General features: G+C 61.2%; 59 protein-coding genes and 1 tRNA gene (2 of these 60 only partly in view). 27 read left to right on the top strand and 33 right to left on the bottom strand.

Going from position 1 to position 55,049, the window contains the following annotated elements; translation table 11 throughout:
• Together ABWV64_RS05120 and ABWV64_RS05115 are read right to left on the bottom strand one after the other, a co-directional pair.
• On the bottom strand, positions 1-855 hold the 5' portion of the coding sequence (locus tag ABWV64_RS05120; RefSeq protein ID WP_353343190.1) for an ABC transporter permease. It extends 1,704 nt beyond the left edge of the window; 855 of the gene's 2,559 nt are visible here — the first part of the coding sequence; it begins with the start codon at positions 853-855; its stop codon lies beyond the left edge, outside the window.
• On the bottom strand, positions 852-1,556 hold the full coding sequence (locus ABWV64_RS05115) for an ABC transporter ATP-binding protein (protein WP_353343189.1): 705 nt from the start codon (positions 1,554-1,556) through the stop codon (positions 852-854). Before ABWV64_RS05115 ends, ABWV64_RS05120 begins: the two co-directional genes overlap by 4 nt.
• Here ABWV64_RS05115 and ABWV64_RS05110 point away from each other — a divergent pair.
• Positions 1,549-2,289: an arylesterase gene (locus ABWV64_RS05110; protein ID WP_353343188.1), complete on the top strand. Its 741-nt coding sequence runs from the start codon at positions 1,549-1,551 to the stop codon at positions 2,287-2,289. The genes ABWV64_RS05115 and ABWV64_RS05110 overlap by 8 nt on opposite strands.
• A 55-nt stretch (positions 2,290-2,344) precedes the next feature.
• Here the strand turns inward: ABWV64_RS05110 and ABWV64_RS05105 are convergent, their stop codons facing one another.
• Positions 2,345-2,551 carry a cold-shock protein gene (locus tag ABWV64_RS05105; RefSeq protein WP_110795555.1) on the bottom strand — a complete coding sequence of 69 codons (207 nt, stop codon included), beginning with the start codon at positions 2,549-2,551 and terminating at the stop codon, positions 2,345-2,347.
• 272 nt (positions 2,552-2,823) lie between these two features.
• Between ABWV64_RS05105 and trxC the strand changes: the two genes are divergently transcribed.
• Positions 2,824-3,255: a thioredoxin TrxC gene (gene trxC, locus ABWV64_RS05100; RefSeq protein WP_353343187.1), complete on the top strand. Its 432-nt coding sequence runs from the start codon at positions 2,824-2,826 to the stop codon at positions 3,253-3,255.
• Between the two features lie 72 nt (positions 3,256-3,327).
• Here the strand turns inward: trxC and ABWV64_RS05095 are convergent, their stop codons facing one another.
• From ABWV64_RS05095 to ABWV64_RS05085, 3 genes are all read right to left on the bottom strand, one after another.
• Positions 3,328-3,567: a hypothetical protein gene (locus ABWV64_RS05095; protein WP_353343186.1), complete on the bottom strand. Its 240-nt coding sequence runs from the start codon at positions 3,565-3,567 to the stop codon at positions 3,328-3,330.
• Positions 3,568-3,740: 173 nt separating this feature from the next.
• A complete protein-coding gene (locus ABWV64_RS05090) occupies positions 3,741-3,938 on the bottom strand; it encodes a hypothetical protein (RefSeq protein ID WP_353343185.1) in 198 nt (65 codons plus the stop codon).
• A gap of 351 nt (positions 3,939-4,289) precedes the next feature.
• Entirely contained in the window at positions 4,290-4,496 is a 207-nt protein-coding gene (locus tag ABWV64_RS05085) for a cold-shock protein (protein WP_353344524.1), read from the bottom strand.
• Between the two features lie 371 nt (positions 4,497-4,867).
• On the opposite strand from ABWV64_RS05085, the gene ABWV64_RS05080 reads away from it, so the two are divergent.
• On the top strand, positions 4,868-5,308 hold the full coding sequence (locus tag ABWV64_RS05080; protein ID WP_353343184.1) for a BrnA antitoxin family protein: 441 nt from the start codon (positions 4,868-4,870) through the stop codon (positions 5,306-5,308).
• Between the two features lie 229 nt (positions 5,309-5,537).
• On the opposite strand, the gene ettA is transcribed toward ABWV64_RS05080, so the two are convergent.
• Both ettA and ABWV64_RS05070 read right to left on the bottom strand, forming a co-directional pair.
• A complete protein-coding gene (ettA, locus tag ABWV64_RS05075; RefSeq protein ID WP_353343183.1) occupies positions 5,538-7,193 on the bottom strand; it encodes an energy-dependent translational throttle protein EttA in 1,656 nt (551 codons plus the stop codon).
• 172 nt (positions 7,194-7,365) lie between these two features.
• A complete protein-coding gene (locus ABWV64_RS05070) occupies positions 7,366-9,189 on the bottom strand; it encodes a putative bifunctional diguanylate cyclase/phosphodiesterase (protein ID WP_353343182.1) in 1,824 nt (607 codons plus the stop codon).
• Between the two features lie 238 nt (positions 9,190-9,427).
• On the opposite strand from ABWV64_RS05070, the gene ABWV64_RS05065 reads away from it, so the two are divergent.
• Together ABWV64_RS05065 and dacB are read left to right on the top strand one after the other, a co-directional pair.
• Positions 9,428-10,057, top strand: a complete 630-nt coding sequence (locus ABWV64_RS05065; RefSeq protein ID WP_353344522.1) for a nicotinate-nucleotide adenylyltransferase — start codon at positions 9,428-9,430, stop codon at positions 10,055-10,057.
• Positions 10,058-10,304: 247 nt separating this feature from the next.
• A complete protein-coding gene (dacB, locus tag ABWV64_RS05060) occupies positions 10,305-11,813 on the top strand; it encodes a D-alanyl-D-alanine carboxypeptidase/D-alanyl-D-alanine endopeptidase (protein WP_353343181.1) in 1,509 nt (502 codons plus the stop codon).
• Positions 11,814-11,921: 108 nt separating this feature from the next.
• Here the strand turns inward: dacB and ABWV64_RS05055 are convergent, their stop codons facing one another.
• Positions 11,922-12,107, bottom strand: a complete 186-nt coding sequence (locus tag ABWV64_RS05055) for a PLD nuclease N-terminal domain-containing protein (RefSeq protein ID WP_353343180.1) — start codon at positions 12,105-12,107, stop codon at positions 11,922-11,924.
• Between the two features lie 155 nt (positions 12,108-12,262).
• Here ABWV64_RS05055 and ABWV64_RS05050 point away from each other — a divergent pair, with 155 nt between their 5' ends.
• Entirely contained in the window at positions 12,263-12,538 is a 276-nt protein-coding gene (locus ABWV64_RS05050; protein WP_353343179.1) for a hypothetical protein, read from the top strand.
• Between the two features lie 66 nt (positions 12,539-12,604).
• Here ABWV64_RS05050 and ABWV64_RS05045 read toward each other — a convergent pair whose 3' ends face one another.
• A complete protein-coding gene (locus ABWV64_RS05045; RefSeq protein ID WP_353343178.1) occupies positions 12,605-13,030 on the bottom strand; it encodes a tellurite resistance TerB family protein in 426 nt (141 codons plus the stop codon).
• 121 nt (positions 13,031-13,151) lie between these two features.
• On the opposite strand from ABWV64_RS05045, the gene ABWV64_RS05040 reads away from it, so the two are divergent.
• The 3 genes from ABWV64_RS05040 (at position 13,152) to ABWV64_RS05030 (ending at position 17,803) form a co-directional block, all read left to right on the top strand.
• Positions 13,152-14,795: a lysine--tRNA ligase gene (locus tag ABWV64_RS05040; RefSeq protein WP_353343177.1), complete on the top strand. Its 1,644-nt coding sequence runs from the start codon at positions 13,152-13,154 to the stop codon at positions 14,793-14,795.
• A gap of 62 nt (positions 14,796-14,857) precedes the next feature.
• Positions 14,858-15,295, top strand: a complete 438-nt coding sequence (locus ABWV64_RS05035; protein WP_353343176.1) for a DUF4864 domain-containing protein — start codon at positions 14,858-14,860, stop codon at positions 15,293-15,295.
• A gap of 210 nt (positions 15,296-15,505) precedes the next feature.
• Positions 15,506-17,803, top strand: a complete 2,298-nt coding sequence (locus tag ABWV64_RS05030) for a glycosyl hydrolase family 28-related protein (protein ID WP_353343175.1) — start codon at positions 15,506-15,508, stop codon at positions 17,801-17,803.
• Positions 17,804-17,937: 134 nt separating this feature from the next.
• Here ABWV64_RS05030 and ABWV64_RS05025 read toward each other — a convergent pair whose 3' ends face one another.
• The 4 genes from ABWV64_RS05025 to uvrB all read right to left on the bottom strand — a co-directional run bounded on the left by ABWV64_RS05025 (position 17,938) and on the right by uvrB (position 22,969).
• Positions 17,938-18,588, bottom strand: a complete 651-nt coding sequence (locus ABWV64_RS05025) for a hypothetical protein (RefSeq protein WP_353343174.1) — start codon at positions 18,586-18,588, stop codon at positions 17,938-17,940.
• Between the two features lie 190 nt (positions 18,589-18,778).
• Positions 18,779-19,471 carry a response regulator transcription factor gene (locus ABWV64_RS05020; RefSeq protein ID WP_353343173.1) on the bottom strand — a complete coding sequence of 231 codons (693 nt, stop codon included), beginning with the start codon at positions 19,469-19,471 and terminating at the stop codon, positions 18,779-18,781.
• A gap of 396 nt (positions 19,472-19,867) precedes the next feature.
• The gene (locus tag ABWV64_RS05015) at positions 19,868-20,770 is read right to left on the bottom strand and encodes an abortive infection family protein (RefSeq protein ID WP_353343172.1); all 903 of its coding nucleotides are present in this window, start codon (positions 20,768-20,770) and stop codon (positions 19,868-19,870) included.
• Positions 20,771-22,969, bottom strand: coding sequence for an excinuclease ABC subunit UvrB (gene uvrB, locus ABWV64_RS05010; RefSeq protein ID WP_353343171.1), 2,199 nt, complete (start codon positions 22,967-22,969; stop codon positions 20,771-20,773).
• A 216-nt stretch (positions 22,970-23,185) separates the two neighbouring features.
• On the opposite strand from uvrB, the gene ABWV64_RS05005 reads away from it, so the two are divergent.
• Entirely contained in the window at positions 23,186-23,497 is a 312-nt protein-coding gene (locus ABWV64_RS05005; protein WP_353343170.1) for an ETC complex I subunit, read from the top strand.
• Between the two features lie 52 nt (positions 23,498-23,549).
• On the opposite strand, the gene ABWV64_RS05000 is transcribed toward ABWV64_RS05005, so the two are convergent.
• Complete coding sequence (locus ABWV64_RS05000) at positions 23,550-24,011, bottom strand: Lrp/AsnC family transcriptional regulator (RefSeq protein ID WP_353343169.1); 462 nt, start codon at positions 24,009-24,011, stop codon at positions 23,550-23,552.
• A 140-nt stretch (positions 24,012-24,151) separates the two neighbouring features.
• On the opposite strand from ABWV64_RS05000, the gene hppD reads away from it, so the two are divergent.
• The 3 genes from hppD to ABWV64_RS04985 all read left to right on the top strand — a co-directional run bounded on the left by hppD (position 24,152) and on the right by ABWV64_RS04985 (position 25,781).
• Complete coding sequence (hppD, locus tag ABWV64_RS04995; protein ID WP_353343168.1) at positions 24,152-25,264, top strand: 4-hydroxyphenylpyruvate dioxygenase; 1,113 nt, start codon at positions 24,152-24,154, stop codon at positions 25,262-25,264.
• Positions 25,265-25,268: 4 nt separating this feature from the next.
• Entirely contained in the window at positions 25,269-25,637 is a 369-nt protein-coding gene (locus tag ABWV64_RS04990) for a Rieske (2Fe-2S) protein (protein ID WP_353343167.1), read from the top strand.
• 67 nt (positions 25,638-25,704) lie between these two features.
• A tRNA-Arg gene (locus ABWV64_RS04985) sits at positions 25,705-25,781 on the top strand.
• Positions 25,782-25,847: 66 nt separating this feature from the next.
• Here the strand turns inward: ABWV64_RS04985 and ABWV64_RS04980 are convergent.
• The 3 genes from ABWV64_RS04980 to ABWV64_RS04970 form a co-directional block, all read right to left on the bottom strand.
• Positions 25,848-26,669, bottom strand: a complete 822-nt coding sequence (locus ABWV64_RS04980; protein ID WP_353343166.1) for an arsenate reductase/protein-tyrosine-phosphatase family protein — start codon at positions 26,667-26,669, stop codon at positions 25,848-25,850.
• 149 nt (positions 26,670-26,818) lie between these two features.
• Positions 26,819-27,352, bottom strand: a complete 534-nt coding sequence (locus ABWV64_RS04975) for a VPLPA-CTERM sorting domain-containing protein (RefSeq protein WP_353343165.1) — start codon at positions 27,350-27,352, stop codon at positions 26,819-26,821.
• Positions 27,349-27,582, bottom strand: coding sequence for a hypothetical protein (locus ABWV64_RS04970; RefSeq protein ID WP_353343164.1), 234 nt, complete (start codon positions 27,580-27,582; stop codon positions 27,349-27,351). The genes ABWV64_RS04975 and ABWV64_RS04970 overlap by 4 nt, the downstream gene beginning before the upstream one ends.
• 158 nt (positions 27,583-27,740) lie before the next feature.
• On the opposite strand from ABWV64_RS04970, the gene ABWV64_RS04965 reads away from it, so the two are divergent.
• The 4 genes from ABWV64_RS04965 (at position 27,741) to ABWV64_RS04950 (ending at position 32,145) form a co-directional block, all read left to right on the top strand.
• Positions 27,741-28,232, top strand: coding sequence for a Csu type fimbrial protein (locus tag ABWV64_RS04965; RefSeq protein WP_353343163.1), 492 nt, complete (start codon positions 27,741-27,743; stop codon positions 28,230-28,232).
• Between the two features lie 77 nt (positions 28,233-28,309).
• A complete protein-coding gene (locus tag ABWV64_RS04960; protein WP_353343162.1) occupies positions 28,310-28,714 on the top strand; it encodes a fimbrial biogenesis chaperone in 405 nt (134 codons plus the stop codon).
• 69 nt (positions 28,715-28,783) lie between these two features.
• A complete protein-coding gene (locus ABWV64_RS04955; RefSeq protein ID WP_353343161.1) occupies positions 28,784-31,201 on the top strand; it encodes a fimbria/pilus outer membrane usher protein in 2,418 nt (805 codons plus the stop codon).
• A gap of 23 nt (positions 31,202-31,224) precedes the next feature.
• A complete protein-coding gene (locus tag ABWV64_RS04950) occupies positions 31,225-32,145 on the top strand; it encodes a Csu type fimbrial protein (protein ID WP_353343160.1) in 921 nt (306 codons plus the stop codon).
• A 52-nt stretch (positions 32,146-32,197) separates the two neighbouring features.
• On the opposite strand, the gene ABWV64_RS04945 is transcribed toward ABWV64_RS04950, so the two are convergent.
• Both ABWV64_RS04945 and ABWV64_RS04940 read right to left on the bottom strand, forming a co-directional pair.
• Complete coding sequence (locus ABWV64_RS04945) at positions 32,198-32,674, bottom strand: DUF3237 domain-containing protein (protein ID WP_353343159.1); 477 nt, start codon at positions 32,672-32,674, stop codon at positions 32,198-32,200.
• A 74-nt stretch (positions 32,675-32,748) separates the two neighbouring features.
• Positions 32,749-33,618 (bottom strand): MurR/RpiR family transcriptional regulator, encoded by an 870-nt coding sequence (locus tag ABWV64_RS04940; RefSeq protein ID WP_353343158.1) that lies wholly within the window; start codon positions 33,616-33,618, stop codon positions 32,749-32,751.
• 172 nt (positions 33,619-33,790) lie between these two features.
• Here ABWV64_RS04940 and ABWV64_RS04935 point away from each other — a divergent pair, with 172 nt between their 5' ends.
• From ABWV64_RS04935 to ABWV64_RS04900, 8 genes are all read left to right on the top strand, one after another.
• Complete coding sequence (locus ABWV64_RS04935) at positions 33,791-34,591, top strand: N-formylglutamate amidohydrolase (protein WP_353343157.1); 801 nt, start codon at positions 33,791-33,793, stop codon at positions 34,589-34,591.
• Complete coding sequence (locus tag ABWV64_RS04930) at positions 34,588-35,136, top strand: TRAP transporter small permease subunit (RefSeq protein WP_353343156.1); 549 nt, start codon at positions 34,588-34,590, stop codon at positions 35,134-35,136. Before ABWV64_RS04935 ends, ABWV64_RS04930 begins: the two co-directional genes overlap by 4 nt.
• Positions 35,126-36,451, top strand: coding sequence for a TRAP transporter large permease (locus ABWV64_RS04925; RefSeq protein WP_353343155.1), 1,326 nt, complete (start codon positions 35,126-35,128; stop codon positions 36,449-36,451). The genes ABWV64_RS04930 and ABWV64_RS04925 overlap by 11 nt, the downstream gene beginning before the upstream one ends.
• Positions 36,452-36,461: 10 nt before the next feature.
• Positions 36,462-37,193, top strand: a complete 732-nt coding sequence (locus ABWV64_RS04920) for a hypothetical protein (RefSeq protein WP_353343154.1) — start codon at positions 36,462-36,464, stop codon at positions 37,191-37,193.
• A 77-nt stretch (positions 37,194-37,270) separates the two neighbouring features.
• Positions 37,271-38,302 carry a TRAP transporter substrate-binding protein gene (locus ABWV64_RS04915; RefSeq protein ID WP_353343153.1) on the top strand — a complete coding sequence of 344 codons (1,032 nt, stop codon included), beginning with the start codon at positions 37,271-37,273 and terminating at the stop codon, positions 38,300-38,302.
• Between the two features lie 126 nt (positions 38,303-38,428).
• On the top strand, positions 38,429-39,778 hold the full coding sequence (locus ABWV64_RS04910) for a glutamine synthetase family protein (protein WP_353344520.1): 1,350 nt from the start codon (positions 38,429-38,431) through the stop codon (positions 39,776-39,778).
• A 6-nt stretch (positions 39,779-39,784) separates the two neighbouring features.
• Complete coding sequence (locus tag ABWV64_RS04905; protein ID WP_353343152.1) at positions 39,785-41,158, top strand: aldehyde dehydrogenase family protein; 1,374 nt, start codon at positions 39,785-39,787, stop codon at positions 41,156-41,158.
• A 3-nt stretch (positions 41,159-41,161) separates the two neighbouring features.
• Positions 41,162-42,307, top strand: a complete 1,146-nt coding sequence (locus ABWV64_RS04900) for an iron-containing alcohol dehydrogenase (protein ID WP_353343151.1) — start codon at positions 41,162-41,164, stop codon at positions 42,305-42,307.
• 72 nt (positions 42,308-42,379) lie between these two features.
• Here ABWV64_RS04900 and ABWV64_RS04895 read toward each other — a convergent pair whose 3' ends face one another.
• The 12 genes from ABWV64_RS04895 to ABWV64_RS04840 form a co-directional block, all read right to left on the bottom strand.
• A complete protein-coding gene (locus ABWV64_RS04895; protein ID WP_353344518.1) occupies positions 42,380-42,685 on the bottom strand; it encodes a metalloregulator ArsR/SmtB family transcription factor in 306 nt (101 codons plus the stop codon).
• 254 nt (positions 42,686-42,939) lie between these two features.
• Positions 42,940-44,025, bottom strand: coding sequence for a Zn-dependent alcohol dehydrogenase (locus tag ABWV64_RS04890; RefSeq protein ID WP_353343150.1), 1,086 nt, complete (start codon positions 44,023-44,025; stop codon positions 42,940-42,942).
• An 88-nt stretch (positions 44,026-44,113) separates the two neighbouring features.
• The gene (locus tag ABWV64_RS04885; protein WP_353343149.1) at positions 44,114-45,391 is read right to left on the bottom strand and encodes a TCR/Tet family MFS transporter; all 1,278 of its coding nucleotides are present in this window, start codon (positions 45,389-45,391) and stop codon (positions 44,114-44,116) included.
• Between the two features lie 74 nt (positions 45,392-45,465).
• Positions 45,466-46,812, bottom strand: a complete 1,347-nt coding sequence (locus ABWV64_RS04880; RefSeq protein ID WP_353343148.1) for a class-II fumarase/aspartase family protein — start codon at positions 46,810-46,812, stop codon at positions 45,466-45,468.
• Between the two features lie 9 nt (positions 46,813-46,821).
• A complete protein-coding gene (locus ABWV64_RS04875) occupies positions 46,822-47,532 on the bottom strand; it encodes an alpha/beta fold hydrolase (RefSeq protein WP_353343147.1) in 711 nt (236 codons plus the stop codon).
• On the bottom strand, positions 47,533-48,132 hold the full coding sequence (gene pcaG / locus ABWV64_RS04870; RefSeq protein ID WP_353343146.1) for a protocatechuate 3,4-dioxygenase subunit alpha: 600 nt from the start codon (positions 48,130-48,132) through the stop codon (positions 47,533-47,535). It abuts the gene before it with no gap.
• A 3-nt stretch (positions 48,133-48,135) separates the two neighbouring features.
• A complete protein-coding gene (pcaH, locus tag ABWV64_RS04865; protein WP_353343145.1) occupies positions 48,136-48,864 on the bottom strand; it encodes a protocatechuate 3,4-dioxygenase subunit beta in 729 nt (242 codons plus the stop codon).
• The gene (pcaC, locus tag ABWV64_RS04860) at positions 48,857-49,249 is read right to left on the bottom strand and encodes a 4-carboxymuconolactone decarboxylase (RefSeq protein WP_353343144.1); all 393 of its coding nucleotides are present in this window, start codon (positions 49,247-49,249) and stop codon (positions 48,857-48,859) included. The genes pcaH and pcaC overlap by 8 nt, the downstream gene beginning before the upstream one ends.
• A complete protein-coding gene (gene pcaD, locus ABWV64_RS04855) occupies positions 49,242-50,042 on the bottom strand; it encodes a 3-oxoadipate enol-lactonase (RefSeq protein WP_353343143.1) in 801 nt (266 codons plus the stop codon). Before pcaD ends, pcaC begins: the two co-directional genes overlap by 8 nt.
• Positions 50,042-51,211, bottom strand: coding sequence for a 4-hydroxybenzoate 3-monooxygenase (pobA, locus tag ABWV64_RS04850; protein ID WP_353343142.1), 1,170 nt, complete (start codon positions 51,209-51,211; stop codon positions 50,042-50,044). Before pobA ends, pcaD begins: the two co-directional genes overlap by 1 nt.
• A gap of 471 nt (positions 51,212-51,682) precedes the next feature.
• Positions 51,683-52,669 (bottom strand): threonine ammonia-lyase, encoded by a 987-nt coding sequence (locus ABWV64_RS04845; RefSeq protein WP_353343141.1) that lies wholly within the window; start codon positions 52,667-52,669, stop codon positions 51,683-51,685.
• 18 nt (positions 52,670-52,687) lie between these two features.
• Entirely contained in the window at positions 52,688-53,371 is a 684-nt protein-coding gene (locus ABWV64_RS04840; protein ID WP_353343140.1) for a haloacid dehalogenase type II, read from the bottom strand.
• 220 nt (positions 53,372-53,591) lie between these two features.
• On the opposite strand from ABWV64_RS04840, the gene ABWV64_RS04835 reads away from it, so the two are divergent.
• The gene (locus tag ABWV64_RS04835; RefSeq protein WP_353343139.1) at positions 53,592-54,020 is read left to right on the top strand and encodes an FKBP-type peptidyl-prolyl cis-trans isomerase; all 429 of its coding nucleotides are present in this window, start codon (positions 53,592-53,594) and stop codon (positions 54,018-54,020) included.
• 137 nt (positions 54,021-54,157) lie between these two features.
• Positions 54,158-54,802, top strand: coding sequence for a hypothetical protein (locus ABWV64_RS04830; RefSeq protein WP_353343138.1), 645 nt, complete (start codon positions 54,158-54,160; stop codon positions 54,800-54,802).
• A 61-nt stretch (positions 54,803-54,863) separates the two neighbouring features.
• Here the strand turns inward: ABWV64_RS04830 and ABWV64_RS04825 are convergent, their stop codons facing one another.
• On the bottom strand, positions 54,864-55,049 hold the 3' portion of the coding sequence (locus ABWV64_RS04825) for an enoyl-ACP reductase FabI (protein WP_353343137.1). 606 nt of this gene lie beyond the right edge of the window; only the last 186 of its 792 coding nucleotides appear in the window; its start codon lies beyond the right edge, outside the window; the stop codon is at positions 54,864-54,866.

Here is a 55,049-nt window from a genome sequence, read left to right as displayed (position 1 = left end):
CCCCACCGCGAGGCCCGACAGCCCCACGAGGATCAAAAAACTGCCCAGCCGTTCGACGAAACGCGCAATGCCCGGCGCGCCGTTGCGGGCATCGCGCCAGCGCATGCCTGCGTCGGCAAACCGCGCGGCGGCTTCGGATTGCAGCGCCTCCAGATCGCGGTCTTGGGGCAGCAACAGGCGGTATTTGGTCGAGAACAACGTCCCCGCCGCCAAGAGCCCCGAGCCTTCGAGATCGCGGCGCAGCACCAGCGTACGCGGGCCAAGCGAGAAGCCCGCCGAGGCGCTGTCCGGCTCGCCGGTCAGGGCGGCCATGAGGGTAAAGCGCGCTGTGCCGAGCGCGAATTCGTCTCCGATTTCAAGGCCCAGACGGTCGATCAAGACCCGCTCCATCACCGCGCCGGAATGGCCCTTGGTGCCGGCCAAAGCCTTGGCCAAGGGCATCGGCGGGTCAAGCGCGACCTCGCCCACCAAAGGGTAGGCGGCATCCACGCCCTTGACTTGGGTCAGAGCGCGTTCGGCGCTATCGCCCGCGCCGCGCACGGCCATGGAGCGAAAATCGACGATCTCGGAGGTTTGCTGCGCGACCTGCTTCATCCATCGTTTTTCGACCTCGCTGGCATAGCGGTAGGTGAATTCCATCTGCGCATCGCCGCCCAACAGCACCGCGCCGCTGTCGGCAAGGCCTGCGTTGATGCTGGCGCGGACGGTGCCGATGGCGGCGATGGCGGCAACGCCGAGCGCGAGACAGGCAAGGAAGATGCGAAACCCTTTGAGCCCGCCGCGCAATTCGCGCGCGGCCAGAGCAGCGGCAAGGCGCAGCCTTTGGCGCGGCGCGGCGGAGGGGGCGGTGGTCATGCTTGGGCCTCAAGGGGGGCGGCGGTATCGCCGGTGTCAATTTGCCCGCCGCGCAGGCGCAACACGCGGTCGCAGCGCGCCGCCAGATCCGCCGCATGGGTGACCAAAACCAAGGTCGCGCCGTGGCGGTCGCGCAGATCGAACAGCAGATCGATAATCGCCGCGCCGGAGGCTTCGTCGAGATTTCCGGTCGGCTCGTCCGCCAAAAGGATCGCAGGGCGCGGCGCCGAGGCGCGGGCCAGCGCCACGCGCTGTTGCTCGCCGCCCGACATTTGCGCGGGGTAGTGATCAAGCCGGTGCCCGAGGCCGACGGCCTGCAATTCGGCCTCGGCGCGGGCAAAAGCATCGGGCGCGCCCGCCAGTTCCAAAGGCGTTGCGACATTTTCCAAAGCGGTCATCGTCGGGATCAGGTGGAAAGATTGAAACACCACCCCCATATGTTCACGGCGCAGTCGCGCCAGAGCGTCTTCGTCCATCGCCGTCAGATCATGGCCAAGCGCGGTGATCGTGCCGCCCGTGGCGCGCTCCAGCCCGCCCATGAGCATCAGCAGCGAGGATTTGCCCGAGCCGGACGGCCCGACAAGGCCCAAGGTCTCGCCGCGGTGGACATCGAGGGTGATGGAGTGAAGGATATCAACAAGGCCGGCATTGCCGGTCAGCGAAAGCGCCACATTGGACAAGGAGAGAACAGGTATGGTCATCGGTCGGGACTTTCGCAAGGAACGGGGCGCGGCGGCGGGGCTGTCCCCACGATATGGGGCCTCATGGGCGCGGGGCAAGGCGGCAGGCGCGATAAGCTTGGCCTTATCGGCGGGCGTGGTTGCATTGGGGTTAACATATGCGGGCGCGGCGCGGGCCGAGGCCCTCGATCTGCTGGCCTTTGGCGACAGCCTCACCCAAGGCTACGGGTTGACCGAGCAAGACGGATTGGTGCCGCAATTGCGCGCATGGCTGGCCGCGCATGGCGCGGGCGATGTGCGGGTGATCAATGCGGGCGTGTCGGGCGATACCACGGCGGGCGGCAAGGCGCGCATCGATTGGGCGCTGACCCCCGAGGTGGATGCGATGATTTTGGAGCTGGGGGCGAACGATTTTTTGCGCGGGATTGATCCGGCCTCGGCGCGGGCAAATCTGGAGGCGATTTTAACCGCCGCGCAAAAGGCCGGTGTGGCGGTTTTGTTGGTCGGGATGCAGGTGCCAAGCAATTACGGCGCCGATTACCAACAAGAGTTCAACGCGATTTATCCCGAATTGGCCGAGGCTTACGGCGCGCTTTATATGCCTAACTTTTTCGAGGGGCTGCAGGGCGAGGCGCAGATGATGTCCTATTTTCAACGCGACGGGCTGCACCCGACGGGGGCGGGGGTGGCCAAGATTGTCGAGGCTTTGGGGCCGCGGGTCTTGACGCTTTTGGCGCAGGTAAAAGCCGATTAGGCAAAAGAAAACGGGCCCCCGAAGGCGCCCGTTTGAAACCTTGATCGCGCGGGCCTTAGGCCAGTGCGAGGTTCACCGCAGCTTCGCGGCCATCACGGCCCGGCTCGATGTCGAAGGTCACTTTTTGGTTGTCGGAAAGACCGGTCAGACCGGAGCGTTCCACAGCCGAGATATGCACGAACACATCTTTGCTGCCGCCATCGGGGGCGATAAAGCCGAAGCCTTTAGTGGTGTTGAACCATTTGACGGTGCCAGTAGCCATCGTCGTTTCTCCTTATAGTAGCTGCCCGCGGAATGCGGCAGGACGGCTCGTCAGTGCAAGATCGAGAACTGGGCCGTAGAAGGAGCAGGGTCGATAGAGGTAACGTCGCCTGTTTTATATTGGAGCGATGGTTTTATAACGCAAGTGAAATTTATATGAATCTATTTGGCCGCGTGAAACGCGCAGAAATCTGCCGAAAAACCCGCCATTCCCCTTTAAATTCAACGGTTGTTAAATATGTCAATTGCTGAATGTAGGAAGGGAGAGCCTCAATGTCGGGTCGAAAAATTACCTGTCTGGATTGCGGTCAAGTCAACCGGATGGCGCAAGACAAGCCCGCAAGCACGGCCAAATGCGGTACCTGCGGGGCGAAGCTGATGGATGGTAAAGTCCATGAGGTGGACCTTGCGACGCTGCAAAAGGCCGCGCGCAATGATGATGTGCCTCTGGTTGTGGACTTCTGGGCGCCGTGGTGCGGGCCGTGCAAAATGATGGCGCCGGAGTTTTCCAAAGCGGCCGCCAGCCATGCGGGGCGGGTGCGGTTTGTGAAGCTCAACACCGAGGCGGAACCGGCTGCGGGGCAACGCTATAACATTCGCGGAATTCCGACGATGGCGGCCTTTAGGGGCGGGTCGGAAAAGGCGCGCCAATCGGGCGCGATGCCTGCGGCGCAAATCTCGGCTTGGGTGACGCAAAGCATCTAGGCTTTGCGCTTTGCCTTGGCGGCTGGGCCTCGCGCGCCTTCGGTCTGCCGGTGGTCACTCGCTAACCGGTGGTCAGTGACCATGCGCGGGTTGGCCCGTGGGCGCGCCGGAAAGCGCGCCGATGTCCCCCTTGCGGCGGGTCAATTGCGGCGGGCGCAGCGCATGGGCCGTGATCATCAGCACGGGGACAAAAACCGCAGTGCAAAGCCACAGCAGCGCAAGGCTGTTCCAGCTTGCGCCAAAGCCAAATCCCGCAACGCCCAAGGTTACGGTGCTGAGCACCGCGCCGAATAAGATCGAGATGATCGCCATTCCACCACTCCAATTAACCCCCGTTAACAAACCTATGGGCAAGGTCTTAACGGGTGGTAAATCGCCCGTGGCGGCGCCATATCTAAAACGTTAAAAAGCCGGCGATTTTCATCACCGGCTTTTCGGGCCGAAGCCAAATTCCATCCTCGCTGCGCAGATGCGGAGCGTTTGGATTACTCGGTTGTGGTGGCCGAGTCTGCGTCTGCGATGGCTTGGCCAACGATGACGGTGATCATTGCGCCGGTGACGATTGCGCCAACGGTTGCGCCGGCACCCAGACCGCCAAAGCCGGTGAGGGCCGCCGATTGTGCGTTTGCAGGTGCCGTGGTTGCGAGGCCAGCGGCGAAAGCAAGTGCGATAACTTTTTTCATGGTCGTATCCTTTACAACTATAATCGGCGCGGCGCGTAAACAGATAACGCACAGCCCGACCGGTGATATGCTCGTTTCATGAGATAACAGTGCCGGCGAAGAGGTCAAACTGTTTCTCGGATAGATGGTAAATTTGCGCGAAAATTAGCGTGCAATTGCCCCAAATGCGGCAAAAATACACTGGTCGCGGCGGTTGACGTGGGGGAGGGTCGAGGCTCTTCGCGCTGGCGCGGGGATTTGCGCGCGGGGCGGAGAATCACATGCGGGCCAAAGCGGCGCGCGTTGCGTCCGGTTTTGGGCGGGACGCGGGAAAAACAAGGGCACCGCTGAGGGTGCCCTTGCCTTTGATTCTTATGCCAGCGCGAGGTTGACGGCGCTTTCGCGGCCGTCACGGCCTGCTTCGACGTCGAAGGTCACTTTTTGGTCGTCATTGAGGCCGGTCAGACCCGAACGCTCGACAGCAGAGATGTGCACAAACACGTCTTTGCCACCGGTTTCCGGTGCGATGAAGCCGAAGCCTTTGGTAGAGTTGAACCATTTTACGGTGCCGTTGGCCATATCCGTAGTCTCCATAATTAAAGCCTGCCCGCGGAAGTGCGGCAGTGTGGCGTTCTCGTCTGGATCGAAAGACTGAGTGCCGTATTAAGGGAGACAGTGGTCGATAAAGAGGTCGTAAGCCTGCCCCGTATGCGGCCAAGCGCGCCGCAACGCAAGGATTCATTTCGGTGCGGCAAAACCGGCGAAAAATCGCTGTCTGTTTTGCGTCGGTATCACGTCGGTATTGCGTCGGTGGCGCCGCGCGCTGTGACAAGCGGGTGTTAAGGGCGCTTTGGCACGCTTGGGGCAGGCCCGATTTGCGCGCCGGACTGCGCCAAACATCGCGCCGCTCGCCGCGCCGCAGACCGCGCGATCCACGAAAGGCACAGGATATGACCCCACGCACCAAAACCGCCCGCATCGCCCGCGAGGGCCTGCTGCGCAATCTCATCCGCATGGAGCGCGACCGCTGGATCGACAGTTCCCTGCGCGAATTGGTGCCCGATGCGTGGCATACGCTCGAACATGATCTGGATGTGGAGGAGCCGAAGGAGAAGGTGACGCTCTATCTGGATCGCTCGGTCGCGCGTTTCTACCGCGCCATGGGCAAAGGCTATCACGCGCGGATCAACCGGCTTTTGGCGACATGGGCGCAAATGCGCATCGCCGAGGAAGTGCGGCTCGACGCGCATCTGGCCAAACAGGCCGAAGAGGTCCACGCCGCCCGATTGGCCGAACGCGAGGCGGGGCGCGCTGCGGCGGGCGCAGGGGGCGAGGCGCAGCGCGAGGGCGCGAACGGCGCCGCCCCAGAGGGCAAAAAGACGGAAAGTTAACCCGCAGCGACACCTGCGCGCGCAGGCGGCGCGTCGAGGGGGCAGCGGTAAAAGTTAAGGGCGCGCACGGCCCAAGCCGCGCCAAGGCGGCGCGGCACCGCAGGCCCGACCAAAGAAAAACGGCCCGCCATGTCTTGCGGGCCGTCGGTCTTTATCGGTCTTTATCGGGCCTGTGCGCGCAGGGGCTTTGCTGCGCGCAGGGCCTGCCGACTTGGCGCGTGACCTTGGCTTAGCGCGTGAACTTCTTGTGCTTGAGGCGCTTGGGTTCCAGAGCATCGGCGCCAAGGCGGCGCTTTTTGTCTTCTTCATAGTCCTCGAAATTGCCTTCGAACCATTCCACATGGGCATCGCCCTCGAAGGCGAGGATATGGGTGCAAATCCGGTCGAGGAAGAAGCGGTCGTGCGAGATGACCACGGCGCAACCTGCGAAATCAACCAATGCGTCTTCGAGCGCGCGCAATGTTTCGACGTCCAGATCGTTGGTCGGCTCATCGAGCAGCAGCACATTGCCGCCCTCGCGCAAGAGCCGCGCCATATGCACGCGGTTGCGCTCGCCGCCTGACAGGAGCGAGACTTTCTTTTGCTGGTCGCCGCCCTTGAAGTTGAAGGCCGAGCAATAGGCGCGCGCGTTCACATCCGCATCGCCCAGTTTGATGATGTCCAGCCCGTCGGCGATGGCCTCCCAGACGTTGGCATTGGGGTCCAGATCGTCGCGGCTTTGATCGACATAGCTCAGCTTGACCGTATCGCCATATTCGACCGTGCCCTCGTCGGGTTGCTCTTGGCCCGTCAGCATGCGGAACAGGGTGGTTTTACCCGCGCCGTTGGGTCCGATGACGCCGACAATCCCGCCAGGCGGCAGCGAGAAATCCAGACCCTCGACCAAAAGCTTGTCGCCCATGGCTTTCTTCAAGCCTTTGACTTCGATCACTTTATTGCCAAGGCGCGGGCCGTTGGGGATGATGATCTGGGCGCGCGACAGCTTCTCGCGCTCCGATTGGTTGGCCAGTTCGTTATAGGAATTGATCCGCGCTTTGGATTTGGCTTGGCGCGCTTTGGGCGATTGGCGCATCCATTCCAATTCGCGCTCCAGCGTCTTTTGCTTGGACTTGTCCTCGCGCGCCTCTTGTTCGAGCCGCTTGGCCTTTTGCTCCAGCCACGCGGAATAATTGCCCTCGTAGGGGATGCCGCGCCCGCGGTCCAGTTCGAGAATCCAGCCGGTGATGTCATCAAGGAAATAACGGTCGTGGGTGACGACCAGAATCGTGCCTTTGTAATCGATCAGGTGCTGTTGCAGCCATGCGATGGTTTCGGCGTCGAGGTGGTTGGTCGGTTCGTCAAGCAGCAGCATGTCAGGCGCTTCGAGCAGCAGTTTGCACAGGGCCACGCGGCGTTTTTCGCCCCCCGACAGGGTGGTCACATCGGCATCATCGGGCGGGCAGCGCAGCGCCTCCATCGACACGTCCACTTGACTGTCCAGATCCCACAGGTTGTCGGCGTCGATCTCGTCTTGCAACTTGGCCATCTCGTCAGCGGTCTCGTCCGAGTAATTCATCGCCAGATCGTTATAGCGGTCCAAAATGGCCTTTTTCTCCGCCACGCCGAGCATCACATTGCCGCGCACATCAAGGCTGGGGTCAAGTTCGGGCTCTTGCGGCAGATAACCGACCTTGGCCCCTTCGGCATGCCATGCCTCGCCTTGGAAATCCTTGTCCCAACCGGCCATGATTTTCAAAAGCGTGGATTTACCCGCGCCGTTGACGCCGACAACGCCGATCTTCACCCCCGGCAGGAAGTTCAGATGGATGTTTTCAAAGCATTTCTTGCCACCTGGATAGGTCTTGGAAACACCGGACATGTGATAGACATATTGATAGGACGCCATGAGATCGCTCCTTGGAGAAAAGGGTTTGCAGCGGTCTATCGCGATGCGCGCGCGAGGGCAATTGGTGTTAGGCGGGATCGCGCAGGTGATCGGCTTTGAACGGCGGGAAAATCGGGCACCGGCGGGCAAAACGCGGCGGGCGGGCAGGCGAGGGCGCCGCGGGCGGGCCGCTTTAGCGTTTGAGGCGCAGAAGTTTGCTTTCGCGGCGCTGGGGCATTTGCAGCCGGTTGCCGGAGGCGATGAAATCGCGCAGCCAGCCTTCCACATCTGCCAAGGGCATGGGCCGCGCGAGGCCGTAGCCTTGGATCACGGGGCAATCGATTTGCATCAAAAGGTCGAGCTGCTCTTGGGTTTCGACCCCTTCGGCGACGACATTGACGCCCAGATCGGCGCAGAGTTCGGTGATGGCGCGGATGATGGTTTTGTTGCGCGGATCACGGTCCAGCCGCATGATCATCGAGCGGTCGAGTTTGATCGTATCGACCTTGAGCTTGGCCATATGCGCCAGACCGGCATAGCCGGTGCCGAAATCATCCAGCGCCACTTCGATCCCCATGGCCGAGAGCTTTTCCACGGCGTTGGAAATATCCATATCGCCGTTCTCCAAAATCGTGGTCTCCAAGATTTCGACACAGACGCTTTCGACCGGAATATCGCGCGACTGGATCGCCCAATCGAGCAGGCTGGGATAGTTGATATCGCCAAGGATCGAGCCGGAGACATTGATCGACATCTTCAGATCGGTAAAACCCGCACGGCGCAGCATCGCCAGCGCGTCGAGCGAGTGGTTCATCGAGACATAATCGATATCGGCGAGGATATTGGCCTGTTCGGCGGCGGCCAGAAACGCGCCAGGGGCAAGGATGCCGCGTTCGGGATGTTTCCAGCGGATCAAGGCCTCAAAGCCGATCACCTCGCCGCGGCGCAGGTCCAGTTGCGGTTGCAGGTAAACAACGAATTGCTTCTCGTCGAGCGCGGTGCGCAGATCGACGATCTGCTGTTGGCGCGCGGCGAGGGTGCGGCCCAGTTCGTCGGAATAGAGCAGCACCGGTTCGGTTCCGGCGGCTTTGGCGCGGTAAAGCGCCAGTTCGGCCTGCTGCATCAACGTGTCGCCGTCGATCTCGGGGGCGGAGATGCTGGCCCCGATGTTGACCGACATATGGATCGGGTGATCTTCCCAGATCAGCGGCTCGCTGATCCGGCCCGCGAGGGTTTTGGCGGCGATCATCAAGGCCTCGGGGGCGGGCACATTGAGCAAGACCAGCACAAATTCATCGCCCCCCGTGCGGCAGGCCAGATTGCCGCCCTTGGCGATGGCGCGCAGATGGCCGGCGATATGGCGCAAAACCGCATCGCCCGCCGCATGGCCCAATGTGTCGTTGATCGAGCGGAAATTGTGCAAATCGACTTGCAGCAGCCCGACCGAGCCGCGCTGCATCAGGGCGCTGACGATGTCGGAGCCGAGGTATTCGAGCAAACGCTTGCGATTGGCCAATCCGGTCAGATCATCGTGGTTGGCGCCATATTCGATTTGGGATTTGGCATCGCGCAGCGCGTGTTCGGTGCTCACCTGTGTGGTGATGTCGCGGCAGGAGACGACGACCATCGGCTCGGCGCCCGTCTCTTCGGCGCTGATCAGGCCAAAGCTGAGCTGGTTCCAGAAGGTTGTGCCATCGGCGCGCTGGTTCTCGATGATCTCGTAATCGCTGAATTCGGGCGCCTTCGGGTCATAGCGAAAGGCGGCAAGGGTTTCGGCATCGGGGCGTTGGTTTTCGGGCACGGCAAATTCAAGCGGGTGGCGCCCGATCAATTCGCCCGCGGCATAGCCGAACATTTCCTCATAGGCCGGATTGACCGCAAGGATGCGGCCGCTCAGATCTTGCAAAAGCATCCCGTCGCGCGCATGGGCGATCATCATCGAACAGGGGCTTGCTGCGCCTTCGACCGGTTGCCCCTTTGGGTCGATGATCCGAGATGTGCAGTTGGACTTGGACAAGGGGGCACCCGTAGGTCTGGTTACGCTCACCAAGGCTTGATGCCGTTATATCCTTAATAACTGATGGCAATAGGCCCTCGCGCCTGTATAAAATTTGAGGTATTAACCGGCGCTGAACTGCTAGGCGGGTTCATGAATTCGTGGCGTTTCGCGCAAAGGACCCTTGATGGCACCACCCCCGACAGATCGCAGCGGCCCCGCCTCGGGGCCTCGTCATGCAGACGCGGGCGGGCAAGGCCTGCGCGCGGCTTTGCCTCTGGCCGCATCGGGGCAGGTGATCGGGCTTTTGGGCGGCTCCTTCGATCCGGCCCATGAGGGCCATGCCCATATCACCCGCGAGGCGCTGCGCCGCTTCGATCTTGATCAGGTCTGGTGGCTGGTCAGCCCCGCAAATCCGCTCAAGAAAAACGGCCCCGCGCCATTGGACAGCCGTATCGCGCGGGCGCGCGAGGTCATGGTGCATCCGCGTGTCGCCATCACCGGCATCGAGGCGCAGATCGGCACGCGCTACACCGCGCAGACCCTTGCCGCGCTGCGCGCGCTGCGCCCCGATTTGCGGTTCGTGTGGCTCATGGGGGCCGATAACCTTGCGCAGATCGACCAATGGCAAGACTGGCGGTGGATCTTTGACCATGTGCCGGTGGGGGTTTTGGCACGGCCCGGAGATCGGGCGGCGGCGCGCGGCTCGGTGGCGGCGAAAACCTATCGTTTTGCGCGCCTGAAGGGACGGCAAAGCCGCCTGCTGGCGCGCTGCGCTGCGCCTGCGTGGTGTTTTGTGAATGTGGCGATGAAGGATGTGTCCTCGACCCGCATCCGCGCCGAGGGCGGGTGGCAAAATGGCACCGTGGTGCAGGGGGAGGGGACCTAGGCGGCTTTGCTTCCGGCGTCTTTCGCAGGCTGGGAAAGCGGCGGCCAAGGCGGCCTTTGCGGATCGGTTAACCATATTTTGACGCCAAGCGCCGTTGATGGGGCCGCATCAGGGTGGCCCGAGCAACGCGTAGGGCCGACGCGCGGCGCGACGCGTGGCGCACCGAGCGCGGCGCGCAGTGCGGCAGAGCCGCGCGCGAAGGGCATCGGGCTTGTCACGCGCGGGCGAATATGAGTAGGGAAGGGGCATGAGCGAGGGGATGACATTCTGGTCGCGGCGCGGGTTCTTGCGCGGCGGGGCGGCGATGCTGGCAGCAGTGCCAAGCGCCGCATGGGCCGGTGCGCCCAGCGTCTCCTTGCGCCCCAAACCGCGCCCGCGGGAGTTTCACAAACGCCTGATCAGCGCGCCGGAGCAATTGATCAACGCCTCGGGTTTGCGCGGGCGGGTGGCCTATACGGTGGCCCATGTGGAAAGCGGATTGGTGCTTGAAAGCCGCGACAGCGCCGTGGGCCTGCCGCCTGCCAGCGTGATGAAGGCGATCACCGCGCTTTACGCGCTGGAGGCTCTGGGCGCCGATTACCGTTTTCAAACCCGCCTCTTGGCCACAGGGCCGGTCGCGGGGGGCGAATTGCGCGGCGATCTGGTGCTGATGGGCGGAGGCGATCCGACGCTGGACACCGATGCGTTGGCCGCTTTGGCCGGCAAGCTCAAAGCCGCAGGCGTGAGCCGCGTGACGGGGCGGTTCTTGGTCTATGGCGGCGCGCTGCCCTATCAGCGGGTGATCGACAGCGGCCAGCCCGATCACGTCGGTTATAACCCCTCGATCAGCGGGCTGGCGCTCAATTTCAACCGTGTGCATTTCGAATGGCGGCGCACTGGCTCCAGCTACGGCGTTGCCATGGACGCGCGGTCGAAAAACTATCGCCCCGCCGTGGCCATGTCGCGGGTGGCGATCGTCAACCGCGAGGCGCCGCTCTTTACCTATAAGGACGCGGGCGGGCGCGACGAATGGACCGTGGCGCGCGCCGCCTTGGGCAAGGGCGGATCGCGCTGGCTTCCGGTGCGCAAACCCGAAGCCTATGCGGGCGACGTGTTTGCGGCGCTGGCCAAATCCAAAGGCGTGAGCCTGCCCGCGCCGAAGGTTGTGGATGGCGCGCCGCGCGGCACGGTGATCGCCTCGGTGGCGAGCGCCGGTTTGCGCGAGATTTTGCGCGATATGCTCAAATATTCCAACAACCTGACCGCAGAAATGTGCGGCATGGCGGCCACCGTCGCGCGCGAGGGGCGCGCGGTCTCGATTGCCGCCTCGGCCGCGGCGATGCAGCGCTGGGCCCAGCAATCGATGGGCATGGGGCGGGCGAAGTTGGTCGATCATTCGGGGCTTGGGGCGGCGTCGAATGTGCAGGCGGGTGATCTGGCGCGCGCCTTGGCGCTGGCCCATAAGAGCACCGGATTGCCGCAGATGCTCAAACCGATTGCGATGCGCCATGACAATGGCAAGGTGAACCGCGCCCATCCGGTCAAGGTCCATGCGAAAACCGGCACGTTGAATTTCGTCTCGTCGCTGGCGGGCTATCTGACCGCGCCCGATGGCACCGAACTGGCCTTTGTGATCTTTACCGCCGACGAGGAGGCGCGCGCGCGCATCGCCCGCAAGGACCGCGAGCGCCCGCAAGGCGGGGCGGCGTGGAACAAGCGGTCCAAACGGTTGCAGCAAAAGCTGATCGAGCGCTGGGGCACGATCTACGGCACCTGAGCGGGCCGGATCGGCGAAAAATTTACAAAATCGAACATACGGATAGGGGCGCCCACAGCGGGGCGCCCCTGTCGTTTGATCCATTGCAGTGCGGCGTTTCGCGCGCTCTTACACCGCTGCGCGGGAGCCGCGCGGGCCTGCGACGAGCCATGCGATAAAGCCAAGCACCGGCAAGAGCAGGATCGCGAGGGTCCAGACGATTTTGCCCGCGCCCGAGGCGCCCGAGGTCAGAACTGCATAGATGGCATAAAGATCGGCGATCAGAACGAGAAGTCCGAAAAGTCCATATTCCATGGTAAAATTCCTTGTTTTATGGGGCTTCAAACGCGAAGCATTCGGTGGGGTAACGCAGCGGCGGCGGGTTTTGTTCCCGAAAAATTTATCGGAACTTTACCGCCGCGGGCGGGGTTGGGTTGCAAATGATGACACGCTTAACCAAGGAGAACACTATGAAAACCCCTGTTATTGTCGCCTCTGCCGCCGTTGTCGCCTTTGTCGCCGCAGGTGCGATTTACATGGTCGATATCGACCAGACTTCCGAGGGCCGTCTGCCCACAGTCGATGTCAGCGTTGATGGCGGTGAATTGCCGAAATTCGACGCAGACGTGGGCAGCGTTTCGGTGCAAAGCGAAGAGGTCGAGGTCACCGTGCCCAAGGTGAAGGTCGTCACCGAGGAAGAGACCGTGAGCGTGCCGAGCGTCAAAATCACGCCGCCTGCCGAGTGATCAGACCCGCGATAAAATGCAAAAGGCAGGGCGCGTTGCCCTGCCTTTTTGTTTTTTTTCAGTGGGTTATCCGGCCAGATGTCGCGCTCTTGCGCCGCGCTCGATGGCGGCGGCGTGCAGCCGGTCGATGTCCAGCTCATAGCGGATCTCTTCGAGCAGGCGCAATTCGGTCTCTTGCAAGGTGCCATCGGCGGCGGCGACATCACAGGCCAACGCATAGGCGGTTTCAAACAGATGCTCGGGCAGGTTATCGCGGATCAAGCCAAAGAGCGCATCCAGCCCCTCTTCCTCGCCAAACAGGTCAAAGACGGTTTGCGACATGACGTTCATCCGGTCGAGATCGTAATTGGCAAAAATCGGCAGGTTGTTCACTGCGGATTCGATTTTGACCAATTCGGCGGTGCGGATATTCTCGTCAGAGGCGGAGACCGCGATCATGATCGCGACGAGGCAATCTTGCGGTGTGAGGGAATGGGGGATCTGCTCGGCCACTGGGATATCCTTTTGAAACAGCTCTGTTGCAGTGCAGAATATTGACTGTGCCGCCCTGCCGCAATAGGGAGTGGCGGTCTGCCGCGCATTGGGTGCGGCGTGATCCCATCCGGAGTTTGATATGTCTGACCTGCGCGACGCCGCCCTTACCTCGAAAGCATGGCCCTTCGAAGAGGCGCGCCGCCTGCTCAAACGTTATGAAAAACAGCCGCCCGAAAAGGGATATGTGTTGTTTGAAACCGGCTATGGCCCCTCGGGCCTGCCGCATATCGGCACCTTTGGCGAGGTGGCGCGCACGACGATGATCCGCCGCGCCTTTGAGGAAATTTCCGATATTCCGACGCGGCTTATCTGTTTTTCCGACGATCTGGACGGGATGCGCAAAGTGCCCGACAACGTGCCGAACCCCGAGGCTTTGGCCGAGCATTTGCAAAAACCGCTCACCTCGGTGCCCGATCCCTTTGGCGAGTTCGATAGTTTCGGCGATCACAACAACGCCATGCTGCGCCGTTTCCTCGACACCTTCGGGTTCGAGTATGAATTCTATTCGGCGACCGAGTTTTATGGCTCCGGCCAGTTTGACGAGGTGCTGCGCCGCGCGGTTGATAAATACGATGAGATCATGGCGGTGATGCTCAAATCGCTGCGCGAAGAGCGCCGCCAGACCTATTCGATCTTTTTGCCGATCCATCCCGAAACCGGACGCGTGCTCTATGTGCCGATGAAATCGGTGAACCGCGACGATTACACCATCACCTTTGACGACGAAGAGGGGCGCGAATGGACGCTGCCCGTCACCGGCGGCACGGTGAAATTGCAATGGAAGCCGGATTTCGGTGCCCGCTGGGCCGCGCTTGGCGTCGATTTCGAGATGTATGGCAAGGATCACAGCACCAATACGCCGATCTATGACAGCATCTGCCGCATCCTTGGCCAGCGCGCGCCGGAGCATTTCACCTATGAATTGTTCCTCGACGAGAATGGCGAGAAAATCTCGAAATCCAAGGGCAACGGATTGTCGATCGACGAATGGCTGACCTATGCCAGCGCCGAGAGCCTGTCCTATTTCATGTATCAAAAGCCCAAAACCGCCAAGCGGATGTATTTTGACGTGATCCCCAAGGCGATGGACGAGTATCACCAGCAATTGCGCGCCTATGAGACCCAAGACGCCAAGGCGCGGGTCAATAACCCCGTGTGGCATATCCACGGCGGCGATGTGCCGCAAAGCCATATGGTGGTGCCCTACTCGATGCTGCTCAACCTCGCCTCGGTGGCAGGGGCCGAGCAAAAGGAGCAGCTTTGGGGCTATATCCAGCGGTATGCCCCCGAGGCCAGCGCCGCGACCCATCCCGATCTGGATGCGGCGGCGGGTTATGCGGTGCGCTACTACAATGATTTCGTCAAGCCCGCCAAGGTCTTCCGCGCCCCGACTGAGCAAGAGCGCGCCGCGATGGCCGATCTGGCCGCCGCCTTTGCCAGCGAGAGCGCCGCATTGGACCAGATCGCGCGCAAGAACGCGCTGATGGGCAATGACGAGCCTTTGCCGCAGGTCGATTTCACCGATGGCGATTTCCTGCAATCGGTGGTTTTCGCGGTGGGCAAGAACCACGGGTTCGAGAACCTGCGCGATTGGTTCAAGGCGCTTTACGAGGTGCTTTTGGGCGCCAGCCAAGGCCCGCGGTTTGGCAGTTTCGCCGCGCTTTACGGCGCGCCCGAGACGGTGCAATTGATCGAAGACGGGTTGGCCGGAAAGCTCGGTTAGTCCAAATATTTTGATTTTTACGTGCGGGGGCCTATCCTTTTGTCATGAAAGGATAGGCCCCCATGCGTTTTCTATCGACTTTGAGCCTTGCGTTGCCGCTTGTTGCGGCTTTGCTTTTGGCGCCTTTGGCCCCTCGGGCGGCGCAGGCACAGCAAACCGGCGAAGCGGCGATCCCCGATGTGATCTCGCGCCAGATCGAGGCCTTTCGCGCCGGTGATCTGGAGACCGCCTTTACCTTCGCCAGCCCCGGATTGCAGCGCTATTTCGTCTCGCCCGAATATTTCGGGCAGATGGTTTTGGGCGGCTACCAGATGGTCACCAACCCGCAAGAGATGCGGTTTCTGGACCGGCGCGCCCAAGACGGGCGGATCGTGCAGCGTCTCTTTGTGCGCGGGGCGGACGGGCGCGAATATATGCTCGATTACCACATGATCGAGGCCGAGGGCGGGTGGCGCATCAATGGCGTCAATATCTTGCCCGTGCCGGACGTGGGCGTGTAGGCGCCTTTGTTTTCAATTCCCTAGCTTGATATTCCCCGCCGCGCGCGGGGGCACCGTCACGGTGGTCTGAGGCTTCGTTAACGCCTCGTTGATACCTCTTTGCGCATCCGGGCCAGCCCCGGTTTGGCGAGACATGTGACAATCGAGCATTGGCCGTATCGCGCCCGCACATCTTGCGGGGCGGGGCGCCCCATGTGGAAAGGGACTTGGATGAACAAGGCGATTACGGATGGGGTGGTGTTCATGCCGCCCGCATTTTCGGCGGGGCTTGACGTATGGTCGAGCGGCGATGGCACCCCGGGGTCGGACACCTATGACAATGCGGCCAATGCCGCCTTTGTGCCCGCGGATCAGGATTTCAGCGGCTGCCTAGAGGTCCAGACCATCACCAGCACCACCAAGCTGCGCTATATGGGCGAGACGCCGATGTTGCCAGGGTGCTATTTGCGGGTGACGGCGCGGGTCAAAGTGGTCAGCGGCGCATTGCCTTCGGTGCGCATCGCCGGATGGGCGGGCGGCGCAGGCGGCAGCCATGTGAGCGGGTTGTTGGAAACCGGCCCGTCGACCACATTGACCAGCTACGGCGAGGTCGTCGAGGTCAGCGCGATCATCGGCTCGGGCCAGCGCACGGGCGTCGATATGGTGTGGGGCAGCGCCCCGCTTTATGGCCATTTCGGCCTTGATGTGGTGGGCAGCGTCGGCTCCATCGTGCGGATCGACGATATCGTCATCGAGGATGTCACCTCGGTCTTTTTGCGCGATATGATGAATTGGGTCGATGTGCGCGATTTCGGCGCCGTTGGCGACGGCGTGACCGATGACCAACCGGCGTTTGAGGCCGCCGATGATGCGGCCAACGGGCGGCGCGTTCTGGTGCCTGCGGGGACATATTACCTCGCCGACAGCATGACCTTCGAGAACCATGTCGAATTCGAGGGCACGATCACCATGCCCGACGACAAGATTTTCTCGCCCACCAAGGATTACAGCATTTCGGCCTATATCGATGCCTTCGGCAGCGAGGAACTGGCCTTCAAAAAGGCGTTTCAGGCGCTTTTGAACAGCGCGGGGCATGAATCGCTGGATCTGGACGGGCGGCGTTTGTCGATTTCCGCCCCGATTGATATGCAGGCCGCCGTGGCCAATCGCACCTCTTACGCGCAGCGCCGCCATATCCATAACGGGCAATTGATTGCCGAGGGCACGACCAATTGGGAAACCACGGTTGTCACCTCGCAAGCCACCTATAACCGTTCGGATGCCAAGCGGCTGACCGGTGTGGTCGATGTGGCCAATATTCCGGTCGGATCGCTCATCGAGGGCAATGGCGTGGGCCGCGAGGTCTATGTGCGGTCCAAAAACGTCGCGGCGCAGGAAATCGAATTGTCCGCGCCCTTCTTTGACGCCGATGGCACCCAGACCTTCACCTTCAAGCGCTTCAAATACATCCTCGATTTCAGCGGCTTCGAGTATATGGACAAGCTGGTGATCTCGAATGTCGAGTTCCAGTGTTCGGGCGTGGCCAGCGCGGTTTTGCTTTCGCCTGCGGGGTTGATCTATCACTTCCGCGATTGCTTTTTCACCCGTCCTTTGGACCGCGGCATCACCAGCCACGGCGAAGGCTGTCAGGGGATGCTCATCGACCGCTGCCAGTGGCTGTCCAACGAGAGCGGCAAGCTGAGCCAAGAGCGGCAATCCATCGGGTTCAACACCAATGGCAACGACGTGAAGGTCCGCAACAACCGCGCGGTGCATATGCGCCATTTCGGGGTGATGGGCGGCTCCAGTTCGGTGATCACCGGCAACCATTGGTTCCAAGGCGACAGCGCCCCCGCGGGCACGCGGATGGCGGGGATCGTTTTGACCCGCACCAATTGCCGCGCCACGCTCACCGGCAACTATGTCGATAACAGCTTTATCGAATGGGCCAACGAACATGACCCCAACCCCGATTACAATTCCGAATTCAGCTTCTCAGGGCTGAATATTTCGGGCAACACCTTCCTTGCGGGCTATGTCGCCAGCTGGTTCGGTTTCATCGTGATCAAACCGCACGGGCCGGGGCATTTCATCAACGGGCTGAATGTGTCGGGCAATGTGTTCCGCATTCTGGGCGGCACCAAAATTGACCAAATCGAACGGGTTGATACGACTTATGCCGATCTGAGCTATGATCAATTGTCCAATGTCACCTTCAGCGGCAATATGTTCAACGCGATCAAGAACCCGACGTTCAACCCGCTCACCATCCGGCACGAGGAGCAAACGCTTGGCCAGACATGGGTCGTCGATTGCGCGCCTTTGCTGCCCTTCAAGGGCTGGGCCAAGATGTGCGAGGGGCTGACCTTTGAGGGCAAGATCGCCACAAACAACAACACCTCGCATCACGAGGTGCCCTATGTGAAGACCAAACAGGGGCCGAATTCGGACCAGCTCAACCTTGTGTGGTCGCGCGATGTGACGGGGACGGTGGTGCTCAAAGTGCGGATGGACAATCCGCTCGATTGATCGCGCAGGGCGCAGGGCCGCCCCATGACAACACCCATGCGGGCGCTCCTTTGGGGCGCCCGTTTTGCATTTGTACGCCGCGAAGGGCGGGTGCGCGGGCACTTTTGGGGCAGGGGCGCTGGGGGCGGGGGCGCTCAGAAATCGCGCCACATGCCGAGTTTGAAGCCGTAATTGCTATCCCCGACAAGGCCGATGGCGAGGCCCACCTCGATATGGGTCTTCTCGCCGGTTTTGAACACGAGCGAGGGGGCGAACCGCGCAAAGGGCGGATCAAAGGCCGAGATACCCGTTTGTAATTGCAAGATGGTTTTCATCGTCGGGTGATAGGACAGCCCGTAGGTGATGTCGCTTTTCAAATCGATCCGCCCCGTCGAAAGCGTATATTCCATCACCGTATCCACCGCGAACCAGCCCGATCCTTTGTCGGTGCTAAAGCCCCGCCCGTAAGAGAGGCCTGGCCGGATCGCAGGTTCACCCGCAAGATATCCAAGGCCCAGATCAACGCCGAAGTTATGCCCGCTGTCGGTGCGCAACAAAGGGTGGCTGATAAAGAGGATGGTTTTGTTTTTGCCCGACACGCCGCGGCCTGTGTCGAGGCCAATGGTGATTTTCTCGGTGACCCCGTGTTCGAGGTAGAGCGCGGTATAGGTGTTGAACGGGGCGAAAAAATCGCGGTCGGTGAGCTGGAAGCTCAAAGAGACGAAGCTGTTGCCTTTCCCGCGCGGCCAAGCGCCCGCAAAAAGCGGTTCTGCCAGAAGCGCAAACAAAACAACCAGACGCAGCATTCCGCCCCCTCTCGGGCGTTAAGACTAGTTAAAATTGGTAAACGGGTTCTTAAGAAATCCGCGCCGCAGCGGGTTTGCGCCGTGGGCCGTGCAAAAAAGACCCGCCCCATGCGCCGATACGGGCGGCGGGGCGGGTCTGGCTTCGGGGCGCGCATCGGGGGAAGGGGGCGCCCTGAAATGGCCTAGGGGTTTAGGCGGCCATCGCCGCGGGTGCGGGCAGGTCGATCCGGTAGCCAAGCGCAAAGCTGGTGTGGATCAGGTCATCCGCCGCGCCGAGCGCCGCCATTTTCGAGCGGATGCGGCAGATATAGACGTCGATGATCTTGGGATCCGGCTCGTCCTCCCATGCGTAAAGCTGCGACATGATCATCTCGCGGGTGACCAAGATGCCGCTGCGCAGGCTGAGCATTTCGATCAATTCATATTCCAGCCGCGTCAGGTGCAAAGGCGTGCCTTGGATGCTCACCGATTGGGCACTCAGGTCGATTTCGAGGCTGCCATTGCGCAAGAGCGGCGTGGCGAAGCCATTGGTGCGGCGCACAAAGGCGCGCAGATGCGCGGCGATGAGCGCGCCGTCGGTGTCGCGGGCAAAGACGTCATCGGCCCCCGCGTCCATCAGCTTGACGCGCAGCGTGCCATCGACCTTCGCGCCGGTGGTGCAAATCGGCGTATGGGGCAGGATCGCCCGCAAGCTGCGCAGCACGTCCGCGCCCTTCATATCGGGCAGGTCGAGGTCAAACAGGATCGCGTCCTGCATCCCGTTGAGCGCAAATTCGATCAACTCCTCGCCGTCATTGGCCTCGGTGACGAAAAAACCGGCAGCGCGCAGATCGCGGGCAAGGGCAGCGGTGGTCCAGTTGGTGTCGGAAATCAAAATGCGCATTGTCGTGCTCCTATGCGTTGTGGCGACAAAGGCAGGGGTGCAAGGGCGGCGGTGGAGGAGGACCGCATCCCGCGGCCCACACCGTGTCAATCATGAGAAGATCGTCAAAGCAGCGGACCGCAGAGAGGCGGCAGGCGTGTCTTTACGTCTGTTACCTTTTGTAAAGGAAGCGGCGGAGGTGGTCACTTATACGAAAGGGTAGAAACCCCTTGTTTATAAGGGTTTGGTTAATTGGTTAATTGCGAGAGGTGAAGCGGAAGACGGCGGCGCTGGCCAATTCAGCGGGTTGGCTGTCGCCGTGTTTGCCTCAGACACCGCGTGCCCGAACCGAGGGGCGGACGCATAGCGCCCGCCCCGTGGGGGCGGTTCGGGCGCTGCCCAAATCACAGATTTGGGCTACTGCGGCTCTGCACGCAGCTTATCCTCGGGGAACTTTTTCTCCCAAGTTTCGACCATAAACAGAGCAATTGAAGAGGCTGAGTTGACGGATAGACGAGCAATTCGCGGGTCGAGACGGCGGAATCCTCTCTCACGCCCGTGCGCCGTTCCTGCGTGTGTCCGTAGCGCGCCGATGCCCTTAATTGCATTCCCCAATGCACTTAGGATGTCACGAACATCGGCTTCGATCTGGGTGTCCTTTATCCCAATATCTGGGGAAAGGCCCAAAGGTTCTCTGGCCACCCGATACAACGCTTTAATCTCCATCGACTTTGGTAGGTCCAAGCCGCGTGCTTTGATGATGGATTTGAAGACACTTTCAAGCATGGAGCACGCGGCGGTGACGGCCGCTTCGGGATCATTTTCAATGTTGTCAAATGCTCTGCTGAATTCGCTTTCGACGGTATCAAGCGTCCATTCTGCGCTCACACGTTTGAGGTGAGGTGCCGCGGTGTGGCTGGGAAGGGTCGCGAGAGAGGCTATCAATTTACTCAAAGGAGCATCTTCTCGTTCAGTGTTAGCCACAGCTTGGTTATATTGGTCTCGCGAGACGGTCCACGCATCCGAATGGTAGTGGTGTTCGAGTATTTCTAAGTCATGATCTCTTTCCACATTTTTCTTTTTCCAAAGCAACTCAAGTAACTCAATAACAACATGAGGTGGTGAATGATCGACGAAAGCGAGGAACCTGTTGAATTTCGATGTCCCGCGATGGGTGAATGCCTCAGCGTAGATATTCGTCTCGAAGTGGTCTTCAAAGAACTCCTTGAAGGTGCGGTTCGAAAAATCCAGAACGTAGCCCGGTGTTGGGCTGAACCATTCTCTTAACTCGTCAACTTGATAGTTCTTGAGCTTTACCAACTAACGCTTCCCCCGCCGTTTGACCCCGCCGCGTTGTCCGCCGCGTCCGCCGGTGGAGCGGCCGCGTTTGGCGGCGGATTGCTCGACGGCGGCTTCGACCGCGGATTGGCGCGCCAGCGGATCGTCCGAGATCACCAGATCGACCGCCTCCAATCGTTTCACCTCGTCACGCAGGCGGGCGGCCTCTTCGAATTCGAGGTTCTCGGCGGCCTTGCGCATGTCTTGGCGCAGCCCGTCGAGATGCGCTTCCAGATTGGCGCCATGCATCGGTTTGTCGATGGTCGCGGTGACGCGGTTCATGTCCACATCGCCTTTGTAAAGGCCCGCCAGAATATCCTCGACGTTCTTTTTCACCGTGGCGGGGGTGATGCCGTGCTCGGTGTTATAGGCGATCTGTTTGGCGCGGCGGCGGTCGGTTTCGCCCATGGCGCGCTCCATCGATCCGGTGATGCGGTCGGCATACATGATCACGCGGCCTTCGGCGTTGCGCGCGGCGCGGCCGATGGTTTGAATGAGCGAGGTTTCAGAGCGCAAGAAGCCCTCTTTGTCGGCGTCCAGAATGGCCACCAATCCGCATTCGGGAATGTCCAAACCCTCGCGCAGAAGGTTGATCCCGATCAGCACGTCAAAAGCCCCGAGCCGCAGATCGCGCAGGATCTCGATGCGTTCGATCGTGTCGATATCGGAGTGCATATAGCGCACACGAATGCCCTGTTCGTGCAGATATTCGGTCAGGTCCTCGGCCATGCGTTTGGTCAATGTGGTGACCAATACGCGCATGTCCTGCGCCGCGACCTTGCGAATTTCATCAAGCAAATCATCGACTTGCATATCGACGGGGCGGATTTCGATCACCGGATCCAACAGGCCGGTGGGGCGGATCACCTGTTCGGCAAAAATCCCGCCGGTGCGCTCCATCTCCCAATTGGACGGCGTGGCGGAGACAAAGACCGACTGCGGCCGCATCGCGTCCCATTCCTCGAATTTGAGCGGGCGGTTGTCCATGCAGGACGGTAGGCGGAAGCCATGTTCGGCCAGCGTCATCTTGCGCCGGAAGTCGCCCTTATACATGGCGCCGATTTGCGGCACCGAGACGTGGCTTTCGTCGGCGAAAACGATGGCATTGTCGGGGATGAATTCGAACAAGGTGGGGGGCGGCTCGCCCGGCGCGCGGCCGGTCAGATAGCGCGAATAATTCTCGATGCCGTTGCACACCCCCGTGGCCTCCAGCATCTCCAGATCGAAATTGCACCGCTGCTCCAGCCGCTGCGCCTCAAGCAATTTGCCCTCGCCGACCAATTGGTCGAGCCTGTGGCGCAATTCCTTTTTGATGCCGATGATGGCCTGTGACATGGCCGGTTTCGGCGTGACGTAATGCGAATTGGCGTAAACGCGGATTTGATCGAAACTGCCGGTTTTCTCGCCAGTGAGCGGGTCGAATTCGGTGATGCTTTCCAGTTCCTCGCCAAAAAACGACAGTTTCCACGCGCGGTCCTCAAGGTGGGCGGGAAAGATTTCCAAACTGTCACCGCGCACGCGGAAGGACCCGCGGGTAAAGGCCGCATCGTTGCGGCGGTATTGCTGCGCCACCAGATCGGTCATCACCGCGCGCTGGTCATAGCTTTCGCCGACCTTCAAATCTTGGGTCATGGCACCATAGGTTTCGACCGACCCGATGCCATAGATGCACGAGACCGAGGCGATGATGATCACGTCGTCACGTTCGAGCAAAGCCCGCGTGGCCGAATGGCGCATACGGTCGATCTGTTCGTTGATCTGGCTTTCCTTCTCGATGAAAGTGTCCGAGCGGGCGACATAGGCTTCGGGTTGGTAGTAGTCGTAATAGGAGACGAAATATTCCACCGCGTTTTCGGGAAAGAACCCTTTGAATTCGCCGTAAAGCTGCGCCGCGAGCGTTTTGTTGGGGGCGAGGATGATCGCGGGGCGCTGGGTGTGTTCGATCACCTTGGCCATGGTAAAGGTCTTGCCGGTGCCGGTTGCGCCCAAAAGCACCTGATCGTGGTCGCCCTCGTTGATCCCGCCGACCAATTCGGCGATGGCCGTGGGTTGATCGCCCGCCGGTTCGAATTCGGTGTGCAGGATGAAGCGTTTGCCGCCCTCCAGTTTGGGACGGCTTTTCACATCCGGCGCGGCGGCATGCATCATCGGCGGTTGGCTGTCGTTATGGGCGTAAGACATGGCGGCTTCCTTGGCTGGCCATCGGATATGGCACGGAACATCGGGCTATTAACATGATCCATCTTTGTTCTCATACAACCCCTCACAGCGGCTTTGGCAACCCTTTGGCAAGGCGGATCGGGGTAAAAGCGCAAGACTGCTGACATTGCTGGGCATTTCCCACCTTGCCGAGCGGCGCGGCTTTTGGGATAACCCGATTGCATAAGGAGAGTTGCCATGCCTGCGCGTATTTACAAACCTGCGAAATCGGCCATGTCCTCGGGCACGGCCAAGACCAAATATTGGGTGCTTGAACACACGCCCGCCTCGGCGCGCGAAGTGGACCCTTTGATGGGCTGGACCTCCTCGACGGACACGCAGGCGCAGGTGAAGCTGCAGTTCGACAGCAAGGAAGAGGCGGTCGAATACGCGCGCGAGCACGGGATCGAGGCGACGGTGACCGAGCCGAAGACCCGCAAACCCAATGTGCGCGCGGGCGGCTATGGCGAGAATTTCGCCACCAACCGCCGCGGTGCTTGGACCCACTGAACGGGCCATCCTCTAGGTTTTGCCGCGCGCCAGCGATGCGCGTGATCGCGGGTCAGCCGAGCGCGACGCCGCCTTGATCCTTAAGGGTTTTGAGCACGATTTCCGATCGCACCTGCGCCACGTGCGGATGTGGCAACAGGTGTTGGTGGATGAATTCGGCGTAGGATTCCAGATCGCGCACATGGATATCGAGCACATAATCGGCATCGCCAGACACCGAAAACGCTGCGCGGATTTGGTCGTGGATGGTGATAAAGCGCGAGAACTCGGCCTCGGCCCCTTGGCCGTGGCTGCGTAAATTGACCCGCGTGATGGCGCGCAGCCCGTAGCCAAGTTTACCCGCATCCAGCCGCGCCGCATATCCGGCGATCAGCCCCGCCTCTTCGAGCGCTGCGCGGCGGCGCGAGCATTGCGAGGCCGATAGGTTGACCACCTCGGCCAGCGCCGCATTGGTCATGGCCCCGTCGCTTTGCAATGCGCGCAAAAGCGCAAGGTCGAAGTCATCTATGCGCATTTTGTGCGTCTCCGTCGGTTTTGGTGAGTGCTTGATGCATATTTGGCATGGATCCGTGAGCAATTGCAAACTTCATGCGCTCATGGCGCGCGATGATGGGCAAACACGCATCAAAACCCGATTCTACAGGAGAAACACGCATGGGCCCTTTCCCACATGACGCCCCCAAAGCCACCATTAGCGAGACAAACCCCGCAGGCACCGACGGGTTCGAATTTGTGGAATTCGCCCATGCAGAGCCGGAAAAGCTCGACGTGATTTTCCGGCAGATGGGGTTTGTGCCCGTGGCCAAACACAAGCGCAAGGACATCACGCTCTATCGCCAAGGCGACGTGAATTACCTGCTCAACGCCGAAGCGGGCAGCCAAGGTCAGGAGTTTGTTGCCCAGCACGGCCCCTGCGCGCCTGCGATGGCTTGGCGGGTGGTCGATGCGCAGGCGGCGCTCAAACGTGCGCTCGATCTGGGCGCGGCGGAATATACCGGCGCGGGCAAAAGCATCGACGCCCCCGCCGTCTATGGCATTGGCGGATCGCTGTTGTATTTCATCGACGCCTATGGCGGCGATGCGTCGTGTTATGACGCGGATTACGAGTGGCTGGGCGCGCGCAACCCGCGCCCCGAAGGCTTCGGGTTCTACTACCTCGACCACCTGACCCATAACGTCATCCGCGGCAATATGGATACATGGTATCGCTTTTACGCGCAGACGTTTAACTTCAAGGAAATCAAATACTTCGACATCAAGGGCAAGCAAACCGGCCTCGTGTCGCGGGCCTTGACCTCGCCGGATGGGAAAATCCGCATTCCGATCAATGAAAGCACCGACGATCACAGCCAGATCGAGGAATATCTGCGCGAATATAACGGCGAGGGCATCCAGCATATCGCCATCGCCAGCAATGATATCTATGGCGGCACCGATGCGATTGCACAGGCGGGGATGGACTTTATGCCTGGCCCGCCCGACACCTATTACGAGATGTCGCATAAGCGCGTGAAGGGCCACGACGAACCGATCGAGCGGATGAAAGCGCGCGGTATCTTGATCGACGGCGAAGGCGTCGTGGGCGGCGGCGAGACGCGGATTTTGCTGCAGATTTTCTCCAAAACCGTGATCGGCCCGATCTTTTTCGAATTCATCCAGCGCAAGGGCGATGACGGATTTGGCGAAGGCAATTTCCGCGCCTTGTTCGAGAGCATCGAAGAGGACCAAATCCGCCGCGGGGTTTTGACGGCCGATCCTGCGGCCTGACACCATGGCTTGGACCGACTACAGCAGCGCGCCTGCGGAGGGGACCGATCTATGCGCCGCCGCGCAGGTGCAGGGGGTCTTGTCGCTCAAGGTCGAGACCGAAAGGGGCGTCTTTCCCTTGCTGGTGCTGCGGGCGGGCGGGGAATTTCGCGCCTATGTGAATGCGTGTCCGCATCAATATCTGCCGCTCGATTATCGCGGCGGCGGGCTATTGTCGGCGGATGGCGCGCGGTTGATGTGCTCGGCCCATGGGGCGCAGTTCGACATCACGACCGGAGAGGCCAAAGCCGGCCCCGTCCAAGGCCCCGATTGCGCGCTCGATGCGGTGCCCTTGCGCGAAGAGGGCGGGCGGTTGCAGATCGGCGGCGCCTAAGAACCGGCGCCAAACCCGCCTTTCCCTCTTGCGCTCATGCGCCCCCCTGCGCCAATAAGGGCCAAGCGGTCCCTTAGCTCAACTGGATAGAGCAGCTGACTTCTAATCAGCAGGTTTGGGGTTCGAGTCCTCAAGGGATCGCCAGCCATCATATCATATCGCGCGCCTTTGGGGCTGCGCCGACGCGGCGGGGCCTGAGGCGCCGCGGGCCTATGGCGCGCGGGCGATGTCGTCAATCGCCGACTGCAGCGCGATCCGGTCGAGGCTTTGCCCCGGCAGGGCAACAAAGGCTTCGATCCGCCGTTTCAGCGTGCCATAGGCCTCTTGAAAGGCCAAAGCCTGCTCGGCGGGGGTGCCTTGGGCCTTGACCGGATCGGGCATGCCCCAATGGCCGCTCACCGGTTGCCCGTCCCATGTGGGGCATTCCTCGTTGGCGGCTTGATTGCAGACGGTAAAGACGAAATCGAGCGGCGGCGCATCGGGGCCGGAAAAGGCGGCGATGTTTTTTGCGCGCAGTTCGCGCGTGTCATGCCCTTTGTCTTCCAGCACTTTGACCGCAAAGGGATTGAGCTTTGAGTGGGGGCGGGTGCCAGCCGAATAGGCGTTGAACCGGTCCCCTCCCAATTTGCGCAACAGACATTCGGCAAAGATAGAGCGGGCCGAGTTTCCGGTGCATATGAAGAGCACATTATATTTGCGATCGGGCATGGCGGCAGGTCCTGTGTTGGGGGAGGGCAGGCATAGATCAAGGCGGCCCTGACAGCATCCGCTGAGCAAGGCATCGAACATTTGCCGCGCGGCGTGCATGTCGATGGCGTATAAGAGCGATGTGCCCGAGCGTTTTTGCCCGACCAGATGTGCGCGTTGGAGCGCGCCAAGGTAGGTCGATAGCGTGCTGGCCTTGAGGCCGAGCGCATCGGCGATCTCGCCCGCAGACACATGATCGGGATAGCGGCGCATCAGCAAGGAGAACAGGGCAAGGCGCTGTGGATGGCCGAGGGTGGCGAGTTGGTTTGGGGTCATTGATTCCATATTTCATGAAATATGGAATTATTATGGGTTGGGCAAGTGAAGCTTTTGTGACGGGCTGGTTTTCGGGGAGTTGCGGCAAGGGGCAAGGCCGGATGCGCGATGATCCGGCGTAAAAAACGCCGCGAAGAGTATCCGCGGCGTTTTGAAGATCAGGCTTTTTTCGCTTTGCGGCGGATCAACCCTGCGGCGGCGAGGCCGGAGAGCAAGAGCGGCAAGCCCGCAGGCAAGGGCACAGCAGGGGCAAGCTCAAGCTCGAATGTGGCGCTGCCGTAGATCGAACCGTTGAGGTCGATGGCAAAGCTGTCCGCATCGAAATAGAGGTTGCCCGCCGTCAGCGCCGTGGTGTTCGACAAGATGTTCACGCCGGTGATCACCTCGCCCAGCCCTGCGAAATCAAAGACGAAACCGAGGAAGGGCAAATCCGCCGCGCCGATGTTGAAATTGGCTTGGACGGTATTGCCCGAGAAGGAAAAGCAGTTGTAGGGCGCGGCATAGCAAAGATTGCCGCCAGCGCCGACGGTGAGGCTGCCCATATCGTGGTAGGTATGGAAGCCCGCGTCAAAAGGGCCGCCCGGGTCGTTATAGCCAAAGGTGCCCGTGACCGTTGCGGCTTGGCCGGTTGTTGCGGTCGAAAGAGCCAAAAACGCCCCTACAGCCAGAGATTTAAGAGACACAACACTCATAAGCTTACCTCCATATTCAATTCTAGGACCGTCAGCATCGATGGCGGGATGTCGTGATGCAACGACAATCTGATTTTAACCATGAATTCGCCTGTCATCGATGGAAGCCGAGCAAAATGGCACGAATTTTGTTTCCGATCGGGTGTGAACTCGCGCGCCGCCCAAGGATTGTTTCGCGCGCCGTTGCAGGCAGCGCGCAGCGCATCTTCAAAGATGTCAGCCGGATACATCAAATATCATTCAAATGCCGGACAAATGCCATCTTTGGCCAAAATCCCGCCAAAGTCTGCGCCTATCCCTTCGTATAGATCAAACCGGCAGCTTCCACAGCCGTGGATTTCGACCTGTTCTATGCGGCCAAGGACTGCCTTAGCTAAAAGGCAAGACGATGTTAAAGAAGACCTCTTTGAAAATGGCCCTTCTGGGGCCGCTATGCGCCGCTGCGACCGTGGCCGGCGCTGCGGAAGAAACCGCAAACCTGAGCGTTTCTGCTTTGGTGCTGGACAGCTGCACGCTGACGGCTGCGACGGCTTTGTCCTTTGCAACCATCGACAGCGCCAATGCCTCCAACGAGGTGACACCAGGTTCCATCGTGGTGCTCTGCACGGGCAACCGCACCGGCGCATCGGTGGCATTGAGCGGCGGAGACAACTTTTCCGGCGGCACCCGCAAAATGGTGAGCACATCGGGCGATTTGCTTCCCTATTCGATCTACTCCGACGCGGGCCGCAGCAGCGCCATCGCTTCGGGCGGTGCTGTCTTTTCGGGCAATTTGAGCGCAGTCGTGCCTCAGGTGATTCCTGTCTATGGTCAAATCCCCGCAGGCAGTTATAGTGCAGGCCTATATACGGATACGATCTTGGTTACCCTGACGCATTAAGATCAGGGGCCAGAGGCAATACAAGGGGAAAACCCATGTCTAAGTCGAGCAGACGCAGACCCGTTCTTAGTGCTCTTTTGAGCGCAATACTCCTATGTGGGGGCGCCGCCGCGCCCCTGCAGGCCGATAGCCTGACCGTCTCGCCCACGCGGCTGAACGTGCAGGCGTCCAATCAAACCACTTTGACCGTGAAGGCAGGGGGCAAACAGGCCTCGGTGCTGCAAATGCGCGTTCTCAAATGGCGCGAGGGACAAGATCCGGCCAAAGCCACTCCGACCCGTGATGTCGTGGTCAGCCCGCCGGTGGCGCGGCTCAATCCGCGCCAAGAGTTGACCGTGCGGTTGGTGCGCGTCAACAAGCGCCCCGTGCGCGGGCGCGAATGCTATCGCGTTTTGGTGGACCGTTTGCCAGGCAAGGAGCAAAGCGGCCAAGCCGTGAAGCTTCAGGTCCGTCATTCGGTTCCGATGTGTTTCAATTCCTGACGACGTTCTCGGACGGGGTCGGCCCACCATACTTCTACGGCTGACCCATCAGCTATTAGGGGTTGAAACATGACACTCGCGAAAGCGCTTGCTTTGACTTTGCTTGGCACGGGTGTTTTGCCCGTGGCGGCAGCGGCGCAAACGGCAAGCACCACGCTTGATATTACGGCCTCTGTGCCTGATCCGCTGGCGGTGCTTGGCGAAGGCACGCCTTTGTTTCTGGCGGTCAAGATCAACGGGCAAGACACCGGATTGGTGGCGCAATTTATGGCGCATCCGGCCGAGAGCCGCCTGTCGATCAAACGCGGCGAATTGACCGAAATCGGCCTCAAGGCACCCAGCTTGGTCAAACCGCGCGTCTATCTCGACACGATCCCCGGTTTGGCGTTTCAATATGATCCCGACGGGCAGCAGATCATCATCACCGTCCCCAATTCGGCGCTCTTGCCCAAGGTGCAATCGGCGGCGCGGCGCCCCGAGCATATCGAGGCCCAAGAGAGCACCGGCCTTGTGCTCAACTATGCGCTGGGCGCGGATTTCGGCACGTCGGGCAATGACAATGCCTTTGGTTTCAACAGCTTCACCGCCAGTTTGGACGGCTGGCTCTTCAGCCCCTACGGCACGCTCAGCACGACAGGGGCCTACCGGTATAGCGATACGGCAGCAGGGGGCGGCGGCGATTTTACCCGCTACGAGACGCGCTACGACATCAGCCACGCCGGTAAGGCGCTGACGTTTTCGGCGGGAGATGTGACCACCTCGGGCCTGTCATGGACGCGGCCGGTCCGGTTGGGCGGGCTGCAGATACGCCGTGATTTCAGCCTGCGCAGCGATATCGTCACCGAGCAGCTATTGTCCTATTCGGGCGCGGCGGCGGTGCCATCGACGGTCGATGTGTTTATCGAAAACAACCGCGCATATAGCGCCTCGGTGGACAGCGGGCCGTTCCGGATCGAGGATTTGCCGATCTATTCGGGATCGGGCGATGCGGTGATCGTGGTGCGCGACGAATTGGGACGCGCGCGCAAACAGAATGTGTCGTTCTTCGCGTCGCAAAACCTGCTCAAAAAGGGGGTTGCGGATTATTCGTTCGAAATGGGCTATGCGCGTCAAGCCTACGGGCTTGAGAGCAACAATTATGGCGACGATCTCGCCTATTCGGGCAGCCTGCGCTACGGGTTGACGCGCAATATGACGCTCGAAACCCATGTCGAGGGCAAAAGCGATCTCAAGATGGCGTCGCTGGGTCTCAATGTGGTGCCGTTCAATATGGCCGAACTGTCGCTCACCGCAGGGGCCAGCCAGTATCAGGACCAATCGGCGAAATTCTTGCAAACCAATCTGCGCACCTCCATCGGCGCGGTGGATATCAACCTTAACGCCATGCGCGCTCAGGAGGGGTTTGCCGATCTGGCCTATGCGACGGGGGTGGATTATCTGGGCGCGGGCAATCTTGCGGCAGAGGGGTCCTTGCTCGAGTTTCCGACCGCGCTTGATGTCTTTAGCCTCGCCATTCCGGTGCCGAAATCGGACCGTAAACTGGGGCTGAGCATGGTGCATGCGCGGCGGGCCAATTCCGACGATCTGCTGGCATCGGCCTCTTTTGGCATGTCGATCAATGACGGGCGCGGGTCGGTCAACTTCAGCGGCTCGCGCAATCTGCGCACCGAGGAATCCACCGTGTCGCTGAGCCTGTCGATGTCATTGGGCAACCGGACCTATGTGCGCGCGAATGCGGGCAAGGACTATACCGGAAAGGCGTCGAGCAACCTGTTTGTGGCCCGTCCCTTGGGCGAGAAGACGGGCGATTACGGTTACGGATTGCAGCTTGAGGGGCAAGAGGGGCGGCTTTTGGCATCGGGGCGCGGCGATTATCGCAGCCGCTATGGCAAGGCGGGCGTCGAGGTGCAAACCGGCGGCGGCGGCACCTATGCGCGCGGCAGTTTCGAGGGGGCCGTGGTCATGACGGGCGGAGCTCTGGCGGCGGGCAATACCGTCTCCGACAGCTTTGCCGTGGTCGATCTGGGCATTCCCGAAGTGCCGGTCTATTTGCAAAACCGCATCGTCACATGGACCGATGCGCGCGGCAAAGCCCTGGTGCCAGGCATGTCGTCACACCGGCGCAACCGCGTGTCGATCAACGTCAATGATCTGGATGACACGGCCTCGATCGGGGCGACGGCGATGGAGGTGGTGCCCGCGCGCCGCTCCGGCGCATTGGTCGATTTCAAAGGCAGCGTGCGGCCGAATGTATTGGTGGTGTTGCGTTACCCCGATGGCAGTTTCCTTCCGGCAGGGACCTATGGCTATCTCAACGGGCAAAAGGAAGAAACCTATGTCGGCTATGACGGATTGGCGTGGCTCGAAGATGTCAAAGGGCGCAATGTTTTGAAATTCGACACGCCGCGCGGGCCGTGCACGGTGGTGTTTAACTTCGAGGCGACCGAAGCGACCCAAGACCAGATCGATCCGGTGATATGCAAATGAGACACTGGCTTCATAGGGGCGTGATGGCATGTGGCTTTGCGATGCTTCTCGCGGCGCTGCCGCAGGCGGCCAAGGCGCTCGATTGCCGCGCGAGCATAAGCAATATCAACTTTGGCTCGGTCAGCGTCAGGGCTGGCGCCGTCAATCAAACCTCGGGCACGGTGACGGTCTCGTGCAGCGGCGCGCTGCTCGATGTGGTGGGCGTGTGTTTGCGCTTTGGCGCGGGCAGTGGCGGGGCCGGATCGAACAATGCGCCGCGCTATATGCGGCGCGGAGACGGGGCGGGTTTGGCCTACGAGCTGCGCCCCTTGGGCAACGGGGCGACATTCGGCACGCTCAACGTGCTTTACGTGCCGGTTGTCACCTTGCTTGGAAGCGGCTCGAACACCGTTCCGATCTTTGCCGATATCACCGCCAGCAGCGTCTCTGTCGGCAGCGGGCTTTATCGTTCCGATTTTTCCGGCGATGCCAATATTTCGATGGATTACGGCAGTTTGACCAGTTGCACCTTGCTCAATGACCACCAAGCCAGCGTGCCGCCGTTTACCGTCTCGGCGCAGGTTGTGCCAAGCTGCGAGTTGGATGTGACATCGCTGAGCTTTGGCTCGATTGGTCGCAGTCTGGACCGCGTGGTGGATGAGACGGCGACGATCAATGTGCGCTGCACCTCTGACACCAGCTATACGATCGGGCTGGGGATGGGTGGGGGCGGGGGCGCGGACCCCGCGATGCGCCAGATGCGCAACGGGGTCGATACGCTTAGCTATGGTCTTTACCGTGATGGTGCGCGGGTGATGCCTTGGGGTAATTTACCCGGATCGATGGCAACGGGCACGGGGACCGGCACCAACAATGCCTTTACCGTCTATGGCCGTATCCACGCGGGCCAAACGCCCAGCATCGGCGTTTATACCGACAGCGTGATCGTCACCATCACCTATTGACCTGTCCGCAAGGCCCCGCGCCCCAATCGGGCGGCAAGGTCTCTGCTTGCGGCTACTCCATCGCGTAGAGCGAGATCACCACCTGATTGGCGCGGCGCGCGCCATTGCCGATAAACAGCGTCTTGTTCATCCACTCATAGCGCGGATCGCCGGTTTCAAGCCGTGCTTGGGTGCGCATGTAATATTGATCCGGCGCGACCTCTTCGCCGCGGGCGATGGCGTCGAGCACCTCTTTGGGGCCGTGGCGATAGCCGTAATTGCAAATCTCGACCGTGGCGCCGTCATGGGTTTCGACGGCATAGCGCGCCTCAAGCTCCGCCACGCCATTGGCCCAGATGGTTTGCCAATCGGCGCCGAGGTTGAGGATTTTGCCGTTCAGGCGCGGGCCTTTGGCCTCGCCGCCGATGATCGGGATGATCCGGCGGTGACCGGCGCGGGCGGTGCCCATCTCGCGGAATTTATCGACGCTGACAAAAAGGTCGCTGACATGCGACAGGCGCGGGGCGGGCACAAAGGGCGTTTGGGTCATGGTCGGGTCTCCTCCTTGCGCTATCAAGGCGGGGGCGCGGGCGATTGTCCAGAGCGCGGCGCGCGAAATCCGCCCTAGAAGTTGCGAAAAAGCCGCGTGGCCGAGAACATGGATTCCAGCTCTTCGATCCTTTCGGCGGATTTTTCCCAGCCCTTGCTTTGCACCTCGGCGACCAGAGCCTCGACGATCAACATGATGGCAATCGTGCTGTCCCAACTCGAGGGTGCTTCGACCATGGCGTTAAAGAGGTAATCGGCCTCGGCGGCGATCGGGCTGCTCCATTGATCGGTAAACAGGACCAGCCGCGCGCCGCGCGATTTGGCAAGCTGCGCCAGTTTGTGCAGGTCTTTTTCGTAGCGGCGGATGTCAAAGACGATCAGCACCGATTGCGCATCCATATCGAGCAGATACTGCGGCCAGACATTGGCCGATTGGCCCAAAAGCGTCACATCGGGGCGGATGATTTGCAGGTGGTTGAACAGGTAATCGGCGTTGGAGCGGGTGATGCGCCCGCCCGCGAGATAGAGGCTGCGCGCCGGATCGGCCAAGAGTTCGGCAACGGCGTCGAAGGTCGCGGTGTCGAGCCGCTCCAATGTGTGGCCGAGATTGGCAAAAACCGCCTCCGAGAAGCGCGCGATGGTATGGCCTTCGGGGCGGCCCGCCTGCGCGCCCGCATGTTTCGACATCGGCTTTTTGATCTGGTCGGCGACCTCGCCGCGCAGCGCGCCTTGCAGGTCGGGAAAGCCGTCAAAGCCCAGCTTGCGCGCCATGCGGATCACCGTCGGGGTGCTGACTTCGGCTTGCAGGGCCAGTTTGGTGATCGATTGCAATCCGGCCACCGGATAATCGGTCAAAAGCGCCGAGGCAACGCGGCGCTCGGAGGGGGTGAGCGTCTCCATCCCGCCGTGCAGTCGGTCTTTTACGAGGGGCGCGGGGTGCTGCATTTTTAGGCTGTCCTCTTGTCTTGGGGTTAGGTTAGGGCGGGCCAAAAGAAAGGTCTATAGAAATAAAGTTGACAGAAGTTATGGCTCTGTAGTTTGTTTTACAAAGGCGCGTTGCGCGCGGGATTTTCGTCCTGCGTGCGGCGCGGCATCGGACGGGGGATAGGGCGCGCGCATGTTAACGGCCGCTGAAGGGCAAGCTGCTGAAGTGATCAACCGCGCGGGCACGGCGCCGCTGGTTTTGGCGTGCGAACATGCCAGCGCCTTCATTCCGGCCAGCCTTGCGGGGCTGGGGCTGGATGCGGCGGGGGCGGTGTCCCATGCGGCATGGGACATCGGCGCGCGCGATGTGGCGGTGGAGCTGTCACGGCTTTTGGATGCGCCCTTGGTTGCCTCTCGCATCTCGCGTCTTGTCTATGATTGCAACCGCCCGCCAGACGCCGCCAGCGCCTTTCCGGCCAAGAGCGAAGCCATCGAGGTGCCGGGAAATCGCGGTTTGAGCGCGGCGGAAAAACGCGCGCGCACGGCGGCGGTCTATGCGCCGTTTCAATCCTTGCTGCGCGAGGTGATCGCCGAGCGCGGCGCGGCGGATATGCCGCCCTGCCTTGTGACAATCCACAGCTTCACGCCGGTGTTCAACGGCGCGCCGCGCGCGGTCGAGCTTGGCCTGCTGCACGATCAAGATGCGCGTATGGCGCAGGTGATGCTGGCGGCGGCCCGTAATACCACCGCATTGAAGGCGGCGCTCAATGCCCCCTATGATGCCAGCGACGGCGTGCTGCACAGCTTGCAACTGCATGCCACATCGGCGGGGCTTGCCTCGGTGATGATCGAGATCCGCAACGATCTGATTGACACCGAAGCGCGGGCGGCGGCGATGGCGGCTGTGCTGGCCCCGATGATCGACGCGGCCTGCACGCAGATCGCCCAAGAGCGCGGGGCATCTTTGGCGCAGATGCAGGGGGAGCGGGAATGAGAGCCTTGAAAGCCTATATCCGCGTGGTGGATGCGGTGAATTACCGGATCGGGCGCGTGGTGATGTATGGCATCTTCGTGATGATGGGCATCCTGCTGTGGTCCTCGGTGTCCAAGACGTTTTTCCTGCCGTCCTTGTGGACGCTGGAGATGGCGCAATTCGCGATGGTCGCCTATTATATTTTGGGCGGGCCCTATTCATTGCAGATGGGCAGCAATGTGCGCATGGACCTGCTTTACGGCGAATGGACCCCGCGGCGCAAAGCCATGGTCGATTGCCTGACGGTGCTGTTCTTGATCTTCTATCTCGGCGTCTTGCTCAAGGGCGGGATCGACAGCACCGAATACAGCTTCAAATACGGCGGAGAGCGCAGCCCCTCGGCATGGCGGCCCTATATGTGGCCGATCAAGGTGATCATGTGCATCGGGATATTCTTGATGCTGCTGCAAGCGGTGTCGGAACTGGCCAAAGACATCCTGCGCCTGTGCGGGCAGTGGGAATTCGAGGGCGACGCGCCCCAAGAGGAGCGCGCAGATGCCCTATGAATTGATCGCCATTTTGATGTTCTCGTCGATGATGTTGATGCTTTTGACGGGGCAGCGGGTGTTCGGCGCCATCGGCTTTGTCGCGGTGATTGCGGCGCTGTTTCTATGGGGCGATCGGGGGGGATATGATCTCGGGTTTTCGGCGGCGATGAAGCTGATGAAATGGTATCCGCTGCTGACCCTGCCGATGTTCATTTTCATGGGCTACGTGTTGTCGGAGAGCAAAATCGCCGATGATCTATACAAGATGTTCCATGTCTGGATGGGCGGTTTGCGGGGCGGATTGGCGATTGGCACCATCGGGTTGATGGTGTTGATTTCGGCGATGAACGGCCTGTCGGTGGCGGGGATGGCGATCGGATCGACCATTGCTTTGCCCGAACTTTTGAAGCGCGGATATGACAAGAGGATGGTCACGGGGGTGATCCAAGCCGGATCGAGTTTGGGCATTCTGGTGCCGCCTTCGGTGGTTTTGGTGCTTTATGCGATGATCGCGCGCCAACCTGTGGGGCAATTGTGGCTGGCGGGGGTGCTTCCGGGGTTGATGATGGCGGCGATGTTCATCGCCTATATCGTCATTCGCTGCCGTATGAACCCCGCGCTCGGGCCGGTTCTGGACGCGGCAGAGCGCGATATCCCGCGCGCCGAAAAGCTGCGTCTTTTGCGCGCGGGTTTGCTGCCGATCATTATTTTCGCGGTGATGATGGTGCCTTTTGTCAAAGGCTATACGTCCTTGGTGGAAAGCTCGGCCATTGGCGCCTTGGCGGCCTTTGTGGCGGCGGTTTTGAAAGGGCGGATGACGCGTGAGGTCTTCGAGACTTCGGTGCGCCAGACGCTGGCCATCTCGTGCATGTTCATGTGGATCATCCTTGCGGCGCTCGCCTTTGGCGCGGTGTTCGACGGGCTGGGCGCGGTCAAGGCGATCGAGAGCGTTTTCACCGAGCGCCTGAACCTGAGCCCGTGGATGATCCTCATCCTGATGCAGCTCAGCTTCATCGTCATGGGCACATTTCTGGACGATACGGCGATGTTGGTGATCGTCGCGCCGCTTTATGTGCCCTTGGTCGGCGCGCTGGGCTTTGATCTGATCTGGTATGGGATCCTTTATACGATGACCACGCAGATCGCCTATATGACGCCGCCCTTCGGCTATAACCTGTTCTTGATGCGCGCCATGGCGCCGCCTGAAATCACGCTCAAGGATATCTACGGCTCGATCACGCCTTTCGTGTTGGTGATGATTCTTGCGCTCGCGCTGGTGATGGTCTTCCCGCAGATCGCCACTTGGCTGCCCGACTACGTGTACGGAAGGTAAGGCGATGGGATTGGATATGACCGTTTTGGCCAAGCCGAAGGCTGGCAAAGAGGAAGAGTTCTGGCACATCTGGCGGCATTTTCAGGTCGCGGCGGGGCGATTGCCGCAATCCCTCTTGGCCCATTTCGCGCCGCCCAAGCGCAGCTTGACCGACCGCCTTTTGGGCCGCGACGCGGTCCCGAGCAGCGCGCAAGATCTGGCTGCCGCACTGCAAAAGATCAGCGTGCCGGCCTATCAATGTTTGGGCGCGCCTGTGGTCGGCCAAGACGCGCAGGCCGATGCGTGGCTGTCCGAACATATCGCCAGCGGCGCCTTTGGCGAGGGCACAGACCCCGAGGCCCTGCGCCGCGATATGCAAGGCTATCGCGTGTTGGAACTGCTGCCGCCTAGCGACGGTTTGCCCGTCTATAGCAATGGCGCCATGCCCGGATCGGGGCAGGACCGGACCTCGTTTCGCGGGGCATTTTTGGAAGATTGCAAAGCCGTGGTGCCCAAGGCCTTGCGCGATCGCGCATGGCAACCTGCGGGGCCTGATACTTTGGCGGAATTCGGCACGCGGCTGCGCGCGCGTGCGGCGTCCTATGCGGCCAAAAACGGCGTGCCGCATGTCATCGGGCAAAGGGCGCCGCCCGACCCGTTTGATCCCGACACCCCCGTCGCCAAGGCCCATATCGTTGATGCCTGCGGGCGTTGGTGCCAGTTTTGGGGGGCCAAAGGCCACGGCATGGAGCCTGATTACTAAGCTGAGTTTGAGCCTGATTATCAACCTGACCAAGAAGCCCCAAAAGGGGACATAACCCAAAGACAAGGAGAGAGACTATGACCACCAGACGTAAGTTTATCCAAGGGGCCGCCGTGGCCCCCGCCGCCGCGCTGGCCACGCCCGCGCTGGCGCAATCCACGATCAAATGGCGCCTGCAGACCTATGCAGGTGCGGCCTTGGCCGACCATGTGATCAAACCCGCCATCGACAGTTTCAACAAGATCGCGGGCGACCGGATGCAGATCGAATTGTTCTTTGCCGATCAACTGGTCCCCACGGGCGAATTGTTCCAAGCCATGCAGCGCGGCACGATTGATGCGGTGCAATCGGATGATGACAGCATGGCCTCGCCCACCGATGTGACGGTGTTTGGCGGCTATTTCCCCTTTGCCTCGCGCTATTCGCTCGATGTGCCGGTTTTGTTCAACCAATACGGTTTGAACGAGATCTGGGACGCGGAATATTCCAAGGTCGGCGTCAAACATATCTCGGCGGGCGCGTGGGATCCGTGCCATTTCGCCACCAAGGACCCGATCCGCTCGCTTGCCGATCTCAAGGGCAAACGCGTCTTTACCTTCCCCACGGCGGGGCGGTTCCTGAGCCAGTTCGGCGTTGTGCCGGTGAGCCTGCCTTGGGAGGATATCGAGGTCGCGGTGCAGACCGGCGAGTTGGACGGCATCGCATGGTCGGGCATCACCGAGGATTACACCGTCGGTTGGGCCGATGTGACCAACTACTTCCTGACCAACAATATTTCGGGCGCTTGGGCGGGGTCGTTCTTTGCCAATATGGAGCGTTGGGACGAATTACCCGACGATCTCAAAGAGCTGCTCAAGGTCTGCATGGACCAATCGCACTATTATCGCCAGTGGTGGTATTGGGGCGGCGAGGCCTCCTTGCGCGTGCACGGGCCGAAGATGGAACTCACCACCATCCCCGACGCGGAATGGGCTACGGTCGAGGACGCCGCGGTCAAATTCTGGGACGAGATTGCCGCCGAAAGCCCCACCAAGGCAAAGGTTGTGGACATCCTCAAGAAATACAACGCAGATATGGTCAAAGCGGGCCGTCCGTATCGCTACGGCTAAACCGCGCTGCATCCATTGAACACAGGCGAGAGCGCAAAGGTGCTCTCGCCGCTTTTGCCCTCTGCGACCCCGCGGTGGGCCAGACGAAAAAGAGAGCCGATCATGACCCAACCCAAAGCGCCCGTTATGACATTCGAGAGCCTGAAAACCCAAGTCGCCGCGGGCGAGATCGACACGGTTCTGGTCTGTGTCATCGATATGCAGGGGCGGCTGATGGGCAAGCGGTTCCATGCGCAGGCCTTTGTCGAAAGCGGGCATGCCGAAACCCATTGCTGCACATACCTCTTGGCGACCGATCTGGAGATGGCCACGCCCGAAGGCTATGCCGCGACCAGTTGGGAAAGCGGTTACGGCGATTACGTTATGACTCCCGATCTGGACACCCTGCGCCCGATCCCGTGGCTTGAGGGCACGGCGATGGTGCTATGCGATATTTGCGATCATCACGGCCATCCGGTTGACCATTCCCCGCGCCAGATGCTCAAGGGGCAAATCGCGCGGCTGGAGGCCTTGGGCCTCAGCCCCGTCATGGCGACCGAATTGGAGTTTTTCCTCTTCGAGCAGACCGCCGACGAGATGGCCAAAAGCGGCTTTCGCGAGTTGACACCCGTGTCGCGCTATAACGAGGACTACCACATCTTCCAAACCAGTAAGGAAGAACCCGTGATGCGCCCGCTGCGCAACAGCCTTTATGCCATGGGCATCCCCGTGGAAGGCAGCAAGGGCGAGGCCGAGGTGGGCCAAGAAGAGCTTAACATCAAATACGCGCCCGCATTGGATTGCGCCGATCATCATTCCATCGCCAAACATGCGACTAAGGAAATCGCATGGCAACAGGGCCGCGCCGCCAGCTTCATGGCCAAATACCGCCATGACCGCGTCGGCAGTTCCAGCCATGTGCATCAATCGCTGTGGCAGGGCGGGGCGAATGCTTTTGCCGATGCGGAGCGCCCCTTGGGCAAATCCGAATTGATGGATCACTATATGGCGGGGCTGATCAAATATGCCGCCGATTACACCTATTTCATGGCGCCCTATATCAACAGCTACAAGCGTTTCACCAAAGGCAGCTTTGCGCCGACGAAACTGGTCTGGTCGATCGACAACCGCACCGCCGCCTTCCGCCTGTGCGGTGAGGGGACAAAGGCCGTGCGCGTCGAATGCCGTATTCCGGGCGCGGATATGAACCCCTATCTGGCGCAGGCGGCGATGCTGGCGGCGGGGCTGAGGGGTATCGAGGAAAAGCTGCCCTTGCCCGCGCCCTACGCAGGGGATGCCTATGCCTCGGACGGCACGCCCGAAATTCCCGCAACCTTGCTCAAGGCGCGCGATGCGCTTGCCGGATCGGCGATGCTGCGCGCGGCCTTTGGGGACGCGGTGATCGACCATTACACGCGCGCCGCCGCGTGGGAGATCGAAGAATTTGACCAAGTCGTCACCGACTACGAGGTCGCACGCGGCTTTGAAAGGGCCTGATCCGATATGACCACCATCACCTGTATTTCCCCGATCGACGGATCGGTTCTGGCCACGCGCGAGGCGCTGCCTTTGGAGGCCGCGCGCGCCGCCGCCGCCAAGGGCCGCGCCGCTTGCGCCGCATGGTGCGCCCGCCCGCGCGCCGAGCGCATCGCCATGGTTCTCAAAGCCGTCGAGATCATCGGCGGCCAGACCGAGCGCATGACCAAGGAGCTTGCCGATCAAATGGGCCGGCCGGTGCGTTATGGCGGCGAATTTGGCGGTTTCGCCGAACGCGCGCGCTATATGGCTGAGATTGCCGATAGCGCTTTGGCCGATATCATGGTCGAGGACAGCGATGCCTTTACCCGCAAGATCGTGCGCGAGGCGCGCGGCCTCGTCTTGGTCGTCGCGCCGTGGAACTACCCCTATATGACCGCGATCAACACCATCGCGCCCGCGCTGATCGCGGGCAATACGGTGATGCTCAAACATGCCTCGCAAACGCTTTTGGTGGGCGAACATCTGGCCGAAGCCTTCCGCGCCGCAGGGGTGCCCGAGGAGGTGTTCCAGAACGTGTTTTTGAGCCACGATGTGACATCAAGCCTGATCGCAGAGCGCGCCTTTGATTTCGTCAATTTCACCGGATCGGTCGGCGGCGGTCAGGCGATGGAACGCGCGGCGGCGGGCACATTCACCCCTGTGGCGACGGAACTGGGCGGCAAGGATCCGGGATATGTGCGGGCCGACGCCAACCTCGACGCGGCGGTGGAAACGCTTATCGACGGGGCGATGTTCAATTCGGGGCAATGCTGTTGCGGGATCGAGCGGATTTATGTCCATGAAAGCCTCTATGACGCGTTCGTGGAAAAGGCGGCGGCGCTGGTAAGCACTTATAAACTGGGTGATCCGCGCGACTCTGAAACCACAATTGGCCCGATGGCGCATGTGCGGTTTGCCAAAACGGTGCGCGATCAGATCGATGCCGCCGTGGCCGCAGGGGCCACCGCCCATATCGCAAAAATGCCTGCCGATGACGGCGCGGCCTATCTGACGCCGCAAATCCTGACGGGCGTCACCCACGATATGGAGGTCATGCGCGAGGAGAGCTTTGGCCCCGTGGTCGGCATCATGCCCGTCAAGGATGACGCCGAGGCGATTGCCTTGATGAACGACAGCCACTACGGGCTGACCGCCGCGATCTGGACGGCGGATGCCGCCGCGGCCGAGGCCATCGGCGCACAGATCGAAACCGGCACGATTTTCATGAACCGCTGCGATTACCTTGATCCTGCCCTGTGTTGGACCGGATGCAAGGATACCGGATCGGGCGGCGGGCTGTCGCTGATCGGCTATCACAATCTCACACGTCCCAAATCTTATCACCTCAAGAAAGCCTGAGCCATGAACCTGATTGGAAACTGGTCCTACCCCACCGCCGTGCGTTTTGGCGCGGGGCGTATTGCCGAATTGCCCGAGGCCTGCCTTGCGGCGGGGATGAAAAAACCGCTCTTGGTGACGGACAAAGGATTGGCGAGCCTGCCGATCACGGCGCAGGCCTTGGACCTGATTGAGGCGGCGGGATTGGGCCGCGGGCTGTTCTCTGATGTCGATCCGAACCCCAGTGACGCCAATGTCGCCGAAGGGCTGAAGGCCTACCGCGAGGGAGGCTATGACGGGGTGATCGCCTTTGGCGGTGGCTCGGGGTTGGACCTTGGCAAGGTCATCGCCTTTATGGCGGGGCAGGTGCGCCCCTTGTGGGATTTCGAGGATGTCGGCGATTGGTGGACGCGGGCCGACCCCGCAGGCATCCACCCGATCGTGGCCGTGCCCACAACGGCGGGCACCGGATCGGAAGTCGGCCGCGCCAGCGTCATCACCAATAGCGAGACCCACGAGAAAAAGATCATCTTTCATCCCAAGATGCTCCCCGCCGTGGTGATCTGCGATCCCGAATTGACCGTTGGCATGCCCAAATTCATCACCGCAGGCACGGGGCTGGATGCCTTTGCCCATTGCGTCGAGGCCTATTCCAGCCCGCATTACCACCCGATGAGCCAAGGCATCGCGCTCGAAGGGATGCGTTTGGTCAAAGAGTATTTGCCGCGCGCCTATGCCGATGGCAGTGATATCGAGGCGCGCGCCCATATGATGAGCGCGGCGGCGATGGGCGCGACGGCGTTTCAAAAGGGGCTGGGCGCGATCCATGCGCTGAGCCATCCGATCGGGGCGGTGCATCACACGCACCACGGCACGACCAATGCGGTGTGTATGCCCGAGGTGCTGCGCTTCAATGCGGATGCGATTGCCGCGCGCTTTGACATGGCGGCGGCCTATTTGGGGATTGAGGGCGGTTTTGCGGGGTTCCAAGCCTATGTGGACGGGTTGAACGCCTCTATGGGCATCCCGAAAACCCTGACCGAATTGGGCGTTGCCGATCCCGATCTGGACGCTTTGGTCGATGCGGCCTTGCGCGATCCGTCGACGGGCGGCAATCCGGTCGAGATGACCGCGGCCAATACCCGCGCGCTTTTCGAGGCGCTCCTCTAGTGCTTGATTTTAAATGCGAAACAGGCGCCGATTGCGGCGCCCGTTTTCGGTCTTGGCACTTTCGGGAGGGGCTTAGCAGCCCATATCCACCGTGCCCTCAGGGCCGCAAAACAGCCGATACATCAGGCCGATGACCTCGGCGGTTTTGTCGTCCGAGAGCGAATAAAAGATGGTTTTGCCCTCGCGGCGCGTTTGCACCAACCCTTCTTCGCGTAGACGTGCGAGCATCTGGCTGACGGCGGCTTGGCGGGTGTCGAGCAGCGCCTCCAACTCGCCGACCGATTTCTCGCCCGATCCCAGATGGCACAGGATCATAAGCCGCCCCTCATGGGCGAGCGTTTTGAGGTAAGCGGCGGCAGCAGCAGCGCTTTTGGCCATCTCCTCGGGCGGGGCTTTGGGGGCAGTGGTCGTCACAACGCGTGGGTCCGTTCTTGTGAATTCGCTATCAAATAACATGGCATGGCGCTTGTGGGTAGAGAGGGCGCAAAAAGCGGGACGATTGACCGCATTCGCGCCCTATCTTTGGGCAGCTTTCCCAGCGCGGGCAGGTGAAGCGGGCGCTCTTGCCAAGGGGGCGGGGAATTGGGCGCGTCGACCCCGCCCGAAAGCGCGGCCGAAGCAGCGGTTGAGGATTAGCGCAGGATGATCACGTTGCGCCGCGCCGCGCCCGATTTCGTGTCTTCGATGGCCTCGTTGATCTGCTCCAAGCTGAAGCGGTTGGAGATCAGCTCGTCAAGCTTCAACCGCCCTTGCTGATAGAGGTCCACCATCCACGGAATGTCGCGTTTGATCACCACACCGCCCATTTTCGAGCCGGTGATGCTTTGGCCTTGGTTCGCCATGATCAGCGGCGAGTAGGTCGAAACCTTGTCGCCGTGGGGCATGCCGACCATCACCACCTTACCGCGCGCGGCCAGATAGCGGGGGGCCACGTCATAAACGGGCGCCGCACCGACGGTGACCAGAACCGCATCGGCGCCGCGGCCGAGCAATTTCTTGACGGTGTTCCACGGCTTGGGATCGGAGGCCAAAACGACATCGGTCGCGCCGAATTCCTTGGCGGCTTCGAGCTTGTCCTCGTGCATGTCGATGGCTACGACGCGGCGGGCACCGGCGATACGCGCGCCTTGGATCGCGTTAAGACCTACACCGCCCGCGCCGATCACCACCACGTCTTGACCCGCTTTCACGCCGCCTGTGATGACTGCGGCGCCAACGCCGGTAATCACGCCGCAAGACAAAAGCGCCGCCACGTCTTTGGGCATGTCGGCGGGAATCTTCACGACTTGGCTGTGATGGATCACGGCTTTTTCCGCAAAGGCGCCGGTTTCCATGGCTTGGAACACGGGTTTGCCGTCTTTGGTGGTGATCGGCGATGCGGCGTAATCCACGGCGGTTTCGCATGTGGTCGGGCTGCCCGAGCCGCAGCTGTCGCAATGCCCGCAGGCGCGGATCAAGGTGACCGCAACGCTGTCGCCGACCTCAAAGCCTTGCACGTCATCGCCAAGCGCGGTGATGCGGCCTGCGGCCTCATGGCCGAAAAGCGCCGGAAGATAGCCGCCAAAGCCGCCCTCCTGGAAGGAAATATCCGAATGACAGATCGCGACCGCATCCAGCTCGACCTCGATCTCGCCCATGCGCGGGCCGCGAATTTCAACCTCTTCAATCACCAATGGCGTTCCGAATTCGTGGCAGATCGCAGCTTTCATCGTCGTCATGGTAAATCCCTCTCCATATGCAATGTCTGGCCGATGGGGCCGTTTGGGGTCTTTATAGGCATGTGAAATTATATTCTGCTAGTCGAAACTAGCCTTCGCGGGTTTTTGACGCTGCGGCGAAAAGGGCGGCAGCGATCAAAGCCAGCACAATCGCGATGGCAAAGGGCGCACCGGCGAAATAGAGCGGCGTGCCCTGATGGGTGAAGGCGGCAAAGCCCGACCCGAAGAGGATGGGCGAGATCACCATCGACAGCGCGCCGATGGCGGCCAGAACCCCTTGCAATTCGCCTTGGGCATTGGCGGGCACCTGCGCCGACATGATGGATTTGAGCGCTGGCATCCCGATCGATCCGAGCGCCGCCAGCGGCACCATATACATGGCCAGCGTTCCATTGGTCAAAAAGCACAAGATGCCAAAGCCGAAGATATCGGCGGCAATCCCGTAGCGCACGGTGCGCGCCTCGCCCCACATCCGCAGGGCAGGGCGGATCAGCACGATCTGCACAAAGGCCATCGACATGCCGAACACCGCGAGCGACAGCCCGATCCGTCCCGGATCCCAGCCAAAGCGCTCGGCGGTAAAATAGGACCAGATCACGGGGTAAACCTGCCCTGCGATCGTGTAGATAAAGAGCATCCACAGCAGCGGGCGCAGCGCCCCCATACCGGCGACGGCGCGAAAGGCGCCAAGCGGATTGGCGCGGCCCCACGAGAAGGCGCGCCGGTTTTGCACGCTCAAGCTTTCGGGCAGGATCAGCGCCCCGAAGGCGAGGTTCAACGTGGTCAGCGCGGCGGCGGCGATAAAGGGCGCGCGGGTGCCCATCTCGCCCAAAAGCCCGCCCATGAGCGGCCCGATGACGAAGCCCACGCCAAAGGCCGCTTGGATCAGGCCAAAGCGCGCCGCGCGGTCCTTTTCGGGGGTGGTGTCGGCGATATAGGCCACGGCGGTGGCGTGATTGGCCGCGGTGATGCCGCCGATGATCCGTCCGACAAAGAGCAAAAAGATGCTGCCCGCCACGGCCATCAGCACATAATCGAGCGCCATGATCGCCAGCGAGACAAGCAAGACAGGGCGGCGGCCAAAGCGGTCCGACAGATTGCCCAAGATCGGCGAGAAGATAAACTGCATCACCGCAAAGATCGCCGTCAGCCCCGCGCCCCAAAGCGCCGCCGTGGCCAGATCGCCGCCCTGCACTTCGCGGATCAGGCTTGGCATCACCGGCATGATCAACCCGATGCCCATCGCGTCGATCAACACCGTGACCAAGATAAACAGCCCCGCCAGCGAGCGCTGCGGCGGCGGCGATTTGGGCGCGTCTTGCGGGGCAAAGGGCGGCAGTGCGGCGTCGGGCGCAGGCTGGGTCACGTCGGGCACCACTCAAGGCTAGGTTTGGAGCACGGGGGCCTCCCCGCGTCGATGTCTATGCCCTATGTAGTGGCTCAGCCCGTCTTTGTGAATCCCAAAGACCGCACGGTGTCGGCAAAGCGGCGCGCCTCGGCGGGGGCGCTGCCCATTTGGGCGGCCGGATCAAACAGCGCCGAAAGCGCCAAATCGGGGAAAGCCTTGGCCGCCAGATCGCCCAGCTCCGCGCCGGTTTTTCCCGCCTCGACGCATAGGGTTTTGACCGCCGCCTGTGCCTCGGGGCGCGGCAGGGTTTTGGCCAGTTCGAACGACAGCGCCTCGGCGTAGATCAACCCCTGACCGCCGCTCAATGCGCCGCGCATGGCATCGGCGTTGGGTGCAAGGGTCCGGCTCAGGCTGCGCGCCTGCTCGAGCATCGCCGCGCCCGACAGGCACAATTGCGGCACGGTCAGCCATTCGGTGAACCACGCCGATCCGTCGCGCTCCAACCGCGGGCTGCCTGCGGTCAACAGTGTTCCGTTCAGCGCGGTGATCTGGCGGCTCAGCGCAAGGATCACGCTGGGTTTTACGGGGTTTTGCTTTTGCGGCATGGTCGAGGATCCGCCCGCCGCGCCCAGATTGACCTCGCCGATGCCGGTCATGGTCAGGGCCAGAAGGTCTTCGGCCATTTTGCCAAGCGCCGCGCCAAGGCGCGAAAGCCAGCCCGCGAGCGCAAGGATCGGGCTGCGGTCATTGTGCCACGAGCGCTGCGGATCGCGCAGGCCGAGCGCCTCGGCCAAGGCGGCGCGGATGGTTTCGGCCTGCGGGCCCATGGCCGATCCGGTGCCCGCCGCGCCCGACAGCGAGACCCACAAGACGCGGTCGCGCAAGGCGGGCAGTTCGGCGAAAAGATCGAGCAAAGGCGCGCCCCAATGGGCCACGACCGAGCCAAAGCTGACGGGGGTGGCATGTTGGCCGTAGGTGCGCCCCGCCATGGGCAAATCCGCATGGGCCTCGGCCAGCGCCGCGAGGCCTTCGAGCGTTTCGGCGAGGGCGGTCTCATAATGGCCGAGTACCTGCCGCAGGCGCAGCATCAATCCGGTGTCGAGGATGTCTTGCGAGGTGGCGCCGAAATGGATGTATTGGCTGTGCTCGGGCGCCTCCATCGCGGTGCGAAAAGCGGCGACAAAGGCGGGAATGCACACGCCGTTTGTGGCGGTGGCCTCGGCCAAACCTGCGGGGTCGATTTGCACCTCCATCGCGGCGCGGTGGATCGCGGCGGCGGAGATTTCGGGGATCAAACCGGCGGCGCCTTGGACCTTGGCCAAGGCCCCCTCCACGATCAAAAGCGCGCGCATCTCGGCGCTGTCGGTGAATAGCTTCGACACATCACCGGCATTGAAAAGTTTGGCGAGAAGGGGGCTGTCGTGGACGGAACCGGCCATAGGGGTCTGTTATCCTTTGGAAATCTGGTCGAGCAGAGCGGCGAGCGCCTCGGGCTTTGCGAAGAAGGGGGAATGGCCGCAGTCCATATGGTGCACATCGCGGCGCGGCCAATCTGCGGTCATGGTCAATTGGTATTCGGGCGGTATGGTTTGATCATCCGAGCAGCGGATATAGCTGCGCGGCAAGTCTTGCGAGCGCGCGCTCAGGGGGATCACCGTGGCCTGCGGCGCGATGGCCTGCACGCATAGGTTCGAGATGGCGTATTCGGCGGCCTCGCGCGGGCAGTCTTGGTAGAAGACCCCCGTGGCGGCCTCGGGTTTGACGGCAAAGCCGAGCCCGTCTTGGGTTTTCTCGATGGCGTGCAGCAGGGGCTGGCGCGGGGCGGCGATGCGCAGATCGATCAAGGTTTTGCCCGCCGCAGGCACATAGGCGCAAAGATAGACCAGCCGCGCGATTTTCTCAGGGGCTTTTTCGGCGGCAGCGGTAATCGGGTAACCGGCCATCGAATGACCGACGAGGATCGTCTCATCGCCCATCGCGGCGGTGATGGCATCGGCATAGGCGTCCAATGTTACCTCTTGGTAAGGGGTGCTATCCGTCCCGTGCGAGGGCAAATCAATCGCCGAAACGTCATGACCCCGCGCCTTGAGCGCGGGGATCACATCGCGCCAACACCAAGCGCCGTGGCATGATCCGTGGATCAGCAGAAATTTGGCCATTCAGATGTCCAGAAATACCGTTTCATTGTCGCCTTGCAGGCGGATGTCGAAACGATATTGGCCTTCGCCGGTCTTTTTGGCAATCAAACTCTGGGCGCGGGGCGTTTGCTCGATGCGCGACAGCAGGGGGTCATTGCTATTGTCTTCGTCATCGAAATAGATGCGGGTTTGTAGCCCGATGTTGATGCCGCGCGCGACGATCCACAGGCTGATATGCGGGGCCTGCATCGCGCCGTTTCTTGTGGTCACCGCGCCAGGTTTGACGGTGGTCAGCGTGAATTCGCCGCTGTCTTTGTCGGCGGCAAAGCGGCAGTAGCCCGTCACGGCGGGGTCTGCGCCATCTTGCTCTGCGAATTTGCCTGCCGCGTCGGCTTGCCAGCTTTCGAACATCGCATCGCGCAAGGCCCATCCGGTGCCGTCGAAAATCGATCCGGTGATGGTGATCACCTCGCCTTTGGGCGTGCCGCTGAGCGGTGATTTTCCAAGGTCTTCGGCATAGATGCCTTTGACCCCTGCAAAGGAGGGAATGCAGCCGATATGGACGTAGGGCCCTGCGGTTTGCGAGGCGGTTTCGACAAGCGTATCAAGAGATTGGACCATGGTTTACATCCCTTCGAGTTTGTTTTCGAACATCGTCTGGCGGCGGCCGCGCAGCACGATATCGAATTTATAGGCGAGAAAATCGAGCGGGCGCGATTTGCTCATATCCAGCGGCGCGACGAGGCGGTCAAGCTGGCTGCGTGTCTTGATGGTCGCGGCGATGGGGCAGTGATTGATCAACGGATCACCCTCGAAATACATCTGGGTGATCAGGCGCTGGCCAAAGCTGTGGCCAAAGACCGAGATGTGGATATGCATCGGGCGCCAGTCATTGCCGCGGTTGGGCCAAGGATAGGCACCAGGGCGGATGGTGAGAAATTCGTAATAGCCGTTCTCGTCGGTGATGGTGCGCCCGCAGCCGCCGAAATTGGGGTCGAGCGGGGCAAGGTAGCTGTCCTTGATATGGCGATAGCGCCCGCCGGCGTTGGCTTGCCAGATCTCGACCAATGTATGCGGCACGGGGCGGCCGAATTCGTCCAAGACACGGCCATGCATGAGGACGCGCTCGCCCACGGCGGCGGCCTTGCCTTGGGTGTAATTCATGATCAGGTTGTTGTCCCACTCGCCCAGAAGGCTATGGCCAAACCGCGGGCCGGTCTCTTCGGAGGGGGTGCTTTCCATGCTCAAGAGCGCCCATTTCGGGCTGCGCGGGACGGAGGTTTTATAGTCCGGATCGTAAGCGACCGGATGGGCGGCGCGGTTGCGCGGCACAAGGGGGCCGAGGTCAGCCATTGGCATTCTCCATTTCTTCAAAAATCTGCCGCGCCAGTTTGAACGCATGGTTGGCGCGCGGCACACCGGCGTAGATCGCCACATGCATAAGGGCTTCGATCACGTCATCGCGGGTGGCACCGGTGTTGGCGGTGGCGCGCAGGTGCAATTCGAATTCCTCGAAATTTCCCAGACCGGCCAGCAGCGCCAAAGTCATCATCGAGCGCTCGCGCAGCGGGATGGTGTCGCGGCTCCACACATGGCCCCAAGCCGCATCGGTGATCATCTCGACAAAGGGGGCGGCGATGTCGGTCGGATCGGCTTTGGAGCGTTTGACATGCGCCTCGCCCAGAACCTTTGTGCGGGTGATGGTGCCTTTTTCTTGCATGGTTTTGCCGTCAGACATGGCCTGTCTCCTTGATGAATTGGGTCAGCAGATCGGCAAAGGCGTCGGGTTGTTCGACGCAGGGCAAATGCCCCGCGCGGCGGATCAATTCGAACCGCGATCCGGGGATCAGGTTGACCGTCTCGCGGATCAGATCGGGCGGGGTCGATCCGTCATCCGATCCGCCTATGCCGAGCGTGGGCAGGCGCAAGCCGCTGGTGGGGGTGTAAAAATCCGTGCCCGAGATCGCGGCGCAGCAGCCCGCGTAGCCTTCGACCGATTGCTGGATCAGCATGTTGCGCCACGCGGGGAATTCGGATGAGGCGAGGAAATCCTTGTGGAACCACCGCTCCAGAATGCCATCGGCCATAGGGGCAATACCGCCCTTTTTCACGGTGGCAATGCGGTCGGCCCACATCTCGGGTTGGCCGATTTTGGCCGCCGTATTGGACAGGACCATGGCCCGCACCAGATCGAGCCGCTTGACCGCCAGACCCTGCGCGATCATCCCGCCGATCGACAGGCCGACAAAGAGGCTGTCCTTGACCTCAAGATGATCCAAAAGCTGCTCGGCGTCGCGCACCAGTGTGCCCATGGAATAGGGCCCTTTGGGGCAATCGGACAAGCCATGCCCGCGTTTGTCATAGCGGATCATCCGCAAACCCTCGGGGAAGGCGGCGTGCAGCCGCGCAACCACCTTGTCCCAAAGGCGAAAATCCGTGCCGAGCGAATTGGCAAAGACCACGGCGGGCGCGTCTTTGGGCCCTTCATCGCGGTAGTGAAGTCCAACGCCGTCTAAATCGAGAATATGCATCAGTAAGGCAGTCCTACATAGTTTTCCGCCATCACCTTCTGCGCGTTTTCATTGTCGCGCAAGAAAGCGATCTCGGCTTGCTGCATCTTGAGGTCGAACTCGGATTGGTCGGGATAGCGGTGCATGAGCGAGCTGAACCACCAGCTAAACCGTTCGGCCTTCCAGACCCGCGCAAGGGCTTTTTCAGAATAGGCATCAAGCCCGTCACAGGTGCCGTCGAGGTAGAAATCCTTGAGGCCATTATAAAGGTAATGGATGTCCGAGGCGGCGGTGTTGAGCCCCTTGGCCCCCGTGGGCGGCACGATATGGGCCGCGTCGCCGCACAAGAACAACCGCCCCCAGCGCATCGGTTCGGTGACAAAGCTGCGCAGCGGCGCGATGCTTTTCTCGATCGAGGGACCGGTGACCAATTTGTCGGCGGCCTCGCGCGGGATGCGACGTTTGAGCTCTTCCCAAAAGGCCGCATCGGTCCAATCATCGACGCTGTCGCTGAGCGAGCATTGGATGTAATAGCGGCTCAAATTGGCGTTGCGCATCGAGCACAGCGCAAAGCCGCGTTCGGAATTGGCATAGATCAATTCGTCGTCCACGGGGGGCGTTTCGGAGAGGATGCCGAGCCAGCCGAAGGGATAGACTTTCTCGTATTCCTTGCGCACATCAAGCGGGATGGTCTGGCGGCTGACCCCGTGAAACCCGTCGCAACCGGCGACATAGTCGCAATCGATGCGGTGCTCTTGCCCCTCTGCGCTGTAGGTCACGAAAGGCGCATCGCCATCGGCGCCGTGGATCACCACATTTTCGACGTTAAACCGGATGTCGCCGCCCGCCGCTTCGCGCGCGTCGTAAAGATCGCGGGTTACTTCGGTTTGGCCGTAAACCATCACCGGCGTTCCGGTCAGCTTTTTGAAATCAATGTGGAAAATCTCGTCCCCGCAGGAGATTTTGGTGCCGTCGTGGACATAGCCTTCGGCCTCCATCCGCTCGGCCACGCCCGCTTCGCGCATCAAATCGACCATGCCGACCTCCAGCACGCCCGCCCGAATGCGGCCCAAGACGTAGTCGCGGGTTTTGCGTTCCAGCACCACCGAAGAGATCCCCGATTTGTGCAGCAATTGCGAGAGCAGCAGACCCGAAGGGCCGCCGCCAATAATGGCAACTTGAGTTCGCATTGATTCCTCCCTGTTCACGAGGGACAAAATCACCATTTAGTTTACCGTGTCAATTACTTTGTTGCCGGTCTGCCGCGAACAGGATCTGGCGCGCTAGCTTGTCCTCAAGAGAATGCCGCCAAAGACCAAAGCCCCGCGCATCAGTCTGCGCAGGCCTATGGCGCAGAGAGCTCAATAAGAATGCAGGCAATGGGAGAGCATGGAGCCGCGGTCAGGATCATGACGATCCTGACCGGCGCGCAGTCTGGAATATACATATTATCAATCGTTTGGCCCAAAAAAGCGGCCAGTGTTCGATAGGTGGTATTGGAAAAAGGTCGGAGTGTAAAAACGGGTCTTGGTATCGGTCGTCTTGCAATAAATTAACAGTGCCACGCCTGCGGGCATGGCGAAAGGCTGGTATTCCTTACCCAAGGTCATGCTTTGGGCATCAAGCCGATGAAAGCGGGTTTGCGCCGCTGCGCTCGCCCTTTAGGCGCCGAGCGTTTCCAGCGCGCGCGTCATCATCTCGGGGTCCGCATTGCCGCCCGACGCCACGGCGATCACATCCTCGCCCTCCAGCGCGTCGCCGTGGAACAAAGCCGCCGCCAGCGCCACCGCGCCGCCAGGCTCGATCACGATCTTGAGCCGTAGCAGTGCCAAAGCCATTGCGCGCAGGGCCTCTTGGTCGCTGACCGCCAGCCCTGCGCCGCATAGGCGTTTGAGGATCGGGAAGGTCAGGTCTCCGGGTTGCGGGGTGATGATCGCGTCGCAAATGCTGCCCGTGAGGGCGGGGTTGCGCTCGATCCGGCCCGCTTGCAGCGAGCGGGCGACATCGTCAAACCCCTGCGGCTCGACGGGGCGCACGGTCATGTCGGGCGCGCGCGCCTCCAAGGCCAAGGCAATGCCAGAGGTCAATCCACCGCCGCCGCAGCAGGTCAACACCTGCGCCGATTTGATGCCGCGTTTCGCGGCCTGCTCGGCGATTTCCAACCCGCAAGAGGCCTGCCCCGCGATCACCAACGGCGCGTCAAAGGGTTTGATCAAACTCAGCCCGCGCGCCTCGGCCATGGCCGCGCCAATCGCATCGCGGTCCTCATTGGCGCGGTCATAGAGCACCACCTCGGCCCCGAGCGCACGGGTATTGGCGATTTTGAGCGCAGGTGCATCGGAGGGCATGATGATGACGCATGCCGCCCCGTGCTGGCGCGCGGCCAAGGCGACGCCTTGGGCATGGTTGCCAGAGGAAAAGGCGATCACACCGCGTTTGCGCGCGGCTTCTGCGATGCCGGAGATGGCCGACCAAGCGCCGCGATATTTGAACGATCCGGTGTGCTGCAAACACTCCGCCTTGATCCAGACGCGGCGTCCGGCGATCTCGTCCAGAAAGGGCGAATTGAGAAGCGGCGTGCGGCGGACATGGCCCTTAAGGCGCAGCGCGGCGGCGTCGATGTCGGCGATGGTGACGGCTTCGGTCATGGCGGAGGGCCCTTCGGATCAGTAGATGTCTAGCGCGGCAATACCGGACAAATCCGGCAAGACCATCGTCGGTTTTGCGGGCAAACGATCCATCGGTGCGCCGCTGCGGTTGACCCATGCGGTGGTGAACCCGTAGCCCGCCGCCGCCGCCGCATCCCAGCCGTTGGACGAGACGAAGAGCACCTCGCTCGGGGCGCATCCGAACCGCTGCCCGACCAGATCATAAACCGCTCTTGCGGGTTTGAAGATGCCGACGCTTTCGACCGAGAGCAGATCGTCCAGCAGATCGCCCAAACCCGCCGATCCGACCGCGCCTTGCAACATGTCGGGAGAGCCGTTGGACAGGATCGCGGTGTTCAACCCTTTGGATTTGAGCGCGGCCAGCATGTCGGGCACCTCAGGATAGGCGGCCAGTTCCCAATAGAGTTGCAGCAGCCGCTCGCGCAGCGCCGGATCGGTCAAGCCTTCGGCCTCCAGCGCCCAATCCAGACCGTCTTGGGTCACCTGCCAGAAATCGCAATGCGCCCCCATCATGGCGCGCAGCCAGCTGTATTCCAATTGCTTGCGCCGCCAGTTTTCCGCCAGTTGCGGCCAATGGGTGGCCAAGGCCCCCGCCTGCGGTTCGGCGGCGGCGATGCGGGCAGCGGCGGCAACGTCAAACAGCGTTCCGTAAGCGTCGAAGATACAGGTGGTGACGGGCATAGGGTGATCCTTTGGGTGATCTTTTGATATCGCGAGGGGGCAGGCGCGCCCGCGCCCCAGCGTGGCACGGAGCGGGCGCAGGCGCAAAGCCAAATCTGGGCGCGGGCGCGATGGGTTTGCAATCATGGCCGTGCCGATTTACACTCGCCGCGAGCCGACAAGCACCTGCGCGCCGCGTGGCCTTGGCAAATCAATCTCCCTATCAGAACTGGATACTCCAATGACCGCAATCAAATCGGGCGATACCGTCCGTATTCATTACACTGGCACGTTGAACGACGGCACCACATTCGACAGCTCCGAAGGCCGCGATCCTTTGGAATTCGCCGTCGGATCGGGGCAAATCATTCCCGGTCTGGATAAGGCGCTTCCCGGCATGGCCGTGGGCGAGAAAAAGACCGTGACCATCGCGCCCGAAGAGGCCTATGGCCCTGTGCACCCCGAAGCGATGCAGGTGGTGCCGCGCAGCGAAATCCCCGATGATATCCCGCTTGACCTTGGCACCCAGCTTCAAGTGCAAACTCCTGATGGCCAAGGCATGGTTGTGACCGTGGCCAATGTGACCGAGGCCGAGGTGACGCTGGATGCGAACCACCCGCTCGCGGGTAAGGAATTGACCTTTGATTTCGAGATCGTCGGTATCAACTGATCCGGCTTGACATGGTAAAAAGGGGCGTGCCGGTTTGCGGCGCGCCCTTTTTTGCGCGCGCCATTGTGGCTCTGTGCGGGCGCGGATTTGGCGCTATAGTCAAGGGTGAGCAAACCGCCCGCGCATAGGAAAACGCCATGCAAGACACGCCCGATCCCAAAGAGCCGCAAGCCAAATCCGGCGCCGCCATGGAGCGGATTTTGGCCAAAATGCACGCCCTGCAACAGCAGCTTGAAGACGAGATTTCCAAGCGCCGTGCGGCTTTCTCTTACCGCGTCGAAAACGGGCGCGTTGTGTTCGAGGCCGAGGCCATGCGCCGCCAGCGCGAATTGCGCATCCGGCTTTGGGCGTTCTTGCGCGCCACGCGGCCCTTGACCGTGATCACCGCGCCGGTGATCTATTCGCTGATCATCCCTTTTGTTTTGCTCGATATTTTTGTCAGCATCTATCAGGCGATCTGCTTTCCGGTTTACGGCATCCCCAAAGTGGCGCGGCGCGATTACATCGCGTTGGATCGCCACCAGTTGGCCTATCTCAACGCTTTGCAAAAGTTCAATTGCATGTATTGCGGTTATTGCAACGGACTGATCGGATATGTGCGCGAGGTGGCCAGCCGCACCGAGGCCTATTGGTGCCCGATCAAACACGCGCGCCACCTGCGCGGCGGGCATGACCATTACGCGCAGTTCACCGATTTCGGGGATGGTGAAGGGTTTCAATCGGGGCTGGTGCGCTCGCGCAGCCGTCTCAAGACCTTGGGCGAGCAGGGCGATCAGCCTTGATGGCAACGGCAAAAGGCGCCCCGCAGGGGGGGCGCCTTTGCAAGTTTAATGCATTGATAGCTTAGATGTTTTCGGCCTGCGGCATGCCAAGCACATGATAGCCGCCATCCACATGGATGATCTCGCCGGTGGTGCAGGCCCCCGCGTCCGAGGCGAGGTATACGGCGGTGCCGCCAACGGCCTCCAGCGTCGCATTGGCGCGCAGGGGGGCGTTTTGCTCGGAATGTTTGTAGGTCTTGCGCGCGCC

It is taken from the genome of Litorivita sp. NS0012-18 (assembly GCF_040371945.1).
In the GTDB taxonomy this organism is placed as follows: domain Bacteria; phylum Pseudomonadota; class Alphaproteobacteria; order Rhodobacterales; family Rhodobacteraceae; genus Litorivita.
This window is presented reverse-complemented; position numbering and strand designations above follow the sequence as displayed.

Coding starts and splice junctions, on each gene's coding strand:
- ABWV64_RS05035 (WP_353343176.1), top strand. CDS start 14,858: ATGCGTTTTCTATCGACTTTGAGCCTTGCGTTGCCGCTTGTTGCGGCT.
- uvrB (WP_353343171.1), bottom strand. CDS start 22,969: ATGTCTTACGCCCATAACGACAGCCAACCGCCGATGATGCATGCCGCC.
- ABWV64_RS05050 (WP_353343179.1), top strand. CDS start 12,263: ATGAAAACCCCTGTTATTGTCGCCTCTGCCGCCGTTGTCGCCTTTGTC.
- ABWV64_RS04905 (WP_353343152.1), top strand. CDS start 39,785: ATGACCACCATCACCTGTATTTCCCCGATCGACGGATCGGTTCTGGCC.
- pcaC (WP_353343144.1), bottom strand. CDS start 49,249: ATGTCTGACGGCAAAACCATGCAAGAAAAAGGCACCATCACCCGCACA.
- ABWV64_RS04935 (WP_353343157.1), top strand. CDS start 33,791: ATGTTAACGGCCGCTGAAGGGCAAGCTGCTGAAGTGATCAACCGCGCG.
- pcaD (WP_353343143.1), bottom strand. CDS start 50,042: ATGCATATTCTCGATTTAGACGGCGTTGGACTTCACTACCGCGATGAA.
- ABWV64_RS04915 (WP_353343153.1), top strand. CDS start 37,271: ATGACCACCAGACGTAAGTTTATCCAAGGGGCCGCCGTGGCCCCCGCC.
- ABWV64_RS04845 (WP_353343141.1), bottom strand. CDS start 52,669: ATGACCGAAGCCGTCACCATCGCCGACATCGACGCCGCCGCGCTGCGC.
- ABWV64_RS04975 (WP_353343165.1), bottom strand. CDS start 27,352: ATGAGTGTTGTGTCTCTTAAATCTCTGGCTGTAGGGGCGTTTTTGGCT.
- ABWV64_RS05005 (WP_353343170.1), top strand. CDS start 23,186: ATGCCTGCGCGTATTTACAAACCTGCGAAATCGGCCATGTCCTCGGGC.
- ettA (WP_353343183.1), bottom strand. CDS start 7,193: ATGGCGTCCTATCAATATGTCTATCACATGTCCGGTGTTTCCAAGACC.
- pcaG (WP_353343146.1), bottom strand. CDS start 48,132: ATGGTCCAATCTCTTGATACGCTTGTCGAAACCGCCTCGCAAACCGCA.
- ABWV64_RS04970 (WP_353343164.1), bottom strand. CDS start 27,582: ATGTATCCGGCTGACATCTTTGAAGATGCGCTGCGCGCTGCCTGCAAC.
- ABWV64_RS04925 (WP_353343155.1), top strand. CDS start 35,126: ATGCCCTATGAATTGATCGCCATTTTGATGTTCTCGTCGATGATGTTG.
- ABWV64_RS04830 (WP_353343138.1), top strand. CDS start 54,158: ATGCAAGACACGCCCGATCCCAAAGAGCCGCAAGCCAAATCCGGCGCC.
- ABWV64_RS04930 (WP_353343156.1), top strand. CDS start 34,588: ATGAGAGCCTTGAAAGCCTATATCCGCGTGGTGGATGCGGTGAATTAC.
- ABWV64_RS05095 (WP_353343186.1), bottom strand. CDS start 3,567: ATGGCGATCATCTCGATCTTATTCGGCGCGGTGCTCAGCACCGTAACC.
- pcaH (WP_353343145.1), bottom strand. CDS start 48,864: ATGGCTGACCTCGGCCCCCTTGTGCCGCGCAACCGCGCCGCCCATCCG.
- ABWV64_RS05115 (WP_353343189.1), bottom strand. CDS start 1,556: ATGACCATACCTGTTCTCTCCTTGTCCAATGTGGCGCTTTCGCTGACC.
- ABWV64_RS05110 (WP_353343188.1), top strand. CDS start 1,549: ATGGTCATCGGTCGGGACTTTCGCAAGGAACGGGGCGCGGCGGCGGGG.
- ABWV64_RS05105 (WP_110795555.1), bottom strand. CDS start 2,551: ATGGCTACTGGCACCGTCAAATGGTTCAACACCACTAAAGGCTTCGGC.
- ABWV64_RS04945 (WP_353343159.1), bottom strand. CDS start 32,674: ATGACCCAAACGCCCTTTGTGCCCGCCCCGCGCCTGTCGCATGTCAGC.
- trxC (WP_353343187.1), top strand. CDS start 2,824: ATGTCGGGTCGAAAAATTACCTGTCTGGATTGCGGTCAAGTCAACCGG.
- ABWV64_RS04835 (WP_353343139.1), top strand. CDS start 53,592: ATGACCGCAATCAAATCGGGCGATACCGTCCGTATTCATTACACTGGC.
- ABWV64_RS05055 (WP_353343180.1), bottom strand. CDS start 12,107: ATGGAATATGGACTTTTCGGACTTCTCGTTCTGATCGCCGATCTTTAT.
- ABWV64_RS04965 (WP_353343163.1), top strand. CDS start 27,741: ATGTTAAAGAAGACCTCTTTGAAAATGGCCCTTCTGGGGCCGCTATGC.
- ABWV64_RS04875 (WP_353343147.1), bottom strand. CDS start 47,532: ATGGCCAAATTTCTGCTGATCCACGGATCATGCCACGGCGCTTGGTGT.
- ABWV64_RS05080 (WP_353343184.1), top strand. CDS start 4,868: ATGACCCCACGCACCAAAACCGCCCGCATCGCCCGCGAGGGCCTGCTG.
- ABWV64_RS04890 (WP_353343150.1), bottom strand. CDS start 44,025: ATGACGACGATGAAAGCTGCGATCTGCCACGAATTCGGAACGCCATTG.
- ABWV64_RS04940 (WP_353343158.1), bottom strand. CDS start 33,618: ATGCAGCACCCCGCGCCCCTCGTAAAAGACCGACTGCACGGCGGGATG.
- ABWV64_RS05025 (WP_353343174.1), bottom strand. CDS start 18,588: ATGCTGCGTCTGGTTGTTTTGTTTGCGCTTCTGGCAGAACCGCTTTTT.
- ABWV64_RS04955 (WP_353343161.1), top strand. CDS start 28,784: ATGACACTCGCGAAAGCGCTTGCTTTGACTTTGCTTGGCACGGGTGTT.
- ABWV64_RS04990 (WP_353343167.1), top strand. CDS start 25,269: ATGGCTTGGACCGACTACAGCAGCGCGCCTGCGGAGGGGACCGATCTA.
- ABWV64_RS04840 (WP_353343140.1), bottom strand. CDS start 53,371: ATGCCCGTCACCACCTGTATCTTCGACGCTTACGGAACGCTGTTTGAC.
- ABWV64_RS05090 (WP_353343185.1), bottom strand. CDS start 3,938: ATGAAAAAAGTTATCGCACTTGCTTTCGCCGCTGGCCTCGCAACCACG.
- ABWV64_RS04910 (WP_353344520.1), top strand. CDS start 38,429: ATGACATTCGAGAGCCTGAAAACCCAAGTCGCCGCGGGCGAGATCGAC.
- ABWV64_RS05000 (WP_353343169.1), bottom strand. CDS start 24,011: ATGCGCATAGATGACTTCGACCTTGCGCTTTTGCGCGCATTGCAAAGC.
- dacB (WP_353343181.1), top strand. CDS start 10,305: ATGAGCGAGGGGATGACATTCTGGTCGCGGCGCGGGTTCTTGCGCGGC.
- ABWV64_RS05030 (WP_353343175.1), top strand. CDS start 15,506: ATGAACAAGGCGATTACGGATGGGGTGGTGTTCATGCCGCCCGCATTT.
- ABWV64_RS05020 (WP_353343173.1), bottom strand. CDS start 19,471: ATGCGCATTTTGATTTCCGACACCAACTGGACCACCGCTGCCCTTGCC.
- ABWV64_RS04950 (WP_353343160.1), top strand. CDS start 31,225: ATGGCATGTGGCTTTGCGATGCTTCTCGCGGCGCTGCCGCAGGCGGCC.
- hppD (WP_353343168.1), top strand. CDS start 24,152: ATGGGCCCTTTCCCACATGACGCCCCCAAAGCCACCATTAGCGAGACA.
- ABWV64_RS04980 (WP_353343166.1), bottom strand. CDS start 26,669: ATGGAATCAATGACCCCAAACCAACTCGCCACCCTCGGCCATCCACAG.
- pobA (WP_353343142.1), bottom strand. CDS start 51,211: ATGCGAACTCAAGTTGCCATTATTGGCGGCGGCCCTTCGGGTCTGCTG.
- ABWV64_RS04895 (WP_353344518.1), bottom strand. CDS start 42,685: ATGGCCAAAAGCGCTGCTGCTGCCGCCGCTTACCTCAAAACGCTCGCC.
- ABWV64_RS05085 (WP_353344524.1), bottom strand. CDS start 4,496: ATGGCCAACGGCACCGTAAAATGGTTCAACTCTACCAAAGGCTTCGGC.
- ABWV64_RS04880 (WP_353343148.1), bottom strand. CDS start 46,812: ATGGCCGGTTCCGTCCACGACAGCCCCCTTCTCGCCAAACTTTTCAAT.
- ABWV64_RS04900 (WP_353343151.1), top strand. CDS start 41,162: ATGAACCTGATTGGAAACTGGTCCTACCCCACCGCCGTGCGTTTTGGC.
- ABWV64_RS05040 (WP_353343177.1), top strand. CDS start 13,152: ATGTCTGACCTGCGCGACGCCGCCCTTACCTCGAAAGCATGGCCCTTC.